This window comes from Pseudomonas sp. GW821-FHT01E10, from assembly GCF_059422365.1.
Genome location: NZ_JBWKWT010000001.1, coordinates 1 through 57,671 on the forward strand (window position 1 = coordinate 1; position 57,671 = coordinate 57,671).

The window sequence follows — 57,671 nt, forward strand, 5'->3', positions numbered from 1 at the left end:
TGGTGTCCACTTACAATAGGTGTCCACCATCGCCCTAAGCGTTGGGATCAGAAAGGTGTGTTGGCCGGACGCTTACGCATGGTTATGCTCCCCAGCATTTCAGCCCTTGAGCAGTTACTTAATGAACAAGGAGCAGACATCTGGGTGTTGGATGTACAGTTGGTTTCTCCGACTTATCTGAACGGAAGTGATGGGTGGAAGATGGAGAGGCTGTTAGAGGTGCGCGAAACGGTGGATGACCTCAGTAAGGAGGCGGCCTACGTGTATAACCTGGAGGGAGGGCATATCTACACTGAGTCTCTGGGGGCCAGCACATCCGATCTACAAAATCTTCGTATCATTTTTTCGGCCACACCAGTATCTCGGCGAGCATGAGGCCAACACGCTCGAACGGTTAACAGCAGCTTCGATACGCTAGCGCGTTAGGCAATCTTGCCTAGTCGCCGCGTCAGTTAGCGGCGTTGGCAACCTTTCTGCCTCTTACCGCTTTCGCAATGGAGCCAGTATGTTTTCGACATCCAGTCCTTTCAGCAGACAATTGTGCGCAATTGCCGAAAGTGCTTCATAGAGCTGGTCTCGCTGCTTTATCAAGTCAGCATTCTCCACCTGAAGATTAGCAATACGTTCTTCGAAGCTTCTTCGGCGGCGGGCCCCATCTGGATCTCTGCCACTCTCCTTGAGTTGTACTATACGGGCGGACTCGATTCGTCTCCCACGGTCCCCCACTAAGGTAGCTCGGCTAGTCAGGCCCAATCGACGCTGCACCTCGGGGCGTGAAATAGGCGCGAGCTCCAGTCCTAAGCTAATCATTTGAGCGAGGAGGGCGTCGATAGCTTCGTCCAAGGTGCCGCCCCTCAAGATCTGTCGTTGCGCCATGGTCGCCTCTAATCATCCGAAACAGAACTGTGTCGTTTGTCCGTGTCCGCAACCGTCATTGGATGCCCATTTGGAAACACGCGTTGCACACCTACATTGGTATCGCGTGCGAGGACGGATTTTAAATTGTTGAGCTTGTCTTCCTGGTCCGCCAGCCATACATCGCTGCCTGCCTCTCCAGCGCCGACATCGCGCATGATGGTGATTGCCATCGTCAGATTCTCGACTTGTTTCTCAAGGTTGGCCCGCTCCGATGGAGTGCCCATCAGATGGAGATGCGAGCAGCCATTCCAGCACTGAAGATGCTTAGGGCAGGGCGCTTGGGAGAAATCGTGAATGCAACCTCCAAAGGGTGTCACGTGCAGCGCCGTGGCATGCACGGTGAGGAATGCTTCTGCAGTGGTTGTGCCTTTATCTGATAGCAAAGCATGGTAACTGTCGGTCAAAGCGCCCTGAATGCGTTTATCTCTTATGCCTGTATGTAAGAAATCGATGCGCTCGTGATGACTATTGAACGCCAAGAACTCCTGGTGGGCAGCGGTGTTTTCTTCAACGCTTGTGTGTTGGTAATAAGTATTTTGGTCGAGACGTTTTCGCCCCAAGGCCAGCGCTTGCTGAACATCGCTCATGCCCGTCAAATGGTAGATCGTGTTCCGCCAGTGTCGAGGTTGGTGGCTAGTCAGTCGAATAGGCGCGCCGTTGGATTCTGTTAATGATCGGCGTGAAAAAATGGACGCGTACTTTTCATCGTTACCTAGTGCATGATTGATATCCAAAAGGGTCACCCGACGCGGGATCGCACGAAACACATTTGCTTCCCGTCCACCCAGGCGGAATTGACCATCAAAAGCGATAGCAAGCGTCTCGCTGGTTTTAAGGACAATATGAAGCGTGCCCCCCACATTTTCTGTTAATACTGCATGGCTATGAAGCTTCGGAACGAGCATGCGCTCAATATCACCTGCCAAATATCTGCGGTTAATCTCCTTGGATCGATGAGGATGAATTCCGTGTCGAGCGAAATACACACGTAAATTCCTAGCTGTGTCTCGGTTCTGGCTAAACCCGAGCCAACGCAGAACTTCAACCTCTGACATTGCCGTCTGCGGAGAGTAATCCCAGAGACGGCCTGGATGGGCCTCTTGCCACTTAGCGATTTTTCGTTGCTCTTGCGTCAGCACCTTCAAACGTTCGACCGCACGCCTGGCTAAAGGAACGTCGCTTTCTGCGAACCAATGAACACGGGATTGAAACTGCTTTTCCGCAAAGTACCTGATCCCGCATTCGACCAGAGGCCTGCCATTGGCATCTACAACCACCTCACCTGTCGGCCCTTTTATTGGTCTCTCGACCCAACAGTCATAGGGTATTACTGCTACCTCATTGCCCCTTTGCCCGGTCGCGATCAGCAAATCGATCACGCGCAGCAAGATTTCTTCGCCCTCATTAAGTGGGTTGTTCGAACATAAGGCGTAGGCCTCCATCGCCTCGCGAGAAGGCAACCTGTCATCAGATTTACGTTGTTTTACCGCGCGATCAGGATCGTGCAATGAAATGTAATCGTGACGGCGCTTTTCTGGTTTTGCATCATGCTCAAAATGGATGGCGATCTCGGTTAATTGCTGACTATCAATCGTATCCGCTACTACTTGAAGATGAGAGGTCGCGTCGTAGAGATTCTTGTAACCACTCTCGCGGAGAAATCTTACGACGCGATCAAAATCGCCTCGCGTCAACTGTGTGGGATCGGATACGCCGCGTTCAAACAAGGGATTGTAAAGCCGGCGTACGGCAATATTGTATGCAGCCGCCATCGAAAACTTCAGATTCCGGGTGCGTTGCAAATACACAATCAAGGCTTTGCTAAAATCTTGGAAAGTGGAGGGGAGTGGTCCTTTAGGCGGGGCGGAATAGCCTGTCTTCTCGAGGGCTTGTCGATGCGTTTCGAACGTAAGAGCATGTTGGTTATCCCGCTGTGGTAACCAACTTCCGACGTCCCATACCGGTGACGCCCACGGCGTTGAAATTGGCAACGACTGAAAAATCTTTTGTTCCTGTGCAATGAAGCCTTCGAGGCTCTGCCTTGCCCTAGACAGCGTCATCTGCGGCATCCTCCGTGTGCTGCCGGCAGCGTTCGATCGTAGCGCTTACTGCCAGGATGGTTGTCTGATGTTGGGCGAGGGGCCGGTTGTGAATGAGGTCACCGGCTTGTTCTGCCATGTCAATGAACCGTTGCGCTTCCCGTTGCAACGCCTCTTTCACCTGCTCATGGCGGCCGTCAGCAAAGGGGTGAAATTTCTTGCAGGTGTAGCAGGCGTAGACGGGATTGTAGGGGCAGTGGGTATGAACTGGGAGGGCGCAGGCACCAATGTCCCCGATGTACTGCGTATCGATGACGCCGCGGATGGCTCTTTCCGGCACAGTATCGCGGCGTTGGACGATTTCCCCAGTTAATAAGCTGCGCATGATGCGTTGATAGGCCGGGCTCTTACCCAGTGCTTTCTCTTTGATCCGGGCAATGTTGGGGGTTGCCGTTACGTAAGCACGCGCCGCAACCGTGCTGTTGTGCCCGAGCAGTTCGGCAATCATGTCTGCCGGAGTTCCCTGGTCCGCCAAACCTTGCCCGAGGTGATGACGCAACAACATGGTTACCTGGTTCGGCTTGTCTATCCCGGCTTCACGTAGCTCGTGTTTGAGGCCTGGACCGATTTCATTAACCGAAAGGCGCCTTCCACGAGGACTGACAAATAATGGTTCACAGTCGCTACCAAAACGGCGCTGAATTTCTGAAACGTGCCGTGAGATTTTCTCACCCAGGCGGGTAGTTATTTTACGGGGGCGCCGCTCAGGTCTGCGCTGGCCGACCTTTTTGGCCATGGGTAGCCATAGGGTGTAGTACTTCTCATGATCAGCGCTTTCAATGAACTCAAAATCCGCAATGTCTAGCGAATGAAATTGAATCGAACGCGGCCCCAATTCAAAACCCAGGTGGAGCATCATATTGAACTGAGCAGCTACCCAGTCACTTGAAGAAGCTTTTCGCTCTATACGCTTGAGCAATCGAATTTCCTCATCAAGTTCTAAACCAGACTGCGAGAGAAAAATTCGAGCATATGGGTCAACCCGATCTGATTTCACATCCTTGATTTTAAGGTAGATGTTTGACTCAAAACCTTTAATCCCTCTATCAACTGCCCAGCGATAAAGTCTGCGGAATCCAATTAGATGTTGCCTAGATTGTTTGAAACCATTTAATTCAGCGATTAAATTTTGATAATCCCAAGGAAAGTAACGGGCAAGCGCGGTGCTTGATAAATAGACAAGAGATCTTACAAACATGAATGCTGTCTGCGGAGCATATTTTTCCAACGCATATGCCATAAAGCCTTTGGCTATTTCATTGAGCTCTGGAGTTAAGTCAAGCGAGGCCCAGTCAATTTTCAGTGCGACCCCACCGTCGTACCACGTCCACACCGGCAGCCGGGTATCGACGTATCGTGGCTGGTCATTGGTGCGAGTTCGAATCGCAACCTGAGCCGGGCCCTCGAACACGTAGGCCGGAAAAGAGGAGGAGGGTGAAGCGTGTTCTTGATCGGCTGATTTGGTCACGGCGAACCTCCTTAACTGTCAAGTCGGCTCCAGGCTGCTGAGGCACGCTGGGCGTTGTGGAGGTTGGCCGACTCGGCTAGATAACGACTTGCATAACGGCGTGGCATCGTCGAAGTGTCAGACCAACCGCAGACTCGCCGGAGTTCGTCAGTGGCCCGCTCGAGGTCATACCCACGCTTCTCGACCAGGTAAGCCAAAAACCGGTCGGCAAAGGTGTGGCGAAAGTCATGCGCGGAAAGTGTAGGCAACAACCCCGGATGAGCCAGTTCAATGGTCAGAAACAGCCGATCAAGGACGTTAGACAACGCGCGGATCGACAGCGGGCGACCTCGGTCAGAGATGAACAAATAGCGGTACAGCAATTTCATTGGTTTGCCATTACGCAGGGGGCGTCGCTCGCCCTGGATATAACGCTCGTAGACCTCATACAACTGCGCGGAGATACCTACTGTCCGTCCGTGTGTTTTCAGCGCAGGCTCTTCAGCGCGCGGGTCGCCGGGATCATGTTCGCGGTCATTGATGCTGACATAGGCATGCTGAGAACCCTCATTGACATCGGTGGTGTAGAGCTTGAGAAGCTCCCCTCGGCGCATACCGGTCTCCAGTAGTAATTCAATCATTAGCCAATTGCGCAGCTGCAGCCTTTCCGGGAACGGATTCTCCGTAGCGCCGGGGCGAATCAATGTGCGAATGATCTGGAGTTGCGTATCCGTCAGGCTGCGGTAACGAGCGAGGTCCTGCCGAACGTTGATGATATGGCTCTCAAAGCGCCGCTCAATGACGTCGGCGACATCTGCAAATACAACCTCGATGTTAGCCAGGGTGGTTGAATTTTGACGAGCGCGCGGGATGTATCGGGTGACACACCAGGACAGGTATAGCTTCAGCAAACGCAGGTACTGGTCACGAGTACGCGGATCGATCTGCGGAAAAGGTGCCGTTTCAGCTTTGCCGATTCGGGCGAGCAGGTTGTCGGCTTGACGGCCGCTTTGGAGCCAAATGGCGTAACCGTCCAGTAAAGCCAATATCGATTCGAATTGGCAGGCCAAGATGGCGTCATCAATATTGAGGTCACGGCTTTTGGCATAGATATAGAAAGCCTGGATCGCGCGCAGATGTGCCGCCGCCGTATTGTAAGCCCGATGCCTGAGTCTGAGTTGGACGTACATGAACGGAACGAGTACGGGCAACGGCTCCGCGTTGCCAGCGTGCACGAGCAGCGGAACACGCTGACCTGAAGAGAAACGGCACTGAATCAGTTTCATCGGCAGCCACCTCATTCAATGACTCGCCATGAACACGAAGGACATGGCCCGTGTGAACATTGAAAGCTAAACGGAAAACCATTTCCCCTTTTATTACAGTTATTTATCTGCGATGTCGCCCCATTGCCGGAAAACAGAAATCTTTTTTCCGGTAATGGAACGCCATCTATTCGTTTTTCCGCCAATGAAACGTACGTGCCATCTATCTAGATCACCCTCCACCCATACGACGGAATCCCCGTCCAACCTCCCACCAGCGACTTCGATCAGATGCACAATTGAAACGTCAGTCTTGCAAATTTCTGTCCCCCAAGTGACTAACTCCTTCGCACGAATTGAATCTCCCAGAGTTGCGGATTTCCCGTAACCACATGCTACAGACGTGCCGTAAGGCCTTCGACCAACCAATCCCCGCCGACTACACAGCACGAACAAAATTTTTTTCATAACCAGTATTAGCTAGATTCGGTGTTTTTTGGTTATAAAAAAACGATATTTTTTAATATATTTTTTAATTCATAAAGCATCACAATTAGAGAAGCTGGATAGTAAATTATTGAAAGGACTGAGAAATTAAATAGTCAACTAAGTGTATTTATTTCGGTGGCTTAAAGTTCAATATATACATAAGTCGGTGTTTGCGTTTCGAGCTACTCAGCTGCTGGGTTTTTATACATGGTTGCGCATTGTGGATGAGTGACTATGATGAGCCAAGTGTCATGTACCTCAGTTAGAAATCATAAACATCAGAGTTGGTCATGGATAAGAGTGATCTGTATGAAGAAGCTCAACCGTGTGAAAAAACTACGGGATTGGTCCCAGTCAAAAGACCCCACGAAGGTGTCCCCAGAGATTGGAAAGAGTCTGGTGTTCCACCCAGCAATGAAGTCATTCCATATCAGGTAAGGACGATTGACCACCGGGAGGAACAGCTCGCAGATGAACGTAGATCTGTATTCGAACAGATCGATCAAGGAATGTCTGCCAGTAGAGGCATGGAACTGCTTGGGTTAAAAAAATCCCATTTCTACAAGTTGCTCGACGATCATCGCAATGGAAAGGACATCATTCGTAATCACAGGGGAACGCCTAGAGGAGGCAGTCGAACAACATCGGGACAGGTGGCCGCGCTCAGCAAAGCGTTCGAAAACCATTACGAGGGCCCGAAGGCCTCTATCAGTGAGTTATTGAAGTGGGCTAACCGTTATTGTGAACGTGCTGGTGAAAAACCGATAAGTCGCCATACGGCGAGAAGGTATCTCTATGCAATACCTGAAAAAGACCGTGACCGAAAAATACTTACTGTTGAGCAGTTCAATCAAAAATATGGATATAAGCCAAATAAACTAATCATCGATTGTTTGCTGCGTCGCGTGTCAATGGATCATACCCGCGTGGACATATTGCTCGTTGATGAGTTTAATAGAGATGTGATTATCGGTCGTCCCTGGATAACCCTGATCATTTGCGACAAATCTAGGGTTATCCTAGGTTTTTATCTAAGTATGGAAGCTCCGAGCCTAAACACGGTTGCTGCTGCGTTAGCGTTTGCGATTATGAATAAAGAGAGCAGCCTGCTCAGTTTCTTTACTCACCCTGGTGAATTTCCGTTCTTTGGCATTCCGTTCGTCATTTTTACAGATAATGCTGCTGAGTTTACAAGTGAAGCATTTATCCAGCAATGTAAAGAATGGGGGATGGAATGGGAACATCGGCCCATCGGCAAAAAGTGGTATGGCGGGATCATAGAACGCGTTATTGGCTCATTCATGACAACTGGAGTGCACTTTCTTCCCGGCTCAACTGGGAGCAACGTTGTAGAGCGGCAGAGTTTTGAAAGCGAGCTAAATGCCCAGCTCGACTTCAAACAATGTGCGGAGTGGATAGTGAAAGAAATAACAGTTTACCACGGAAAAATTCACAACTCTCTACGTTGCACCCCTAGACAAGCTTTCACCCATTATAAAAGCGAGGGAAAGTATGACTCATCTAGGATTATCAGTAAAAAAGATGAAGCTAGATTCCTCATCGATTTCTGCCCTACTTCATTCAAGCACAAAGTTCACTCATACGGGATCAATTTCGCCGGCCGCAGGTATGAAAGCGATGCCCTGAAGGACTATGTAGGCGAAGAACTCGATGTCAAGTATTTACAGTATGACCTTAGCTATATTTGGGTAAAGGCGCCTAATGAATTTCTAAAAATTCGTTGTTCTTACAACCGTGAAGGGCTATCAATACATTGGGAATCCTACTCGAACCACAAGCAGTTATCTAAACGTGTACCAAGTTTGATCAACAAGGCTAGCGGTACCATCGATGATGAGTTCGCGCCCGCCGCTATGGATCGTCAGGAAGAAATTCTTCAAGAAGCTGCAGCTATGAAAACGGCTTTCATGAATGCGCCGAAACAGCCAGCTCTACCTCCACCACCTCCACCTTCAGCCGAGAGGGTGGATCTGGATGAAGTGGAGGCTTATCACATTGATGATAGCAAAGTCTATGTCCAAGCCGATGACGTTATCTGGGAGGAAGATGACGATATCTTCAAGCCACGAATAATATCAGACACCAATGAAATCGATCTGCTTGTTCCAGTTTTGATCATTGATCCTAAGGAGAGTTGAGTTATGAATAATCAGTGCGAAGTTCCAAAATACGGTCACGTCAAAGCAGACTTAAGGCATCTTGTCGACTTGCCCCCAGAACAAAGGATTCAGATCTGCCGCCATGATATCTGGATCGATACCCCGCGCTTGAAGCCCTTGCTGAACTGCCTAAAGCACATGGTATACACAGACTACCAGATCCAGGCGTCTAGCATATTCATCCATGGAGAGGGCGGTGATGGCAAGTCCGCATTATTTCATCGTCTGCAGGCGTTGGGCGAGCTTTCGGGGAAGAAAATGGTATTTATCACCCTGACCGAGAATTTGAACCGATACAAACTACATGACGCCATCTGCGAGCAATTTAGCGTGCAGATCGGCAAGAGAACCACTGCAGCTAACAGACTTGACATCATTGAGAAAAAAATTAAATCGGGGGATATCGGTGCCATTGTCATCGATGAGTTGTCCGATGCGATGCTTGAGGGGAGCACCAACAAACGAATAATCTTGTCACTGTTGCGCAGCCTAGCAGAAGGCAAGCTCAAGCTTTGCGTTATTGCTTTTGGCAACTCAGTTGCGAATGAAGCAATGATACTTGATCGTGTGCTAGATCGGCGATTTGTGCAATGGGAACTGCAGTCCTGGAAATTAGATCAGCACTTTGTGGACTTCATTGCAACCTACGAAACCCATTTGCCCCTGAAGCTTGTGTCGAACGTTGCATCCCCAAAGCTGCGGACGCTCATATATTCAAACTCACATGGCATTCTGGACAATATCGTAAAGATTCTCAAATGCGCCGCTATGGATGCTATCGAGCAAGGTACTGAACGGATTACGCAAGATCAAATCCCTAACATCGATGCCTTGGCGATGAAGTACGGTTTCAAAATCCACCATCCTGCAAAGCCCCAAAAGACATGATCAAGCTCTCGCCCTCACAGTTTGCTACCGCTAACAGTGTCTTAGCTGCTTTGACACGTGGGGGCGCACTTTGCGTTGTCTCATCCCAGCCTGGTTTTGGTTTGACGACCTGCATGGAGAATATCAGGTCGCGCGTGAGTAATCCGTTTTTCACTATAGCAGACCATCCTGAACTTGCCGGACTGGATCTTCTTGGTCAGTTGTATAATCACCTAAATATTGATGCTGAGTTTCAGGCTAAAAGTGAATTGCCCAGCTTTGCAATTGAAATTATTACCTTGAGAGAGATTTCCACAATTTTTGTCGACGATATAGATATTTTCCTTTGTGGTGAGCGTGCTAGGCGTCGTACTGTACATCAGCTGAAACTGATTCTAACTGCGCTCCCATCAGTGAACATTGTAATCTCTGGGCTTCATACAGAAACATCGGACATGCTTGAACTGCAGGTGGGCTCACCACACAGTGCTGAAGCTTTCAGCCTGGATGGCTTTCAATGTTTATATGAATACAAGGTTTTTTTCGAATCGATCCTCGCTGAAAACTCACAAACCGAGTTCGCGTACGTATCGCTGGACGCGCTTTATCTCATTACCAAAGGAAACCTTGGTAATACATTTCTGCGATTGTTCCATCCCGCGTACCTCTACGATGGTCAGAAGTAAATGACTGTTTGCATCGATTGCTTACCGATCGAGGGAGAACTTTTGTCGTGCTGGTTGTATAGGCAAAGCATGGTTTCCAAATACACGCCGCTTGGCCGGGAAGCACTCAGCCAACTATGGGTTGCCTCGGGCCCGGCGGTAGACTTCGATCCAGATTTCTCGCGAAGCTCCAGCTTTACAAACGCGGCTTGTGACGCCGTAGGCATGAGTAGTGATCTTAGGGCTGCCCTCATTCAACCACCTAGCACCTGGCTGATACCACGCTTTTACAGGCGCACGTTTTGCTATCAGTGTTTGGCTGAAAATTTTCGAACCCATGCATTTCCTACTTCACTGAACAAATGGTGTGCCGTGGGCGTCGTAGTCTGCGAAATTCATAATTTGCCGTTAATCGATGCTGCGGAGGTATTCGGGCCTAAGCTGAGCATGGCCATGAAATTTTTCCAGATGCATCATTTACACAAGGACAGGTACCTCTCAGCATCACGCTTGCAGGATGCGAGGCGGTCTATCAAGTCCTTGCGACTCGTACAGGATATGCTTAACCGTTTCGAGGTTAATGCCGTCCCACATAATCTGAGCAACGATGTTCACCAAAATAGTGAGTGGGCATTCTCGAAATTTCTGATCTGCTTGATGCTCTATCCTAGATTCGGTCTCATCAACCGCTACATGCGTAACGATGCTGCTTACCTCCAGCTCCCGGTATTCCAACAGACCTTCTCTCACGGGCCCTTGATAGCCAGTATCGCTCACCGAAGGGCCGCGCTGATTATCCTCGGTTGGCTCTACGAGGTATTACCACCAGACGAGTTAACCGTGATTGAGGCTCTGCTGAATGCAGTAGGAGGCTTGATGGGATTTTCGGATGCTTATGGATTGGGCTCATCCTGCAATGGTTTTACGGCAGAACACGCTGCCGTCATCGCGCGACGACTTGTCCAATGGCAACCTCCAATAGTCTCCAGCAGGACTCAACAATTTATCGAGGGATTCGCTGCTTCAACTGGAAAGTGAAGGGTTATTGACTTGCTGTCAGAACATAAGGGCGAGGGAATGGGGAGTATCGAATGGATACTAGGTTTTCTTTAATCACCGAAATTTCGCTTCCTTTAGGTTCAGTTTGCCTAGAAGGCTCATTTGGTGCTGCCGGTGTATGGATTGACTTCTTAGTGGCCATGCCACGCGTACGCGTACTCCGGTACTCAATACGCCGGAGCGCAGAAAGCAGCGGTTTTGCATCCGCACTTCGCACGGGCTCGTGGGTAAAGGTCGCTCCAGCCGTTAAGCACCGTCGCATTAGTTTTACCTACACAACATTGTACTCACCGTGGCCGGTGGGGAAGGAGTTTGATCACGCTCGTGATTTTTGCGACTTATTTTTATCCAGGTTTTTTCAGTGGCCGGCGGAGATGTACGGCAACCGATCTGATATCTTCATGAGCTCTCTCGTTTTAATTTCTGAACAAGCAGAAACCACCATTGCATCCCTGCAGGGGTGTTCTTGTTTCCCCGGCCATCTCCCGGAGTGAGTCGCCTAAGCGCTCTGAGTGATCTCCACCGAAGCCCAGGGCAGGTCTCAATGAGTCCAACCCTAGTGGCTCGAAAGGCCGCGTCACAGAAGACCCGCATCACCTAGTTCCTACGGTGTTCCTGTAACCCTGATCTGGTACTTAGTCCTCATGGAAGGGCTTAAGCTTTGACAAAGCGTGGCTTCACGTTTCGATAATACGATCTCGATCAAACCGAATAATTGCTGCGCAGCTGAAGATTCCTACCCGGTGCCGCGCTTGGGGTATCAGACCCAGGCAACGACCTGGTTCCCGCTCCCCTTACCGTTTACTGAGCGGGCGGGGTAGAGGGCATGGTCGCTGATCTTCTGTTAGGCAGTTTTTAGGTGGTGAGCTCGCTAGTCTCCTCATTAACCGGGCTCACCACCTGTTTTTCTCAGGCAGAGTGCTGATCAGGGCGTCCGCCGAATGGCATATCGAGCTACATACGCAGCCAGCGGAACATGGAGCACTACGCCAGTGTGTGTGCGGGCATGAGCGAAGACGACGCGCCGTACTGGGCCGCGTTCCTCACAGCCATCAAAACCGATGACCTGAATGGCCTTGGCGAGCTGGTCGTGAGCACGCTAATCAACGCTCTCGTGGAGCATGAGGGCCGGCTTGCCAGGCCCTTGCTGCCGGCGAAGGATGTCTGCGCGTATCTCAAGGCACGCGCTGATAAGGACTCGGCTGCTTTGAAACCCTTTTGCAACTCGCCTTCTGAGACACTAACGCTTGTCTTTCTAATAAGTGAGCGACATTCGCTGGAAGAGGAATTGGACTACAACCTGGCGAGTCTCGATCACGTGCACCTTAATATCTTCATCCCGCAAAGCTAACTAGAGTTCAGCCAGCCATTCGTTCCTAATGGGATAAACTATGTTTTCCAAATCGGCCACAAGGTCTTGACGGTGGCAGATGTTGCTGAGCGTTGGAAGACTGCGTGCATCCCGCAAATGGAAAACGACACATCGCTGCGCCATCCTGCAACGAGAATCGGCGCACTTTGCGCGTCGCTAATCTTTCCGGATCGGGTGCCCTGGTTCCTCCTCAGCGATTGAGGCAGCAACCGGTGGCCGTAGCGACCACTCGATTTTGTATCTTGGCCAGCCTCAGTGAATAAACTAGCAATCCCACATCAGCCCCTGAGCAGGTCATCCCTGAAGATCCGAAACCAGGGATAACGGTAGTGATTCATTGCGCCGAACGCGAAGGTTTGAGTGCTCGCTGACTCGCGAATGAGACTATCTCCGGCTATCCCGCAGCGTGGGGTAGACGCTATTATTCTGCCAATTACCTCGTTAGCCTCTTGGGCTTAAGCGCATTTCGACAAGGAAGTGAGTGTATGGCTTGTACTGCCCGGTGTATCTCCGGCCGCGTTCAATTTCCGCACCGAATAAATTATTCCCAGCTTAACCCTATCAAATCCGCACTCAGTTCTTTCTGCGCATTGAAGGCGGAGGTATTGCCATGAGCAAACCAAATGAGGCCTTGGAAGACGCATTATCCAAGGCGACCGCAGATGCGGTCGCGAAAAGCCAGGACGAGGTGAGCAAGCTCAGCAGGCGTGTTGCTTCTGTATTGGCCCAGATGAGTAAGACGGCAGACTTTGCGCTCTCCCAGCGAGTACCGGACGCTGAAGGCGACGTAGCCCAGACGTTAGCTGACATTCTGAACGAAAAGCGTGGATTGATCCTGAATCTCGTTGAGCGCCAACGAAATGCACTGAGCACGTTCAATATCGTGCTTTTTGGTCGTACGGGGGCAGGAAAGAGCTCGCTGATCACAGCATTCACGCGAGGTAACGGATCAATTGTTTCCCAAGGTGAAAGTGACTGGACAACGGACGTTCAACCACTCGCCTGGAATGCATGCTTGATCTACGACACGCCGGGCATCAACGGGTGGGGACGGAATAACTCGCGCAAAGATCTTGAAGCGCGGGCCCGTAAGGCAGTCGAGGTCGCCGATTTTGTTCTGGTCTGCTTTGACAGCCAAAGCCAGCAGGCAGATGAGTTTGCCAAGTTTGCCGCGTGGGTCAGCGAGTATCGCAAACCAGTAATCGCGGTACTCAACCCGCGAAACGCTATGTGGAGAATGCCGGGCCGCGTGTCCGCACCAATGGCCCGCGGTAATCTTTCACGAGCAGTCAGCGAGCATGCGACCAATATCCGAGATGAATTGTCGCGCCTCGGCGTGAATGACGTACCGGTTGTTGCGGTCAGCTCCAAGCGTGCTGTCTTCGCTCGGGCGTCAATGCCATTTGAAGGCCCTGATCTTGAAAGCCTGACCAAACAGAGGAATCTGTACAGCTGTGACAGTCTGGAGCAATGGTCTAATTATCCGCGTCTCGAAGACCTGTTGGTGTCGGTGATCACCGATGCGGCGGTTGATATTCGGCTTGGCTCCCTGAATGACCAGCTAAGGGGTGTTTTTAGCAGTTTGAGGCGTGCTATCGATGAAATCAGGCATGAGTCCATTCTGGGTGCCGAGTCACTAGAGAGGAACATGCTTGAACCGATGCTGGCGCTCGTGGGCTATCCAGCATTAGATGATTCGGATAGAAGAAAAACTCTGGCAGTTGATGACGTGGACTTGTTGACTGAACTTGAACAGATCAGAGGCGGAAGGTTCCAGGCGTCGCAGGAGGGGGAATACGCTCAGCAAATCTCACTAATGCTCGGCACCACGTTGGGCAACCTATGTCACGCTTCGCTCAGTAAAGCCGATCGCATTGTCCGCGTTGCATTCGAACGTCGTAAAAAGCTGTCTTCGGAAGACGTCAGGGCAGAGTGTTTCGATGAAAAAGAAATTATCGAGCAAGCGCAGTCCGTGCTGGTGCGCGGCTTGCGGTTTCTTCAAGCTAAAGCGCGACTGACACTCAGTGATGCCAAGCTGGAAATGGATATTCGGCTTCAAGGATGCACGATCGATGGTGATGCGGGCAGTGGTTGGAAGTACAGCGCCTGGGCGATAAAGGGGGGCGGTGTACTGGCCGGTGTAATTGGCGCATTAGGAAGCTTTGCTGCCATCAACGCCTGGAATCCTTTCGGGTGGGCAGCTGGTGCAGCGGCGGCCATAGGTCTTGCTGGCGCTGTCGCCGCTAGCTTCTTCGGTTGGGGAGGGCAGAAGGCGCGAGATCAGGCAGAGCGTGAGCATCTGGAAGGAAGGCGGCGGGCCACGGCCGAGCTGCATCAGCTCATATACAAGGCATATAGTGGTGTAAGGGAAGAGGTGCTTGCACAATCGGAGCTCGTCCTACTGAGTGCTACACGCGATCTGTTGTTTCCAGCTGTTCGTAACGCGCTTTCGTTGCGCCGGGTCGCGCAGAGATGCGCGACAGTCATAGAGACCATTAACGAGCAATCTGGCTCTCTTGATGTCTCTCGCAACGCACAGCTGCTGGTATGGGGTATCGCCCAAAATCGCGAGCGGGAGATGTTCAGCCAACGTCCTAATGCTGGCGCGCTTTACTGGTTAGGTGAGGATTGGATTGAGGATCCGCACGGCCTGACGCTGACTCAGGGAGGCTCAAACGCTGGAAGAACCAGAACTTACGACCTCAACGTATTCGAGAAACTGTTTCTGGGCATGCGCGGCTTCCTTAGTCGATTTACCCGCGATCTCACCCTTCCTGACTCCCTGGCGTGGCTCAACGATGCGCAGCAAGCTTGTGCGCGTTACCCAGGGGGCGAAGACGTTCTGAAAGCCCTCGTGGATTACTCGCGGGCAGGCAGGCCGCGCATTCATGTTATAGGCGACTACAACACCGGCAAATCCAGCTTCATCAAGCGGCTGCTGCTAGATGCAGGCCTACCAGTGCCGGATACGCTCAAGGTGGCCGGCAAGCCATTGACGGATGTCTCGCACACGTACGACATTGACGGTGTCGACCTTATTGACAGTCCTGGCTTCCAAAGCAGCCACCATGTGCATACTCAAGAAGCTTGGGCCGCGTTGGCTGACGCCAGCATCGTCATTTTCCTCCTGCAACCCAACCTGATAGTGGGGGATGATTCACCGTTGTGTACGGTCATTTCTGGCGACTACGGCAAGGGCATCGTTGATAAACGAGACAGCACGTACTTCATCGTCAACCGCTCAGACGAACTGGGGGTCGACCCGGAGCTTTCTCCTGACGTCTATCTGAAATTGGTAGAACGCAAAGGTGTAGAACTGCGACAGGCGCTGGCGTCGCGTTCTGTCGATGTTGATGAAAGGCAGATATTTTTCATGTCGAGCGATCCCTATGGGCTCGTCGGCGACCGCAGTGACGCAGACGCGTCAGCTTTTGATCCCTATCGAAACTGGGATGGTTTCACGCCTTTTATGGTGGAGCTTCGTGCATTGCGACAAGGTTTGTCGGTGTCTGGCATAGCCCATTCGATCCTGCACGGAGGCATCCATCGGTTGTGGCAACAAATATTGGTGTTGCGATCTGAGCTGGAACAGATGCGCAGGCAAACTACAGAGCTCGAGCAACTCAAGCTGCTCATCCTAGAATGCATCGACCAAGGCGATCGGCTTGGTGAGAATTATCGGTTCAGGCTCCGATCTCTTGTGCGCAACAAGGCGAACGCGCTTAAGCAATCGATGCTTTCGGAGCGTGATCCAGTCAAGCTGAAAGCAAAAGCGGAACACCTGCAAAACTGGTGGAGCGACCCGGAGCTTGAAGCGGATATTACCGACTGGCAGACAATGTTCAGTAAGGATCTGGAGCGATGGCAGCATTTATCGAATGAACGTATTTCTCGTCGGATAGAATCTGTCACTTTTCGGCATGCCTTCAAACGCGAACAGCCTAGAGGCGAAAAAATTAACGATGCCAAAGGTAAGGGGTGGGCGTTTGAGATCTTCGATAAAGTCGGGCGTTCATTTGGCGGCGCTACCCGGGATGTCGTTTACAGCATTGGCAAATCGCTTGGTTTCAAGTTCCGACCATGGGGCGCAGTAAAGCTTGCCAAAACCTTCGCCAAAGCGGGGGCGGTGATTGCAGTGATCGGAGTTGTGGTGGACTTCGCCTTCATTTTTGTGGACGAGAAGCGAGTCGCAGAGCGCGAAGCCGCCCGGAAGGCACTGGCCGACTCGTTGGATAAATCCTCGGATCAGTTGATTGAAATCTTGACCGAGGGCACAGACGACGCTCCAGGGCTCATAAGAGGAAAGGAGGAGCTTGTCGGCAGGTTCCGAGAGTGCGACGAGGCGTTGGGGCGCGATATTCTGATACTTAGCCAGCAGTATGAAACGACTTCAGAACGTGTTGATGTGTATCGAAGCCTATGCAGCAGGGGCTTGATACTTTTAGGGAAGAATGGAGACGAACTTGAGTAACTCGACAGCACACCTGATCGACCGAATCTGGCAACACCTACTGAGTTACGCCCCAACCACGGATGTGGTGGCGAAGTACCGCGACCAGTGGCTGACGATTGCCGAGATACCTACCGCCCGATTCGTCATCTTCGGTGCTTACGATGCGGGCAAAAGTAGCTTGTTGAAGCGGTTGTTGGTCGATTCCGGTAGCCCGGTGCCTGATTGGGTTGTGATCAGTGCTCGACGTGAAACGTTCGAAAGTGCAGAGACCCGCGCGGGTTCCATCACCTTTATCGATACGCCTGGCTTGGGAAGCGGTAACGCTGAGCATGACACGATAACCCGCAAGACACTGCAGCTTGCTGACGCCTACATCTGGGTAATGCCACCGCAACTCGTTACTTCTGGCCAGTCTGATTATGTCTCACTGATCAGTGGTAGGTTCTTTCACCCGAAACTGCCAGCTACCGCGCTGAAAGGCGTGACCGTTGCTGTCATCTCCCGCATGGACGAAGCAGGGGTGGATCCCAGCGACAGTCCGGATGGCTATGCAGGCCAGGTTGAGAAAAAGCTGCAAGAGCTTGCCAGTATGCTCTCCAAGGATGACTTGGCAAAAAACGTTGCGGTGGTTCATTGCGTCGTGGCCGACCCGTATCAAATGGTTGGCAACATGTCTGATCCTGATAGAAGCATGTATGACATTGGCAGGGACTGGGACGGAATTGCCGCTCTTGAAACGACGCTCCATAGCTTGGAAAAAGACAAGCCACGCTTACGCGAGCTCTCGGGACTGCGTTTTGTGTATTCGATAGCCGCAGAGCTGGAAGATGCGGTGCGGGCCCAGTCGGGTGTTCTGAAGTTGCAAGCCGAGCGGTTTGACAATGACTCGCAACGGTACGCGTTGTTTAGCCAAAGGCTACAAAACCAAGCGGCCCACGCTGAGATGGACTTGAGAGGTCGGATCGAAGAAGCGCTTCGCCCCACCGCACAGGCAGATCTGGAGGACATCTATAGGGCGCTGGAGCAATTGGAGGCTACGCTTGCTGAAACCATCGGGCTGTGGGCGACGGACAGCACCTCAACACTGCAGAGACTGGCGCAGGAAATAGAACTTGAGATCCGTGAGTCCAATAGCCGGTTGGACATCGGCGGCCTGTTAAATAAGGAGGGGTTTGCGGCCCAGGCTTCCAATAAAGACGGGGCTGAGTCGGGGTCTTTCTCCCAGCATAGCAAGCGCTTGTTCGGTTTCCTTCCTGTGCTCGGCCAGTCTGTAAAAAAGTTAGCTGAGTCTGACATTGGAATGTCGATCGAGGAGGCGCGTGTCAAGCTCGGGGAGCTTGTCGGTTTGACCGGGGACGAATTGAAGAACGCAATTGCCAAAATCTTTAAGTCAAAGGAGGCAATGGAAAAGGCGAGTAGCTACGTGCGCTGGACTTCGGCGATTACTGCATTGGCTCCGCTTGTCACAGAACTGGCGTCTGTAGGCACTGACCTACTGCAGCAGCATTTAAGTCAACAGCAGATTGAAGCGGGAATCCAAAAGCGGGAGTCGCTCCAAAGACAGCTAGATAAGAATATCGCTGTTATTCGGGAGCAGGCTTTGCGCTTGTACACGGATCCAAGCCGCGCCTTGGATCAACAATTGCTGGCACGTCAGCAGGAGTGCGTCGAGGCTAAGCAGGAAGTGCTGGATCAGCGCCTACAGGCCGAAACCTTTCTGACAGGGCTAACAGCTTTGCTCGACTGACCCCAACATCGTCGTATGCGCAACGCACTAGCCGATCCGGGCCTAAACCCCTGATCGTTCTTGCTCAGATTGTGTGGCGCTGGATGGTAACGCGGCATAGCGTTGAGAATGCCCGTGCACTTGTGTGGTTTGGTGAGCTAGCGCACTATCCTGCAGAGGGCAGAGACACCAGATGAGTCGGCCTCGATGAGGGGTACAGTCCTTGATTCTTCTTCGCTTACCCAGCTTCGTTAAGTGGGCGGCGACTGTCACTTTGGTAATAGGAGCCTACCTGCTGCGTGCCCTTGGTCGAAACATCTGCATTCGCAACGTCGAAAACGTCTCGCTACAACTTGGATCCCTGCTGCTTCACTCCAACCAATATAGAGCACTCGATCCAACCGGGTAGATTTCAACGGCGGTATGCGGCGACGTTCGACCTTCAACCCACCTTGCTCATTCGCTGACAAAGCAAATCAGCAGATTTGGTCGGGGAACGCCATTTTCTGAGAGGTCATTACGTTTAGCTGCAACTGCTGGTGATCTCCCCCCAGCGACGACTTACTCAGTGCAGGGCCTGCGAAAACTCTGTTTTTTGCCTTCTCTTGATGCAGAGGTTGAATCTGGCATCCGACTCTCAGTGATGACATTATCTCGCCATCTATAAATATCGCTGGCGGAGAATGGACTTGCTGGATCTTAAGGATGACGAACAGCTGAAGAATGCATGCATTAGCCTCCAGGAGCAGGTAATGTCCTTGGCGGGTAATCAAAGCTGGATCACCAAATTTCAAAACTGGTTGGTGCGTGTCAGGGATGTGTCTCATGAGGAGTTCCTAAGCAAGGACTTCCAACTTGCGCTCTGGGACACCGAAGCTGTTTCGGCAACGGGCATGGGGCGCATCAACATTTCTGCGGTCGCTGAAGATTCCGCAATCGCAGAGAGCCTCTGGCAACTGAAACAAAAGTGCGCGCAGACTCGGGATCCTTCTGAGAATGAGATGCTCATCGCTGACGCCTGGGCTCAAATTGCGTCCGCGGTTGTTGGGCTGACCAAAAGAAACCCTCGACTCAAGATGTACCGCGTCTTCGCGTTGCTTTGTCCAGGTGCTTTCACGTCGATAGCGCATCATCGAAAACTGCGCGAGCTGGCTCATGCCTTGGGGCTTCCACTGAGCGGTCAGAGGCGTCACCTGCACCGAATCGTATTGAACCGGTTAAATGAAGTGCTGGGCGAAGTGGCTGACGTTTATTCCAGGGAGGGCGTCTCACGTTTGACGTTGCCTTGGCTAATGTACGTCAACTACGTTCAGAACCAGGAAGGCGAAGCCACCGAAATATCCGACTTGGAGACAGGTGACGAAGTGCTAAAGCCCTTGCCTCCTGAAAGGAGGAGGCGCGGTCTGCTGGCGATTGGCGGAGGCACAGCCACCATTCAAAGCATGATCGACTTTGCAACAGATGGATGCACTCGTGAAGACTTCATCCAACACTTGCAATCGATCAGCCCTCAATCAAAAACGTCGACTTGCAACACTCAGCTGAACGCTCTGATCGCCGAATGGGGCGTGTTGCGTGCCAACGCAAATAACCTGCAATTAACACCCCGCGGTGAGGCATTCCTGGAGTCGGGTGATCCAGATGAGATCATTGACTGGATGATCACCCGCATCTTGGGGTTTGACTATTTGCTAGCGGCATTGCGGGACTCACCGTTGTCCAACCGTGATGCCATCCTCACACTAAGAAAGGCAAACCCTGGATGGACAACTGATTTCGCCCCATCAGCGATTATTGGTTGGTTCAGATACCTTGATCTGGTCACGATCTCCGAGAAAGTGCTCAACCTTACCGAAAGGGGTAAGCAATGGGTTAATCGCATTCACTGGGAGCCTAAGGGCCTCGCGAGCATTCCAGGTATCAGCTCGTCCTTGGCTCAAGTAGCCCCAGTACAGCTCGATATCGAAATTGAGAGGCCGAAGCTGGGTGCCGTGATTGCCCGATTTGATCAAGAGTTTCGCTTCCCAGAAGAGCTGATCGGACAACTTGATGCTGGATTGTGGGGGCATCCGAGGCGTCATTTCGCGGTGCTGACAGGCTTGAGCGGTGCGGGAAAGACGCAACTTGCCCGTAACTATGCGCTGAGTCTGTGGCAGGACGATCCCGAGCCAAGTGAAGGGTTGCTGATCGTTCCTGTCCAGCCAGGCTGGCACGACTACACGAGTCTGCTGGGTTACGTTAATCCGCTGGAGTCAGACGCGTATGTGCGTACCGGCGTTCTGGATTTCCTCCTGCAGGCAAGCGCCAACCCGACGAAGCCCTACACACTGGTTCTTGATGAAATGAACCTCTCTCATCCGGAACAATATCTGGCGCCTCTGCTTTCAGCGATGGAAACCGGCGAAACGATCGTCTTTCACGGTCAAGTCGACGAGATCGATGGTGTTCCTGCAGGTATTCCATATCCGAGCAACCTCGTGATCATCGGCACCGTGAACATGGACGAGACCACTCATGGATTGAGCGACAAGGTGCTGGATCGAGCCTCTGTGATCGAATTTTGGGACATTGAGGTCAAAGCATTTCCTGGCTGGCAGAAGAGCTCGCTTGAGGATGAACAGATTTCAATCGTCAGAAATCTCATGTCCTCACTCATGGATGTGCTTCGTCCAGCTCGACTGCATTTCGGGTGGCGCACGCTCAACGACGTGATTGGCTATCTGCAGCAAACGCAGGCGGGTGGTGTCATCGAGTTCTCACGTGCACTCGACCATGCCATTTATTCGAAGATACTCCCCAAGTTGCGCGGTGAAGACAGCCCTCGACTGCAGGAGGTCTTCACATTGCTCCATACCACACTCAAACATGCGGGGATGGGAATGTCGCTGCGCAAGGTCAAAGAAATGGCCGACGACCTGGCTCACTCCGGCTCGACCAGATTCTGGCGGTAGACCATGTCGATCATCTTGCAGGTAGAGCAGGGGGATGCTCGATTTGACGTGCACCCAGGTCAGTTGAACCCAGGTTTCATGGAGAAGAAGGCTTATCGTTTTACCGCGCTTGAAGGCTTCTCCTTCTACATTGATGACGTCTTTATCGAGACGGTCGACGAGAACGGGGCGTGTGCGTGGTTATGGTCGCCAGGCTTTTATGCAGGAGAGGTCGCGGCAGAGCTTCTGGATGACCAGGGGCGGACTGCCGCCATTTACCGGCTGGACGTCTCAGCAGCTGATAATAAGCTCGGAGGCCAGGCATTCGCTGCCATGGTTGAGGCGATTCTGGATTTCGCCCCGGCTCTCGTTATGGGCACAGAAGAGGCTCAGTTTGGAATTGGCCATGATGGAGCACTAACCAACCCGCATTTGCAGTATGCGAGGCTGAGGCGCTATGGGGATCGGCTTCACCGCGCGCTCAAACAGATATCTCAGCGGCCGTTAACAACCTTGAAGAGCGCTCGCACGTCGGTGAGTGCCCACACGGTCAAGCGGTTGGACTCCGCATCCGTGCATAAGGCACTGAGAGGGCCGACGGGACAGGCACTCTTGCATCCTGCTAGCACTCAGCGTCCGGCCTTGAATACTGTTCGCTTTGAGGTCAGCAGATCTTACGAGGAAGAGGACAATCCGGCCAATCAGGCCATTGGACTTGTTCTCTTCGATCTCCTTAGACGTTGTCGGCAGGTGGTGAGGGGGCTTCAGCATGCAGCTGCCACTGAAGTGGTCTGCGATACCCGATCAGCGTTAACGCCAAGGCTCGTACGTCGAATCGCGTTCACCGAGTCGCTTGCTCGCAAGCTTGAACGGCTTCAACGCGCGAGACCTTTCTGCATCGTGACTGCCAGACGTCTATCGGCCGCAGGATTGAATGCGATCTCTGCTCACCCTGCATATGCGCGAGCTTATCGGTTTGGTTGGTACGCGTTGCGTTCTGGGTGGTTGGGAAAGGATCCTGATGAGACGCTGTGGATCAGCCCAACATGGGAGATCTATGAGCGGTGGTGCTTTGTGACGGTAGTCTCACAGCTGCAACGCCAGTTTCCTGAACTCGTCTGGAGTCGTGAATATCGATCGGTGGGTTTAAAAGAAATCGTGTGGCGGGGAATAGCGGCTGATGTGACCGTTGAGGCGTGTTACCAAGTCCGATGCCCAGCGATTGATCAACCTGCGCATCGCGGTTTTCAAAGCTTATCGCGAGAGCGATATCCGGACATCGTCGTGACGTTGGACTCGCCTTCGGCGAAGCGCTTCTTGGTTTTCGACGCGAAGTATCGCAGCGCCCGCGCCAGCGTCCTGGATGCAATGGAGTCAGCGCACATTTATCACGACAGTCTCCGGTGGAAGGGCATCAAGCCTGACGTTTCATTGCTGCTGATACCTAGGGCAGACAAAGTAACGGCGCTTGTCAGCCCGACCTATCATGCGAACTATGGGGTCGGAGCTTGGCAAATCGGGGCTGAATCAGAAAGGGAGGCACTGGGGATCGAGCTCAAACGTATTCTGAGTGCAATACCAATCGCGGCCGCTCCGGCGCGTACAATTGCTACTGGAACGGCGAAGTAATCGATTGCGTCCCCGGTAGCGCTCAACTCGCTGACGATCCCGCAACCCGAAATAAAGTCTTCGGCTCCCGGCGTATTGGTTGGCGAGGCCATCGTTCACAGGAAAATGGAGAATCCATGAGCAAGCAGGTATGTGTCGATTGCATCACTGACAGTTATTTACAGTCGAATTTTTCCGACAACGATGTCGACGAATGCGACTACTGCAACGAGGAGCGGCCGGTCGTAACGCTGGAAGAGCTGGTTGAGGAGCTCGAAGAAGCAATTCAGGCGTCATTTACCTATGCTGAGCAACCCCCCGCAGTTATTCATCATGGATACCCTGAGTTGGGGCATTCGATCTTTGATGTGCTACAAATCGTACTCGGGGCTGATGACATGGATTTACTCAGCGATCTTGAAGGGGAGCTACGGGAGCAGTGGAGCGAGTGCGAAGATGATGACCCGTTCTTCATTGAACAGACGTATGCATCCTCGCAGCTGACTTCAGACTGGGCTCAGATGCAACGAAGCCTTCAGTTCGAATCCAGGTTGGTAAATCCCGTGGTGGGTCGGGTACTGGAGAGGATATTTTCTGGGATAGAGGAGCTTCACACCGCGAGCGAACCCCGTTCAGCGATCACCCTTGCGGGCCCAGGCCAATCCCTCACTGCCTTCCAGCGAGCAAGAAAATTTGAGGACGAGGAGGGTATGTCTGCTGCTTTAAAGCATCCTGAGAAGTATCTCGGCCCGACACCGAGAGGTAAGGGATCGGCAGGTCGCATGAACGCCGCAGGTATATCAGTTTTCTATGGAGCAACGGATAACCAAACGGCCATAGCGGAGGTTCGTCCGCCTGTTGGCAGTTGGGTAGTCACAGCCACCTTCGAGGTCATTCGGCCGTTGCGACTGTTGAACCTCGGTGACCTAGGTGGAATTCGCCCAGACGCGAATCTCAGCTACTTTGACCCAGTGCGCCAAGAGCAAGCCGAACGCTGTGCATTTCTTCGTGAATTGCAGCAACAAATGCTCATGCCAGTAATGCCTGAGAGCGCAGATCAGGGTTACTTGATAACCCAGGCGATCGCCGATTACCTTGCGACCAGCGAAACGCTTAATTTAGACGGCATCCTCTTTCCGTCTGTTCAGGTGCCCAAAGATGCAGCGCCAGGTCTGAACGCCATCCTGTTTCACAAGGCCAGCGGGGTTGAGAAAACTGAGGATCAAGATGCACTTGATCAGGTGAGCCTGTGGGAGTCGGACGAAGATCGATGGATTTTCTACCCACAGATCTGGGAGGGCAGCCCGCCTACCGAAGAGTCAGCACATGGCTTCATGGGTCATATACATGCGCCCGAGGCCAGTCTGCGGCTCGCTAGAGGCGGCATTACAATCCATAAAATCCAAGGTGTGAGCTTCACATATAAGTCTGATCCAGTTCGCCACGAGCCCTGGTCAGATGGGGCACGCCATTACGGGATTCGATAATTTCCAGCGTCACTTAAACCCTGAATAACCGTAACGATTTAGCCATCGGTTATTCGCAGCGGTGCTACTAGGTGTAGTGAGACCGACAGGTACCACGATTCGCCTATAGCATCCCAGCGGCATCGACTGAACAACCAATAAACCTGTACCTTTCGCCAAAGGAATGACGATCATGATCACCAGAATTCACATCCGTGGGTACCGCATCTACAAGGATTTCAACCTCCTCCCCAACCCCAAAATGAACATTTTGGTGGGCGGCAACGATGCGGGTAAATCTACCTTGATGGAAGCAGTCTCGCTGGCCCTGAACGGCCGGATCGGCGGCCGCAGCGTTCTCGAAGAATTGAACCCGCACTGGTTCAACACCGAGCTTGTTCAGGAGTTTGTAGCGCAACGAACCGCCGGCAAGAAACCCGCACTGCCCGAAATCCTGATCGAACTATACCTTCGCGATGACGATGAATTGCAGGTGTTCTGTGGTGCCGTGAACACAGCCGTCCCAACTCATGCATGCCCGGGCGTCTTCTTGAGGATCTACCCCAACGAAGAGTATCGGGACATGCTGGATGACTGGCTAAAGGCACCTAATGCCCTGCTGCCCGTTGAGTACTACGCGTGCGAATGGCGATCGTTCGCTGACCGGGAGCTAACGAAGCGCCCACGGGTACTATCGGTGGCAACCATCGATTCTAGGACAGTCAAGTCCTCAGCAGGTGTGGACTACCACCTGCGTCAGATTCTGAGTGATCACTTGGAGACCACCGAGAAAGCTGAGATCTCGTTGGGCTTTCGTACGGTGAAAGCGTCGATGACTGAGGGTGCTCTGGCGACCGTCAATACACGGTTCTCGACATTGGGTGCATCTTTGCTGGCGGAGCCCATGGCATTGGCTATGGATCAGACGTCGCGCACGTCCTGGGAAAGCGTCATTACCCCTCACGTAGACAACGTTCCCTTCTCGATGGCAGGCCAGGGTCAACAAGCTGCGATCAAGATATCGCTCGCGATGAAGCGTCATTCAGCGAAAGTGAAGATCGTCATGATCGAAGAACCAGAGAATCATCTGTCTCATACCAGCTTGTCGACGCTTCTTGACCGTGTGGAGAAGCTTGCATCTGACGACCAACAATTGTTTGTTTCCACGCACAGCACATATGTGCTGAATCGCCTCGGTCTCAATTCCCTGCACCTGCTGAATCGGAATCATGCCTCGAAGATCACTGCCCTTGATCCCGGCACCGTACGGTACTTCCAGCGCCTGCCAGGTTACGACACGCTCCGTCTCGTTTTGGCTAAAAAGGTTGTCTTGGTGGAAGGGCCGTCTGACGAAATCATTTTTGAAAGGGTGTTCAACGACGTTCACCGGTTAACACCCATGGTTGCCGGGGTCGATGTCATCAGTATGCGGGGGCTTGCGCTGGCCCGCTGTCTGGAGCTTTGTGCTGCCGTTGATAAGCCGGTCGCTGTGATGCGGGATAACGACGGCATTGAGCCGGCTGATCTACGAGTGCCGGTCGAGAAGTGGCTGGACGGCAAGAAGCGAGAACTTTTCATTGGCAAAGTGAGTGATGGCCGTACCCTCGAACCGCAAATGATCACAGCGAACGGTGAAGCTCATCTACGGGATGTGCTTGGGATCACGCCAAAAGCCGACCTTGTGACCTGGATGACACGAGAAAAGACTGAGGGAGCTTTGCTCATCGCTGAGTCCCCGAAAGCCCTAACCGCCCCGAATTACATGAAGGAAGCGGCGGAGTTCATCCAGAATGCCTAACCATTTGACGCTCGCAGTAGCTGGCGGACGAAAGACGCAGGGCCTTGTCGATTATTGCGGGAAAGCGACTGATCGAAAGATCGCCGTTCTGACCTTCACCCAGACGAACCAGCAAGAGATCAGGTCGCGCTTGGCAAGCCAGACAGGCGACTGCAACACGCTGGAGGTTATGGGCTGGTACACCTTCCTGCTTCGTCATTTTGCCCAGCCATTCCTGCGGTTCAAATTCCCGAATGATCGGGTCATGGGCTTCGACTTCGAAGGGCGACCGTTCCAGTTTGCCAAAGGCAAAAGCAGGTTCATGGACTCAGGAAATCGGGTGTATGCCTGCGAACTCGGCAAGCTTGCCTTTGAGCTCATGGAGGCGACGCCGGCGCTCCTGCGAAGGCTCGAGTGCATTTACGACGAGATACTGATCGATGAAGTCCAAGATCTAGCCAGCTTCGATTGGGAAATCCTGGAAGTGCTGCTCGGCTCTAAAATCGATGTGCGGATGGTGGGAGATGTCAGGCAGGCTGTTTTGTCTACAAACCCCCGAGGCCAAAAGAACAAGAAATTTGGGTACGCCGCGTCGCTTGAATGGTTTAGAGATAGAGAGGCTAAGGGGTTACTCACCATTGCCTACGCGACCATCACCTACCGATGCAGAGCCGAGATTGCGACGTTTTCCGATAACATCTTTGACGCCACGTGGGGCTTCCCTGGCACTACCTCGGAGAACCTCGATGAGACTGAGCACGATGGCGTGTTCCTTCTCCATACGCAGCATGTCGATGAGTACGTCGGCCGATATAGACCGCAGTGCCTAAGGCATTCGGTCAGCTCGGCGAAGCACCTCAATCTGGATTTTCAGAACTTCAAAGGGGTGAAGGGTGCGACATTTGACCGAGTATTGCTCGCACCCACCGCCAACATCGAAAGCTTCATTAAGAAGGGCACACCTTTGGAAGCCACGGCTGCAGCAGCGTTTTATGTCGCGGCGACGCGAGCTCGACAAAGTCTGGCCATCGTTATCGACAAGGTTGGTATCTCCACGCTGCCGGTATGGGCTCCATAGCCTTAAAAACTGACGAACTGGGGGTTCGCCAGGTTCTGCAGGACGTTGCAGAGCCGTCCGTGGCCGCGGTGTGAGACTCCCTACTTATCGTATCTGGATGGTAGGGGGCAGTCGTAGTTAACATCGATCATGTCGAGATTCTTCAGATCGAAGTTTGCGTAGTCACGTTCATTCGACGTCCGTATTGCGGGTTGGCCGTAGAGAAACACGAACGCTGTCGGCTTGTCCTTCTCGGCGATCTTGGAAAGCCGCACTGCCATCAGGTTTTTGAGCTTGTAGTTTTCTATGAACGCGTCGGAGACGAAGCATGAGGTGATCAGGCTGTCTTCTCCTCGCTTGAAATTCTTTTTGAATTTGATTCGGTAGCCATTATTGGCTTTCGTGCGGTCAACATACGCCCAGCCGTAGTAAATGATGGGGTGGTCGGGTAGGTCGTCCAGATCCTGCTCCCAGATGCATTTGAAGATGCTGGCGTAGGGCACGTCCTGCCCGGCAATGTTCAACCGCCGGAACTCAAGGGTCTCATCGGAACGGTATCGGATGTATCTGCTGACTACAGATCGAACCGAGTAAATGGGCCCGACTATGCCTGATTCCCCTAGCTTCGGGGTGTAGGGACGGGTGCTTCTCGCACGCTTTTTCGCTATATGGACGTCCGCGTCAGGCTCGACCGAATGCTCGTCATAGTAGGAGGCAGGTCGCTCGAGCTTGAAGACGTCGACAATGGATTGGTCAACTGTTCTGCGTTCCTGCCCATCCAGTTCAACGGGCTCGAGCTCCAATTCGACAGGTGCGCCGTTGGCAATGCCACACGCTTCACTATGAGCACCGTAGACCTTGAAGTGCGGGACGACCCTCATGTTCTGGACGTCTTTGTCCAGATTCGCGCAGGTGACTTGGGCGGAGCAGTCAGCAGCCGGACATACGAATGCGCGCTTGTTTGTAATCACCCCTGACCAGAACAGATCGTAGGCGCGATCAGGGTCGACAAAATCGTCAGCCTCAATGCTGTAGGCCACATCCAATGACATAATTCACCAAGTCCTTTTGAGCTGTCTGAAAAGTGGTCGTTAGTATCGGTCATTGCCTCGTTAGTGAGCCAGAGTCTTGATGCGTGACCATGGTCTAATGAACTCGGCAGGGACGTGGGCGGGTAGTCGCTACTCAGCGGAGGACGGTTAGTTCCTCACACTCCACCGGACAACAATGCCTCCGCTCAGACCAAGACTACGGCGCAACCGCACCGCGGGCAGGAATCGAGAGGGTCTTGAAGGTCTCGATTTTCTCGGATTCCAACTCCTTCAGTATCGTTTCCTTGGCGTCGTTCTTGTCGATAGACCTGCCCGTGTTATCAAAGCTGATCTGCTTGATCCTCAATTCAATCTCACTGTCTTTTTTCTGGGCCGCAGAAAATTCTGGGAAGCCAAGCGAGATCACGCAATCACCATCGAGGCCCGAGGTACTGAATCGGAATTTGGCATCGATCCTGTGCAGGAACAGGCTCGGGCGATAAGACACATCTGAAAGGAAGTCAGAGTGCTCAAGGCTGAAGCCCTTCAAGTCTAAGTTTCGAATCTTTTCCTTCATCCAGTCCAGGGCTGCCGGGAGGAGGATGTCTGGATCGGGGGAAATCCCGATATCGACGACCTCCTTAAAGGACAGTGCGATCAATTTGCTGTGCTGCGTGAGCCCTAACAGGTAATTGAACCTGTTCTGGTTGGTAAAATCGCAGAAACGAATCGAGGTTGCCTCCTCAGTTTCACTGATCTGCTTGACCGATTTGAAATGTGAAATTAGATGTCTCGACATCGCCTTGTTGGTCGTCTTCGTTTCCGGCGCAGTGTGCGTGAAGATCAGGATGAGCTCGTCCTGAGCCTTGTTTTTCTTGATCTCAATAGAGCCTTTGAAATTTTTGTGCGAGTCAGCCCAGCTTTTGGAGCGGTCAATCCGTTCCAGCAGGTAGTCCATCCGGATCGTGTCGAGGTCTTTGTTGACTGGATAGAACTCTGGCGTTCCCAAGACCTTGAAGTTCACGAAGTCAAGATCCAGCAGCTTGTTGACATTTATGACGGTAGGTATCGCATCCAGCAGGGTATCCTCACCTTGCCACTTGATTGTCTGGGTGGTGATCTTGGGGTTGTCTTCCTTGGTCGTGTAGGCGAGCTGAAGCTTAGAAAACTCGCTGGGGCGAATCAGGGACAGGGTAAGGGCAGGGATGGAATGCTCTTTCTCTGAGCTGCTGATGAACACGCCTCGGCTCTTCAGAACCGTTTTGATATCGCCAGCCCCGATGTAAGGCTGAGCCAGATAGGTACGAAGCGCCTCACCTTGGGGAAGGATAGAGTCAATATTCTGATTACTCACTGCATCATCCCCTGAAGTCGGCTTGATAGGATTCAAATTCGACGATTGAAGCGAACTCCTTGTTCGCGATCGAGAGCTTTGCGATGTCTGCAATTTCCTCATGATCTACGTAGTTGTAGTCAGGGAACGCGAGGGCCACCTTGTCGGGAAATTCCATGGCGATATCCATCGAAAACCCGATCAAGCGTTTTACCGCTTCGATGCTGAAGGGATCCTGGCAGCAGATGAGCAGCGATTTCCTTTCGTGCTCCTGGATGAAGAATGGGATCAAGCCACTGTTGAGGTATTCGGGAGGCAGTATCGTCCCGTTTGTGACCCTCTCTATGGGGCTCACGTTTTTCCCGGTGGACGGGTAGAGGAAGCGAACATTTTCTGCACCGAAGCGATTTTTTGCGTACGTGATGGTATCGAACAGGAAGCTCGCTCGGTGATTATCAATCACGTAGATCGTGCCGTAATTTGCGTTGTCCAGATTCCGCGAACCTGCGACCTGGCTGACCACGTCTGCGTCTGCGTCCGATGCGGCGCTGAACCAGCAAAGGATGCCTGCAATCGACTGACCACTCGCGCTTGGATAGCCTAAGTTCACCGATCTTTTCAACGGTGAGCGGTTGAAGCATTCGACTGTCGTGGCAAGGTCGGAGAAATGGTCTTTGAATATTGTGCCAGGTGAAGTCGGGTAGGGGCCGGATGTGAATTTCGAAGAAATGACGAGGTGCTTGAGGACGCCATCTTCCAGTGGGGATAGGCAGCTGAAGACAAAATCGGCGCCATGAGTTTTTCTGGGATTGCCGGTTGTGCTGTGGGGGACAGGTTTGACGCAGTCGAACTCGTGTCCCTTGAGTGCTGCCTTCCAACCTATCAAGTTGAGCAGCGACTCAGTGATGTTTTCACCCCGCTCGCCCAGTTTCTTTGACCATTCGCCCATCACACGTCCCTTGAATAATGAATGTCTTGCAACCCTATGCCGCCAGAACGCTACGGAGGTTGAGGGATCATGTCTAGTGGCAATTTGTCAGCAAATCGACGATGGATTGTCTGGTTCCAGCGATAATGGCTAACCCCGTGCTGAGGCAAGCATTCGGATTTTGATATCGAAAGGCAAGTTTGGTCGCTCGCGGCCCAGGTCTACGACGCAAGTCTTGAGTCAATGCGGATGGCCCTCGCTGACTACAAGCGGCGTCCGGGATTGCAGGAGCTCAGTCGACTGTATCCCTCATGCGTCGGGACGGCGGCATACCATTCGCTGGAGTCAGCGCTGCTGGGGGGGCGCTACGCCTCTTCGGTAGCGGTTGGGCACCTGGAATTGCGCGCCGAACTGCGCTGGTTCCTCCAACGCTACTTGCAGCAGTCGCTTATCCAGGCCCAACACGCTACGGCCCCCATGATTGACAACTATTTCTCTACGGATCTGGGACTGTGAGGATGGCGAAATGACTGTTCGCTGCACGTGCGCTCACTTTGCGCCATCGTGTATCCAGGCCGCGTAATCATAACGCAGCGCCTCTGGTAACCGAGGCAGATCCTTCTCGGCGGCGCGTAAACCTTGTGGAGTGCGAGTCCACGCGGCGATCCAAGTGCAAAACCTGAGCTCAGACGCTGGGCATTTACCCATCTGCTTTTCCAGCAGCGCGGCCAGCACTTTGAGTCGTTCGAGTTTCTCGTCGAAGTCTTGAATCTGATTCATAGTATCCATCACCCACCTGGTGTTAGGACGAGCATGCCGGCCTGCCTGGCCGGCATCGTGTGGAGCACCGTCGCAATCGAGTCCTACGCAGATCAATCGGCTCCCAAGAGTTTCTTGAGCGATTTGATGGCGACCCCAATGGCTTTCATGACGCGGGGGGGGGGAGTTCGTCGCGTGGAGTGTGGAAGCAATCAGGAAGCCCGAACACGTCGAGCAAGTCGCTGTACCTGCCAAGGCACTCAAAGCCGCCCAGGCCGTTGGGCATCGCCTGGCCCACATTGACGCTTCTGGGGCTGCGAAGAAGGTGCTGCGATATGCCGGCGCCGAGCTTACGCCTGGCGACACTCTCGAGGGGCCAAGTGTGGTTGAGGATCGGCTGACCACGGTGTTTATCCCAGAACGCTGTACTGCGCTGGTCACCCAAGAAGGAGGACTGTTGATCGATATCTCTAAGGAGTAAACACGATCAATAAGGAGCCGCTGTGCGGCTCCTTTCAACGACCGAATGCTGACAAAAACCACGCTGGCTACCCAAATCGGACGATTAGATTCAGAAGGTTTATGGCATAATGCTATCGGTCGCAGAGTCAACTTTCCACCTTCGCCTTTTGGTACTCTGCTGTTTATTCTTTCCAAGGATTTGGGCGTTCGCATAATTATGGATAAGGCCGTCACCCGAACTGCGCGCCTCACTTATGCGCTTGCGGTGTTTATCTGCATAGTTACCTCGGCTTGGGCCGTGGTTGCGCAGGCTCGCGGTGGGGCAGTGCACGTGAGCGGCTACACTCGCTCAAACGGGACATATGTGGCACCACATTACCGTTCTGCTCCAGATGGAAATTTTGGAAATAACTGGAGCACTTTAGGTAACGTCAATCCTTACACTGGCAAGCCTGGGACGCTGACGTCTCCCCACGGTTCCTATGGCCCATCCTATACGGCCCCAGTGGTGATCGACGGCGGCTTACCTGCTCAGCAACAGTTCCAGCCTCCACAGCCGGCTCCCAGTCTTGGAGAGTCCCCGCCAAAGCACATTTCCAGTGGGTCTCTTCCTCCTCATGCGCAATTGAATTACACAAGGACAGGTTGGGAGTGCGTAAAAGGCTTTCAACAGGTTGGCGACGGCTGTAATAAGGTCATGATCCCCGCGCATGCGAAGCTTGATTATTTTGGTCATGATTGGGAATGTGAGCGCGGCTACAGAAAGAGCAACGGAGCATGCTTGCAGGTTGAGCTGCCGCACAACGCCAAGCTGGATTACCTAGGGCATGATTGGGAGTGCAGCCGCGGATACTTACGGGAAGGCCAGAGCTGTCTCGCTTTACAAGTCCCTGCTCACGCGAAGCTCGATTATCTGGGCCACGGTTGGGAGTGTGTTAAAGATTACCGGCGAAACGGCGATAGCTGCGTCCCCGTGTTGGTTCCTGCAAATGCAACACTCGACTTTCTCGGCCATGGATGGGTATGCGCTAAGGGGTATCGGCAGTCAGGGGATGGCTGTGACGCTGTGCTGATGCCGCAGAATGCAAAACTAGATTTCCTTGGTCACGATTGGGAATGCGCCAAGGGTTTCCGCAGGTCTGGGAATAACTGCGATCGCATTCAGATACCGCCTAACGCAAGCCTCGACTACTTTGGACATGACTGGGCATGCAATCCTGGTTTTCGCAGAGGTATAGAAAGTTGTGTAGCTAACCGGCCGTAAGCGCTGCGAACAGGCCCGAAGGTATATAAGGGTATCGCCTAGTCTGAGTCCAGCAGGTTAATGATCAGATCTTAAAGCCGCTGTATCGTCTTTTTTCCACGGTCGTATTGTGATATTTGCGGAGCCAGAAATACTTCTTGAGTACGCCACGGTTGCCACGACGTAGTGCTTCATCGGAGTAGTTCTTACGGTATGATCCCTAGAACTCTTGTATCGATTCGATCACCAAGGCTTTTTGTGCTGTGAGGTAGCTTTCGCATTGTTTGCGGGTTTCGATTACCGCTGACCTGCCCGAATGGGTGACCATTGCGTTTCTAACGATGGAGAGCTGGGATCCCCGCCGGCCAAGAGAAGATCCAGGACATTCACGTATGTAACGCCGCTATCCTCTACCAAAAACTCCGAGTCGCCGTACATCCATTTGAAACAGTAAAGCCTGAGAATACCACTTTCAATCCGTTGCCCTCTGGACTGCAGCACATTGGCCCCACCCAGTAATGCTCTGCTTCAGGAAATGCCGCCAAGCGGAGCAGGGGGCCAACGGACACCGTCGGTGGATGACTGGATTCGTATCACCGAATTCGATGGGGTAACTCGCAGCCACAGACCCGTTCCCTTGTCATCCCAAATCCCTGTCGCCCAATCAGAATGGCCATAGGTCAACACGCTGCCCAGCATCACCTCGCCGTCGCTCACCTCGATCCGGGATTTTAGCCAGATCTGATCGTCGATCCGCACCATCATCCCGGCTTGGTCGTAAAGATTCTGGCAGTTACCTTTGACGTGAACCTGTGCCGTGAAATCACCAGCGACCTTCATGCCGAAGAGGTGCCCGCTATCCCGGACGAAACCGTAATGGGTCTTTTGCCAGAAATCACTGGAGGGCCTGGTAACGACTCGCAATTAATCGTCCTGAATGCTCCATTGTTCCGGCTCGTCGAGCCATTCGCAATTTTGAAACATGAGATATCCTTCCGGGCAAACCTTCATTTAGAGTGCTATCAATAGACTAAGCTTCGTTGGTACGTGATCTGAACTTTAACAAAGTGGTTGCGCGAAGCGGTCGCGTTACAGAGCTCAATGCTACCCCCATGATCACAACCGCGGCGCCGATTACTTTGTCGGGTGTTAAGGCCTCATGCATGACTAGGCAGCCAAGTGCAATAGCACCTACTGGGCAGAGGGAGTAGGGCATCACTTTGGTCACCAGCAGTTTCTTGAGCAAGCCGTACCACAGTGAATAAGCCAAAAGTGATGATCCGACTGCGCTATAGACCACACCGCAGGTTCGCCATTTGCAAAACGCGGTAAGCCTACAAATAGCGATCCTTGCAAGTGGCATCAATTTCGCCCGTTCCCCGCCGGCCCGCTGAAATTTGTATGGGGATGTGGATCATCTGTTGGGCTACCCGCGATAAGGTCGTCCAATGCCCGCAGTACATTTAAATTGGTGATAATGCAGAGTGGAGTCTCCGAATTAGGAGCAGGATGATGATGGATCAAGGGATGCTTCGCTCTCAGGGTGATTATTCCGAATAAACGCACGGTTGAGTACGCGACCGTCCTCGTTGACCTTGCGCACAAGCGGCTACCCGCAAATCTCCAGAATCCCCACTATGAGGATGATGACCTTGTCGCAGGGCTGTATGTATCTCCTGCAGGCCGGTTGACGTTCAACATCCTGTACCTTGATGAGCTCGCGCTGGCAGAGGAATCTGCGGCCCACATGGATCGCGTCTTTTCGGCTCGCAGCTACGCAGGGCGCTATGCCCTGAGAGTCGAGATCACGACAACCACGCAGACGGTTACTGCGACCAAAATGCGGGCCCGCTGCTCGGCTGCGGTGAGAAAATTGCTTGGAAGCCTCTAGGACTTGGCATACGACTCTAAGCCTTGTTAAGCCGCCGCTACTGGGCGGTTACCTTAGAGCTCGGGCCCGATAGAATGAGCCCCATCCTTATCCCCCATCGCAGTGCCTCCAGAGCTGGTGCTTTTGGCAAAGCGACTTTTCAGAAGAAGGTATTTCCTTGTCCATACCCGCACTGTTCAAATCGAGGTCACAGCGGCGCCTGTTCCTGGGGTTTTCGATCAGTCTGACTGCGGTCTGCTCTGCAGGGACTTTCTTGATTGCCGCTCAGGCCGGAGAGCCCAAATGGTTCTGGTCAACGTTCAACGACTTTCTAGGCGCGATGGTCGCCAGCGGCGCCTTTGCAATTTTCTCTATGCTTTTTATTGAGTTTTTCCTCGACCCTGACACCGCTCATGAGCTGATCGTGGTTCCGCCGAAGGACATTGAGCATCAATTGCTGAGAATCGCGAGAGCCGCGAGCTCCTACAAAATCTATGTGCGTACCGGCAGATATTTTCGGAGCAAGGTTCTCCCGGAGCTTGTAGCAAAGGCTAGAGCCAGCAGACGCCCTATGACTCTTGAAATTGTCCTTCTTGATTTCCGGGACGAGCACCTATGTGAGAGGTACGCGCAGTTCCGCAAAGAGTGCTCCTTCGACAGCAAGCTTTGGAGTCCAGCCAGCGTACGTGCAGAGATACTGGCTACAGTGCACGCGGCGCTACAGGTCGCACGGGACAATCCGACACTTATGAATGTTGCTCTATACCTGAGCGATCGCCTTTCGACATTCAGAATTGAGGGGAGCCCTGAAGAAATTCTGGTGACCAGAGAAGATCCTAAGGACTCAGCCTATCGATACGGCAGTGGCCAGCCTGAGCATGCCGCGTATCTCACCGAGTTTCAGTGGATCCGGGATACGGCCATCCCCTTGAGTCTACCGTCTGGTGCCACGGACGATAGCTTGCTTAGGACTCTTTTCGGCTCATCAGTAACGCCCCAGGACGTTGAAAGTGCCGAAATGGCTCTGAAAGGAAAAGCACCGTATGGGCGCTAAGTACGACCTAACCTCGGCGGAGTTAGCACTGTGGCAACTGCCAGAAGCTGCGGTGCTCGCTCACCTACGGAGCGCCATCCAAACCACGCCCATGACTTGCCTGCGGCACCCCCATGGTTTCTTCGTAATGCTGTTGAAAAGGACTCCACAAGAGGAGTGGCGCGTGCATCTCTGGCCTGAAGGGGAGAGGATCATCTCCGGAATGCCCGCACGCATACACACTCATGAGAGTCACGTGAATAGCCGTCTCTTGAAAGGAAAGCTTACCAACGTCAACTACCACGCTCGAGAGGTAAGCACAGGAGGCCACCCACTGTATGAGGTTTCATATCGTGGTGACAAATATGTCAAAGGCACGACCAACCTGCTGCGTCGAACGGGCACCCGGCTGCACCTCGAGGAAGCGACACGGCTCGAATTGATTGCAGGTGACCGCTACATGGTCGAGCGGCATACCTTCCATGAAGCGATCGTACCTGCCAACGAAGTCACCATCACTTTGATTTGTCTGCATGGTCATGAGGCTGGGCTCGTCAAAGTGGTGGGCGTCGATGGTCACCCTGAAGAGATTCAGTTTGAGCGCACCGATGTTCACCCTCATGACCTGTTGTACGCTTTTTAATCCGCCCATACACAAGTGCCAAAATCAGCACTTTTCAAATCTGCTGCTGTTCGCGCTTCTTGGGCTCGGCTCCGCGCTTGACCCCATCCGGCGCGGCCTGATCCGAAGCCTCCAATCGCGAGGGGGCAGCGCGCGCAGCCAAACCGCCAAACGACATACCGGCATCCACATACCGCAGCGCCGACTTCATATCCTTCCATCCCACATAGCTCATCAGCCCTTTGATGTCCCACCCATTGGCAGACGCCCAGGTTGCGAAGCCCCGTCGCATCGAGTGCGCGCTATACAGCTCTTCAGGCAGCCCGGCCTCCTTGAAGATCCGGCGCAGCACGGGGATCAAGCTATGCGACTGCATGGCCTTGCCTGACAGATTCCCCCAACGATCAATTCGCTGGAACACAGTTCCTTTCGTGATCCCGGCAACTGTTATCCAGTTGATGTAGGCCTCCACGGGGCAAAGCATGGTGAGCGCCGGCGTATGGAAAGTAGTTCCTTCATGCTGGCGGTCACCCTTGGTGTAAGGCAGGAAAAAGGTAATACCTTCACCGCTTACGGCTTGGGTGTCCTCTACCGTCAGCCTGGCCAACTCGTCGCCTCTAAAGCCTCGCCAGAACCCAATCAAAATCATCGCCACCGAGCGACGATGACGCACCAGCGATTTGTAATCTCCCCGTTCAATCGCAGCTGCAGCTTCCCCTTCAAGCGATGTGACCGCTTGCTCCAGGTGCTTCAGCAGCAGTGGGGCGGCCTGCTTAACCTTTGCAGGGTGCACGACCCTGATGCCTTTGATCATCTGGCGAACGTCAGGCGTCTTGGTTGGATCAGGGAAGCCCTGGGTGATGTGCCATTGCGCAAGGGCTGCCAAGCGCTGCTTCAAAGTGTTGATGGAGAGCTTGTCAGCGTACTCCGCCAAATAGCGAACGACGCCGGCACCGGTCGTGGGCAGGTACCCGCCCCAAGTCACTTCGAAGTGCTCGATCGCCGCCCGGTAACTCTTTCGCGTGTTCTCCCGAGTACCGGCGCTGAGGTACCGATCTGCCTTTTCCATCGTACTTTGCCTTCAAAAACTGAGCGTTTCTGCCTTCTTGCGCCTCAAGGAAGGTTTTCTGGGCGCCATAGAAAGTCAAGAAGCCATAAAGTACTATTATGGTCTCCTAGTAAATCAAGATCAAACGCCGTAATATTCTAATAAAATGCCATGTAGATACATGACATGTAACACAGTACGTAATCGTAGGAGACCCCATGGCCCGAGGCGGAATCAATAAAGCTGTTGTGCAAGAAGCACGTCAGGCGCTGCTGGCCAGGGGAGCAAACCCCAGCATCGACGCAGTGCGCGTAGAGCTCGGAAATACGGGCTCCAAGACAACGATTTCGCGGTACCTGAAAGAGCTTGAGCCGTCCAACCCAAAGCCCATGGCATCACGTGAACGTATGGGCGAGACGCTCAACGGTATGGTGCAAACGTTGCTGGATCAGCTTATGGAGGAGGGCCAGGAAGTAATTTCCCAGGCGACCGCAGCTTTTGACTTGCAGCGGGCCGCGCTGGAAAACCAGATCTCCGAGCTAAGATCGGAGCTGGCTACTGCCCAACGTAATTCGGCCACCCAACAGGCCGCAATAGAGACGCAGAGCGCTGAGCTTGCAACCACCCAGTCCTCACTCCAGGCTGAACTGACCCGTAACGCCGGACTCAGTCAGCGCTGTACCGTCCTTGAGTCCCTGGTCGCAGAGAAGGACAAGCACATCCAATCGCTGGAGGAAAAGCACGTTCAGGCGCGTGGGGCGCTCGAGCACTATCGGGAAGCGGCGAAGGAACAGCGGGATCAGGATCAGCGCAAGCACGAGTCTCAACTGCATGAATTGCAAGTTGAGCAGCGCAAGTTGCGGGAGACCATCGCCGTGAAACAGGACGATTTGACGCGACTGAATCGTGACAATGAACGCCTGCTCGGTGAAGCTAGGCAGCAAACCAAAGCCCTGCACACTCAGGAGGCCTTGGTTCAGTCTCTCAACACTCAAATTCAGGCACTACGCCACGGCGAGGCCAAGTCCGCTGGGGTGACAGAGCACCTCACGGAGGAGATTTCGGCTCTGCGCGAAGAGGTCAAGTCGCTGCACCAGGCGGTCGCTGTAGCCGATCTCCGTGAACAAGAAACGGTGGTGCTGGCGGCGGCGACTCAGAAAGAGAATGAACAACTGCGGAAGGCTGGAGTTGAAGAGCCAGGCCCGGGGGAGGGTAGCGACACCTCTTCAGGAGCAGAGGATAAGCAAATTGCCGGGCACGCTAAGCAATCGAAACGACCTAGGAGATGAAGCATGGATCAGATCACAAGAAATCCACGTAGCCATGTTGAAGGCACCTCAGGTTGGAAATTCGCTCATCAGCGTCTATCCCAAATGCTCATAGAAAGGGTTGAGCCATTCGGCTCCCTGACTCCGATTATAAGGCTGGATGCCGCCGGTACCAGGTCTCTATTGCTGCCCGTTTCATCGTCAGATAGAAAGGCCGTAAGAGCCTTAGAAAACATGGCCCTCCTATCGGTTTGAAATGTGTCACACCTCGTGCCAGCCCGACACAGCCTCTCACTTTAGATATCGAGATGAGGCAAAACGTCCGCGACCAAATAGGCTGTCTGTTTTCGATCGCACTTGGAGCGGCGTCACCCGGCACAAACATTCACTCCTCAGCGCGCTTCCAGATTCTGCCCACCGTGGATGTCGGCATGCCCAGAATGTCCGAAGCCTGTTTTTGAGTCAGCCCGTGTGCTCGGCAGCGGAGCACGGCGTCGACCTTCTCAGGCGGAGTGCGCTGTCCCGGTAGTCGTGGTTTTAGGGCTCCATCTACGAACTGCGTCGGCAATCCCTCCAAAACCCCCAGATCTTTCAGCTTCTTGATCTCTTTGTTGAGGTAATTGAGAAAGTCTTCGGGGGACTGCTGCTTTTCAAAACTGGCCGCAACGGCGAGGAGAGCCAGCGGTTCTACATTTAGATGTTCAGCGAGAATTTCCAAGGTATCGAGGGTCACGCTGGCCTTGGCATGCTCCAAGTTATAGACGTGCTTGGCATCCACTTGGCCATGGAAATCCTCTTTCGCCAGGCCACGGGCCGACCGAACGAGGCGGATGACTGCTGCCAACGGATCTCTCAACGGCATTACAAATCCCCAAAGCTGAGGATAAAGCCATATTGATCAATCCCATTCCATGGAATATAGTCCCTGTACTGGGATTTTCACTTTGCTACGGCTTTCGCATGGATCGTCATTGCTGGAATGAACCTGATCCAGATGCATGCAATCCGTGCTGATCTTTTCCTTGCGTCTGTAATCGGCTAGCCCGAAATGTGTGTGCGGCAAGACGGCTATCAATATATCCCTTAATCGAAGTTGCCCGTTCACCATGAAGCTCCAAATTTACTCAGACCTGCACAACGAATTTACTGTCTTCAAGGCACCAGCTGTCGCCGCGGATCTGGTCATTCTCGCCGGAGACATCCACACAAAGGCGAGAGGCGTGGTCTGGGCCGGCGAGGCCTTCTCCTGTCCGGTAATTTACGTGTGCGGCAACCATGAGTTCTATGGTGGCCACATTGATCACACGCTTCTAAAAATGAAGGAAACCGCCTTGCCGTATGTTCACGTCCTGGAAAACGAGACCTTTATTTGGAATCAAACAAGGTTCCTCTGCGCCACTGCTTGGACTGATTTCTCCGCCACCGGAAATGTCGTGGCAGCGGCCCAAACTGCATCGGAATGGATGAATGACTTCCGCGTGATTCTTTCTGATGACAGCTTCCGTAGGTTGCGTCCCTGTGACCTGGTCAGTCGAAATCATGCAACTCACGAATGGCTCGCCCATGAACTGGATAAACCGTTCGACGGCAAAACAGTTGTCGTGACGCATCACGCACCGGTACCCGAAGTGGTCGGGGATAAGCATGAGGGGCATCTGATCGCTGCTTACACCAACAGCTGGCATGCACTACTGGAAAAAGCGGATCTCTGGGTTTTCGGTCATACGCATCGCGCTATCGACGTCAAACTAGGCCGGTGTCGCGTGGTCTCTAACCCTCGCGGCTACCCTGGTGAAGAGACTGGTTTTCATCCTAGTCTGGTGGTTAGCCTTTCATGAGTGCGGTCAGACGTCATGCGCCTACTAAGTATGCTTTCGAACCTGTGAAACGGTTCTGGAACTTCTTAGGAGCAGCAGCATGAGTGAGGGCAACCTTTACCCCTCGATTCCGGCAGCAGTCGCCATGGCAATGGCGGTAGATCTCGGTATGCCCATCACAGCGTACTTGCTTGCTGCCGTCGACAGCCCTCCGATACTGATGGGGACAGTGTATGGCGATACAACAGGGCGTTTTCGCGATGGCGCCAGCATCCGCACGTCCAGGATCACAAGCGTCGACTTCGTTATTGGCTATTCAATATTTCAAACCGTTGCGGGAAGTCGGTACCTGGTAGTCAGTTGGGCGCCGGGCGGAAACAACCTTTATATGAATCGGATTTATCAGTGAGCGATCTGCAAATGCGGATACGCGTCGCAAAAAAGCTTCGGGTTATCCAAGTGGTAACGGGGGTCGGGAAAATGATTCTTGGCCTAGTGCCCGTAGCAAGAGTTGAAGCGAGATTATGAATACAAGAGTTACGAATGCAGACCTGCTGGGCGATCTACTGTTCGGCTCAGCACGCCCTCTAGGAGGCTCTAAACTTGGCGACGATGAGTTGATCGAATTAGCCGCAGATACCTTCAGAGAAAAGCCTTTTTGCATCGTCAGACATTGGATGGTTTTGGATGTGATGCTCCCAGAAATTCAGGAGCGCGAAATCAAAGCGCAGGGGCTTGAGGCAACGCTTTTGTATGCCCATGCGACGGTGTTCGACAGCCAAAACAAGTACCAGCCTGGCGACAGGATCGTAAGCGGATATCAACGTGATTTTGACGGCTACTTTTTTGAAAGTAACGACACGATCTTCATCCTGGCAGGCCAAGGCGCGCGCAAGCATGCGAGCTTTCCCGCTGTCCAGGCACTATCTGCGTATTAGTAAGCGAGCCCAAAATCCAATGATTGAAGATCTACTGCCTGTCCTGCGTGATCGGTACCCAGCGTTTTTCTGCAGCGCGCCTCTTCGTGAAATCGGATGTCTGCCAGGTTGGCTGGATTTAATCGATAAGCTTTGTCGCACGCTCAATACTTATATGGATGCCCACCCTGAGCTGCCACCGATTCAGGTGCGTCAGGTAAAGGAAAAATTCGGTGGATTACGCTTCTACTATTCCGGTGGTGATGCGGCGTGCCGTGAAATGGTTGCTTCTGCAGAGCAGCGATCAATGTCGACCTGTGAGGTCTGTGGGCAAGCCGGGACTTTGGGAGGGGGGCGTTGGATCAGCGTACGATGCCTCGATCACGTCAGCTGGTCACCCTCGAGTGGCTGCGCGTGAGCTCACGGAAAGCTGCTTGTTAAACCTATGAAAACAGACATTTGGGTCACTGTGAACTTGCCGTCGCCAGGCATTGCACTTCACGATGTCGTTCGACTCCGTATGCCTTTCCCCTCATTTCAATCTCTAGCCGAGATGTTGTGTATCGATGAAGACCTGCTTGGTAAGCACATGTGTATTTCTTGCGAAGTCTTGTCGATCGCGACGACTGTAGGTTTTTTTCCTTTGTTCGAGAGCCGACGTCTGTATGGATTGATTGTTGCTCTACAGGCGTCTTGCGAACTGTTCGAAGGCGATGTCCAGGCAGCCGGGACTTTCTTACGCTCGCCGCTGCGTTATTTTAACTCAAAGGCACCTTTGGAAATGCTTACTACCGAGGAGGGCGCGAGCGCCGTGATCGATCTGATCGGACAGCTCGAACACGGCGTCCTCACGATTCCTTTTATGCGCTGACAAACACGGCGCCGAACTGGGGCTTCTTGAAAGAGTATTGTGCAGCAGTCCAAATGCTGACTTTTTTGAGCGCTGCCATTTTTCACCGGCCCGAATGGTTGCAGCCGTTTCACTAAGGGTGATCGGACACTATGCCATGTAAAGTCACGTAACAAGGGGGGAAGGGATGCATAGGGAGCGTGAATTGGCGATTTGGAGGTCAGTGTATGAGACATGTGGGGACTCTACGTTTGTGCGCCTGATTGGAGAGGCACTCGACAGCTACGAGCGTGTACCTATTTATGATTGGCCCACTCGAATTCACGTATCCGCAGTCGGGTTACCTTGCGTGCAGGTATTGCAAGGCGTAGTAAGCAGTCGAGGTTTATATGCCAGCATCTCAGAGCATTACATCGAGATCGGATCCCGTCTGACAAATCATCTGAGTCAGAAGCTGCAGTGGCATCTCGTGGTCAATGACCTGGCATCTGACGACATGAAGGAGGATCAATTGAGCATAGATTTAGGTCTGTAATCGGGCCCATTGGTGACGCGTCGCCGTATCTTCGAGCTAGACTTTTTCATACGTGTCATTTACTTCACACCGCACCTCGCGGCTCGGGTAAAGCAGTCTTGCGCTACAAAACCAGATCAGTTTTCAGGACTAATTTTTTGTTTGCGACAGGCTACTAGGGAGGAGGGGAAAGTCGCCGTCGCGAACCAAGAGAAATTATGAAAGACGGTGAGCCGCTAAATGTTCCATGTCTCGAATCCAGCACCTCAGAAATCGACGCCAGTCATGGGCATAGCCTCCTTCCGGAAAACGCTCAGCAATTGCATTGGCTGCTTCGAATCTCGTTCGCCAAACTTCCGGAATGTGCTGGTCTAGAACGATTACAAAATGGTGCCCGTCGCTGCTTTCGTACGACGTTTCCGGCACAGAGTCTCTCAACTCCTCGATTGTCATAAGCGGAGCGTCGCTATGAGGTTGTTCGAGGTCTTGACGATCTATCTCATCGAGAATGCTCAGGTGAGGTTCTGCGCGTTTATCACCTGGTCGCAAGTCCTCCAGCCCCCACAGAGCGGCCCGCCTTGCGCGCTCTCGCTGCCACAGGCTTTTCAAATCGACCGCCATCAAGTTTTCCTTTATACATCCACGTTCTGCGCCAGCGTCATCGGCAGGGGTGAATTCAACTGCAGTCACATCTTCCTGGTTGACCTGGGACGCTTCCAACGGAAGCGCAATTGTACGCTGCTGGACGTTTGAGTTTGAATGCACGCTTTGCGCAATCTCCAAACAAAACGAGTCTGGAGGCCGTCGCAACTGCGCGAGGGTCGAGTCAACCAAAATATATTTTCAGAAGGCCCCTTGAAAAAAAATTTGAGCGACGGATCTTTATATTTGAGAGCAACAAAAAAGCAGCGATCTCACCGCCACGAATTACGCTGGCCGGTGTCGCAGCATCGATGTTGGCTTTTTGCTTGTGCTGTTGATTCTGCTCTTTGTTTTTTTGCGATTTATCGGGTGAAACGCTGGCTTAAGGTGGCCCGTAGGGCATAGCAAAATCGTTCACCTTTGCGGCTGAAAGCCGCTGCTTTCAGGTTTGACTTCAAACAACGGGCGTTTTTTTGAAAAAAATACCCATGTTGGACAACAACATGCCGCGCAAGGCCCACGTAATAAGGGTTTCAGGGATGGATAGGGAGCATGAACTGGCCATTTGGAGGTCAGTGTATGAGACATGTGGTGCCCCTACATTTGTGCGCCTGGTTGAAGAAGCGCTCGACCACTACAAGCGTATACCAGGACTTGATTGGCCCACTAGGCTTCACGTATCCGAAGTCGGGTTGCCGTGTGTTCAAGTATTGCGAGGGGTGCTGAGCATTCGAGGTTTGGATACCAGCACCTCAGATAATTACATCGAGATCAGATCCCGTCTGAAAGATCATCTGTGTCAGCAGCTGCAATGGCATCTCGTGGCCAATGACCTGGGCACTGACGAAATGAAGGACGATCAATTGGGCAGGGATTTAGGTCTCTAGTCGGGCCATTTCATGGCGTGCCGCCTTATCTTCAATCCAGACCTTTTCATGAGCGTTTTTACTTGTGTGTGACAGGCTGTTGGCGAGAGGCGGATGTTCACGATTTGATGGTGATGTGCGCCGCATTGTAATCGCTTCGCACGGCTGATTTTTTGGGCATTGATGGCATCAGTTGACGGCATATGGAGCAATAGCAAATGGATTATCACATCTTCAACATTGGCGCTCCGTACATCAATGAGTGGTGGAGCGAGCTGCGGCAGCGGGCAGTCATCACAGCTGGGTTCAACGGCGATCCAGGGGATCGAGGTGATGTCATCCTGCATGACATGGCAGAAGGGGATTGGCTCATCGCCTACTGCAACAAGCGCGGTTATGTCGGCGCAGGCATCGTTTCAGACATCGACAGTTACGTCTTATACGATGAGGATGTGCCTGGGTCTCTTTCGGATCATCGTCACGAACGAGGCGTTTCATGGCTCTATACCGTAGAGAACATCGCCAACGCTGTAACACTCGGTGAAGTTAACCAATCAGCCCCAAGACAAGCAAAGGAACGCGAGCGGGACGTTGGCGTAGCCGAGAAAATCATTGAGCTACTGAAGCACCGTAGCGCCGCAGACAAGTCAGCAAAACACTGGCGTGTGTTGTCCGCGGTTCAGGCGATCGGTCGACCGTGCTCCATCCGAGAGATACAGACCTGGTTGTCGCAACACTATCCTGAAGAATTCAATGGCGATGCCCGAGAAAATGCAACGTTGTTGACCGTCAATGATGTCAACCGGCGCCACTATGACCGATACCGGAAAAACTTCAGAACCGATGGAGGGCATCCGTTGGATGCGCTCTACCGAGAAAGCCCCAACCGCAACGTAACCTATCAGCTGTATCAGCCTACTCAGCATGGGATCTGGGATATCGAGCGCGAGGTAGGCGGGGGTTTCAGGGTGGTGCAACTTGAATCAACTGACTTCGAGCAGGCACTTGCTGAGGCGCACAAGCAAGTGACAGACGAAGCGCTCAATCCCATCGAGTCCGAGGAGGATGAGCGACGTCGGCAGCAAGGGGCGATAGTGATCCGTGAGGGGCAGGGCGTTTTTAAAGCGGCGCTTCTTTCTGCCTATGACCGACGTTGCGCAATGACCGGTTGCGCGGTTGTCGAGATCCTTGAGGCTGCCCATATCAAACCTTACCTGGGCACCCGCACCAATCGCACCGACAACGGCCTGCTATTGCGTGCAGACATCCATACGCTGTTCGACAAGGGCCTCATATGGATCGATGAGCAACTGCACATTCAGACATCGGAGCGATTACAAGGTAGCGAGTACGCCACCCTCAAAGGGAAGCCACTACGTGTCCCGACTGAAACAACAGAGCGACCCCACCCGGATCACCTGGCTGCTCACCGTAAGTTGTGTGGACGCTGAGAGAGGGGGCGGCTTAGTGTGATGCTCTTGCTCACAGCGTCATGACGTAAACGAGCTATGGTGATACATTCGTAACTAGCAATCATCAGAATACTTGCATCGGCCTGTGTAGTCGCCACGCCACAATTTATAAGGAAAGCCCATTGTCTCGCCTCGCCGAATACCGGAAATTGGAACAGCAGCTTGCTCAACAACTCGCTGAGCTCGAATCGATGAAAAGCGATTCGGGCCTCAAGAAGGAAATGGAGTTTGAGAACAAACTGCGAGGCTTGCTGGGTGAGTACAGCTACAGCCTGAAAGACGTGATCAACCTGCTTGATCCGCAAGTTGGTCGTCGCGCCACTGCAGTCGAGGCAAAATCTGGAGCTCGCAAACCGCGTCAGGTGAAAATCTACAAAAACCCTCACACCGGTGAAGTCGTCGAAACCAAAGGCGGGAATCACAAAACGTTGAAGGAATGGAAAACAGAACACGGCTCCGCGACCGTTGAATCTTGGCTGACTAAGTGATTTTGGTTTGAGTACAAAAGGGCCCGAGAGGGCCCTTATTTGTTGGCTCGCACGGCATTCCGTGAACGACCAGGAAATGTAGATTTCGATGGGGCATCCGAGCCTCGTCACTCATCCTCGTTGCCAAGTAAATGTGCATGATTTTGTGGTCACTATCGAGAGCCTGCCCGTGGCCATGTACTGCTATGCGGGCAATGGGCAGTTGGTCGTTTGCCCCTAGGCGACGTTTTCCAATCAACCGCACTCAGCATCTAAGTGCGGCCGTCGACCGACTTCATCATTCAGAACTTGAGCGTGTACCGAAAAATCAGACGATTTTCGTTGGCGCTATCGGCGTAAGTGGAACGATTTGTCGAGTTTCGCCACTGTGCCGATACGTTCTTGAAGGGGCCGCTTTGTACTGTGTAAGTAATATCGGTGACGCGTTCCCATTCGTTGCCATCTTCACCTTCCGATCGTAGAGCCGCTGCTTGGGCAGAGCCCAAAAGGCTAGGATCTACATCTTCACCTTTTGCGTATTTCAAGCCTAGGGTAAGTCCAGGCAGCCCTGCCGCTGCGAAGTCGAAATCGTAGCGTGCGATCCAGACGCGCTCTTGGGGTGCTGTAAAGGTGCTGACCAACGACTCAGCGAACAGATACGTGTCAGCGCCATTGATCATGGCGAACGATGTATCCCCCCAGGCTTTCTGGAAACCGGCGCCGAAGGTGTGACCGCTCTGGCGATAAGAAAGCATCGTGCTGAGAGTGCGGTTGTTCACATCACCTAAACCTTCATCCCCTGTTTCGCTGGCGGAAAAAAATCGAACGTCGGAGATTACTGCTCCGGTGCCAAGTGTTCGCTCAAACTTCAGACCAAAAAAATTCGAGCGGTAGAGGTCTTCCAGTTCAGCCACGTGATAGCTAAGTGAGAGTTGTGGCAAGACTTTGTAATCAAGTGCGAGATAGGTGTAGTGATCGGCCTTTACGGGTTTGTACCCAAACGCAGTCAGTGACTCAAAGTCCGTAGAGTTTCGCTGTTTCACCGCGTTAATTCGTAAGGCGCTGAAGGTGAGAGGTTCCAGGTCTTTGGATAGCAGCATTCCACCGCGAAACACTTGCGGAAGCAGGCGGCTGTTATTGCTGGACAGCAGTGGGAGTAACGGATTGAGACCACCAATGCGTAACTCGCTGCGACCAAGGCGAGCCTTCACGGTTGGAATAAATTTGCTGTACTCGTCATCTACATTGCGCTGTGAATCAAAGGCCAATAGGCCCGAACCAGTTCGATCAGGGCTGGAGTCCAGTTTGACCCCCAGCAGACCGAGCGCATCGACACCAAACCCAAGCGTGCCCTCAGTGAAGCCGGACTGCACATTCAAGATAAAGCCTTGAGCCCATTCATCGCGTTTGGATTGTTTAGCCCCATCGTTGCGAAAATCACGGTTGTAGTAGAAGTTACGCGACTCAAGGCTTGTCTGTGTGTCCTTGATAAAATCTGCGAAGGCGTTCGGAGCCGCACAAGTGAACAGGATTGTCGAGATCGACGTCATACGGTTTTTTGCCATCTCTAATGCACCATTTGTTGTTGTTTTTGGTGTTTGCAACGCGCGCGACTTCCTGAGGAGCGTCGCGCCCGCACTCCGCATGTTGATAGTCTTTGTATTAAGTGAGGTGTGGCTGCAGGGGTGTTAGCCGCTTGAAGCCAGTCGCACGATGGCTTCCCGGCTACCCGCTTGTTGGCGAAGAATGAATTTCTGGATTTTTCCAGTCGCCGTTTTTGGAAGCTCCATGAATATCACGCGGCTTGGGCACTTATAGCGGGCTAAACGTGCTTGGCAGTACGCGATAAGTTCAGCCTCCGTAGGCTGCTGAGATTCGCTTTTCAGCTCGATGAACGCGCAGGGCACTTCACCCCATTTATCGTCCGGCTGTGCCACCACGGCTGCATGAAGTACCGACGTATGACCATGGAGGATGTCTTCGATTTCTACGGAGGAGATGTTTTCGCCACCGGAGATGATGACGTCCTTGCAGCGGTCGGTGATCTGCATGTAGCCGTTGGGATGAACCACCGCTACATCGCCGGTATGGAACCAACCGCCCTCGAATGCCTTCTGGGTCGCTGCCTCGTTTTTCAGGTAGCCCATCATCACGGTATTGCCTCGCAGCAGCAGTTCACCTGTGGTCTGGCCATCATGGGGTACGGGCTCTAGTGTTTCCGAGTCGGCAACCATCAAATCTTCGAACGCCGCAGCCCGCGAGCCTTGTCGAACACGCATTCTGGCTTTTTCTGGTGCGCTGAGTTCATCCCAGCCGTCCTGCCAAACACAGCTGATTGGCGTACCTGCCACTTCAGTGATGCCGTACACGTGATCAACCTGGAAACCCATGGATACCACTACGTCCAGCACTGTCGCAGGTGGTGGAGACCCAGCTGTCAGTACGCGAACCGAATGCGAAAGTGCTGGTGGTTTCGGCGCATTGGCGATCATGGCCATCACGGTTGGTGCTGCACAAAAATGGTCAGCCTTGTGTTTGGAAATGGCATCGAAGACGTTTTCTGCAGATACCTTACGCAAGCAAATATGTGTTCCTGCCGCCGCCGCAATTGCCCAGGTGAAGCACCATCCGTTGGCGTGAAACATTGGCAGCGTCCATAAGTACCGAGGTGCCTGTGGTAGCGACCAGTTGGTCATTTGCAGCAGGCTCATCAGGTAAGTGCCTCGGTGGCTGACAACCACACCTTTTGGGTCTCCCGTGGTGCCCGAGGTGTAGTTGAGGGCAATAGGCTGCCACTCAGTGGTGGGCCATACCCCCTTGAACTGCGGGTCACCTTCGGCGAGTAGTGTTTCATAGTCTGGGGCATCTACATCGACACATACCGTGGCTAGATGATCGCGAATAATGATGAGTACCGGACGGAGTTCGAGCTGCTCCAGTGCGGCAGACGCAACGGCCATGTACTCGCAATCGACCAGCAGCAATTTGCATTCACTGTGACGCAAAATAAATGCTATGCCATCGGCATCCAGGCGATGGTTAATTGTATTGAGGGTGGCACCCGATAACGGAATCCCAAAGTGCGCTTCGACCATCGCTGGCGTGTTGGGTGAGAGGATGGACACGGTATCGCCCAGCTTGATGCCTCGGCCTATCAGAGATGATGCAAGGCGGTAACAACGCTCGTGTGTTTGTGCCCAGGTGCGTTGCAATTCTCCGTGGACAATGGCCACCCGCTCAGGATGAACCAGTGCGACTCGATCCAGGAATCCAAGCGGGGTTAGCGGGACATGGTTTGCTGGGCTTTGATCGAGTCCACTTGCGTATGCACCACTAATCATGGGCAGGTCTCCTTATTATTATGGTGAAAAACTGCGAAAGCACTGACTGGCTCCCGCGCCGTTACCAGCGTGTTTTCAATAGCCACGGGATCGGCGTAACCAAGGCTCATGCCACATACCAGCATTTGCTCGGCCGGGATGTGCAGAACGTCTGAGATGACATTGTGGTATTTGAGAAATGCGGCCTGCGGACACGTGTGCAAGCCTCGGCCACGTGCAGCCAGCATGACGCTTTGCAGAAACATGCCGTAATCCAGCAGGCTGCCTTGCTCAAGCACTTTGTCCAACGTAAACAGCAGGCCCACCGGGGCATCGAAGAATCGGTAGTTACGCCCGTGCTGTTGGTGCATGCGTTGCTTCTCACCTTTGGCAATCCCCAGCAGCCCGTAGAGATCCCAGCCCACCTTACGTCTGCGATCAACGTAGGGCGTGACCCACTCGCGGGGGTAGTATTCGTAAGGATCTTGCATGTCGCTACTGAGCTGCGGATCGTTGTCGATAGCGGCGATTGCCATCGACAGCCGATCTTTGGCGTCACCGGTTACGACATGAACGCGCCATGGCTGCATGTTCACACCCGAAGCACTGAAGCGAGCGATGTCTAGAATCGCTTCAATTTCTTCATGGGGCACAGCTGTCGGGAGAAAGGCTCTGACGCTGCGGCGTGAGGCGATTGCCCAGTCGACCGTGCGCTTAAGCTCTTGCGCTGACAGTGGCGGTAGTGACAAGCGATTCAAGGTACACATCCTTTAACTTGTTCAAGTCAGATGGTCAGGGACATGAGGACGGCTAGCAGTCTGTCAGCGTGAAAAGACTGGCGCTTTGCTGACCTGTGTGGAGTCTGCCCGTGCCTGGTTTACGAACGTGACCGCCAAGGCGCCGATGAGGCCTGCGAGTGCGATCACCATGAAGTTTTGTTCAAGTGGCAAGGCCAGTGAAACGAGCCAGCCGATTAGTACCGGAGCGATAATTGCGCCAATACGGCCAACTCCAGACGCGAAGCCCACGCCTGTCGAACGGATTGGAGTGGGATAGAAGTCCCCGGCGTAGGCGTAGGCAATCAGTTGAGTGCCGAGCGTTGAGGCACCAACAATGAAAACGACCACGAACAACAATTCCGTTGAACGTGTAAATCCCATCACGGTAAGCGCCACTGCTCCCACAACGTAGAACGTAATCAGCACATGCTTGATGTTGAATTTATCGCTGAGCCATCCGCCTCCAATCGCACCGACATTCGCCCCCACGTTGAACACGATGACGAAGTTGAGAGCCGAGCCAAGACTATGACCTGACATTGCCATCAATTTGGTCAACCAGGAATTGAGCGCGTAGACCATGAAGAGACCCGTCATGAATGCAGCCCAGATCATGACCGTACTGAACCCGCGCCCCTCGCTGAATAGCCCTTTGATCGGACTGTCGAGCGAAGCTCTTGTCTCGGCAGGATTACCCGCGAGCACAGCGTCACTGCTCAGCGTATAAGCGGGATTGATCCTTTTGACGATGGTGCGCAGTTCCGCTTGGCGGCCGTGTTTGAGCAAGTACGCCATGGACTCTGGCATGGTTTTCAAAATCAGTGGGATCAACAGGACGGGGAGGGCTGCAACAAAAAAGACCGACTGCCAACCGTGACTTTCGATCAGCTGCTTGCCCGTGAGCGCGACTAGAATGCCGCCCACGGAGTAGCCCGCAAACACTAAGGTCACCAGGCGAGTACGAAGCTTCGCTGGAGAGAACTCGCCCATTTGAGCGGTCACTATCGGAAGAACGCCACCGATCCCCAGGCCGGCGATAAAGCGCGAGATGCTGAAGCTGATCGGATCACCGGTGAGCCCTGCCGCTGCCGTGAACAGGCTAAACAGTGCAACACAGATCGCGATCATTTTAGGACGCCCGATACGATCGGCTAAGGTGCCCAGAAAGATAGCGCCCAGCATTGTCCCGAGCAGGGCCGACCCGGCCATGACGCCAGCGCTCGTAGCGTCAATTCCCATATCCTGCATGATGGCGGGAAGTGCAGCGCCGACGACGGCGAGGTCATAACCATCGATGATCAGAATCAGCACGCACCAGAAAAGAACCAGCCGATGAAATCCGTTGAATTTTGATTCGCCCGCGAGCGTGTAGACGTTCACTGATTGCATATCGTGTCTCCTTCAATTTTATTTTTGTTGGTGAAGTGCACTTGCTTACGTACATCAGGTTTGCTTTCCCCCAAGCGGTTAGCCATTGGGTACTTACTGACTGCCGATACCTCGATTTTTGGAGTCGTTGACCTCTGGCGATTTTCTTTCGCAAGGAAGCCATTTCTGGTCATTCTAGGTAGGCGATATGGCGCAGCCCATGCCCGGCCGCACCAACTTATGTGAGCTGTTTGGGCATAAAGGAAGTGCTCCGCAGTGTGTGAACAGCTGCGGCGGGAGGGTAGAGTGGTGATAGCGAAGGCCAGGAAACGAGCTCCTGGCTAGCGGATATTGGCTAGTGGCACGAGGGAGTAGTTCGTGTTTCTAGTTGGTGAAGATCACTCGTCTAAATGATCGCGTCGATAAGCACCTGGATTGACACCTGTCCATTTCTTGAACGCTCGATGGAAAGCGCTGGTTTCCTGAAAACCGGTTTCTGCTGCAACGTCCGTAACGGTCATATCACCACGCGAAAGCAAATCAATGGCCATGTCGCGACGCAAATCGTCCTTGAGATTTTGATAATGGGTACCCTCTGCCTGCAGCCGACGCTGAAGTGTCGAGTTGGACATGCGCAGCACAAGTGCCAGGTCGTCTCGCTCGGGCCATTTATCTGGGCTAAGCCCACGCAAGTGTCGTCTTATCTGTGCGCTGATACTGTCGTCGTTTCGGTACTTCACCAATAGGCTGGCTGGAGACTCTTTAAGAAAACCGCTAATGGTTGTAGTCGACTGCGCAATTTTCATGTCCAGGAATTTTTTGTCGAAGCTAACCAAGGTCGTTGGAGCGTCGTATTGAATGTCCTCGCAAAAACGCATTCGGTAGTCGCTTTCATCCACTGGCTTTGGAGCACGGAAACTGAGCTTCTGCAATGGAATACGCTGGTTTACAAGCCAGCATGACAGGCCATGTACCAAGATGAACCAAGTACCGTAAGCAAATAGTCGTCGCAAGATTCCCTGATCCTGCAGGAGGATAAACGCCTGATCTTCCTTGACGTGTAGTTCGCCATGAATGTCATCGAGTACCAACCGCAAGAACGAAAGCATCCGAGGCAGAGCCTGGCCCAAGGTGGAGCAATCGAGGAGTGCGTGGCACATCAGTTTGAAGCTGCCTCGACGCATTGGATGACTATCAATGCCGAAAAACTCGTCATCCAGCAGGTCTGCCAGCTCCACCCACAGACGAGCAAAAGAAGCAGCTGAAACTCTGGCTCTTGGGGCATCAAGCAGTAGAGGGTCTATGTCTGCATTTACTAATGCAAAGGCCAGATCCATGCCTCGTTGCTTGGCGCTGTAAAGGGCTTCATGCACCAGTGCGATTGATGTGGTTCCTTTGTCCTGGATGTTCGCCATGAGTTCCCCATGAGTGTGTGGCCGTACTCAATAAATGGCTAGCGCAGTTTTGTTACCAGCGCGACGATTGCTTCGGCTAAACCACATAGCTTCCAAAGTCATGTGAGACCACCATTTGGTAGCATCAGTGAACCGGTGCCGCTTTTCTAGTGGCACCGCGCAACCTGCGCCTCTAGCACGGAGACACCTTCTGCGTTGAGTATCCGTACTTCAGCCATTGCATGTCCACGAACATCAATTTCTGCGATATACCAATGACAGGTGAGCTGCTCCCCCGCGTATCTGCTTCATCGCCTTGAATTTGCTAGCCATCTCAATATTGCTCTGTCGCAAGATCGATTTCCCTTTTCAACTCATTGATGGCTGCGAGCATGAATTCAATCGTTGGCTCGTCGACGAATCTTCCGCTCTGCATCTTTTGATTGACGTTAGGAATGACAATTTGGGGGCAGCAAACCACTTTGGAAAGCGTGGCTGATAACGTCTCACGCAGCTGAGACTGGGCGCGTACCCCGCCGAGCAAACCCGGTGAGGAAGTCATTATCAAAACTGGCTTATTTTTTAGAGGTGAATTGAAGCCGGGACGAGAGGCCCAATCCAGTGCGTTTTTCAGAACGCCAGAAGTGCCGTAGTTATACTCAGGTGAGCAGAGGATCAAGCCGTCGGCGAGTGAAATCGCTTCCTTCAGAGCCTCCACTGAGCTCGGTAACGCCGCCGTTTCGAGATCACTGTTGTACAGGGGGATATCGTTCAACGGAAAGAGGCTCATCTCTATTTGATGACTCAAGCGAGACGCGAGTGTCTCTAATATCACGGTGTTGTTTGATGCTGAGCGCAAGCTGCCTGAGATGCCGATTAAACGGAAAGTTGAAGTGCTCATAGAACTCCTTGAACCAAGAGAAGGGCTGGGCTCGATGAGACTACAAGCCAGGTTTCTCTGGGAGCGATGCACCTATCATCACAAAAAGCGCCCTGGCAATTCCTTCGCTTTTATTGCGCCACGCGTGCCGCGTGCCATTTTGAATCACGATGTCGCCGGCCTTCACCAGACGGCTCTCGCCATTATCCAATTCAAGCCACATTTCGCCTTCCAAAATGATTCCGTAATCAATGGTGGCAGTGGTGTGCATACCCGGATTTTCCGGCTCAAAGCTTTCAATCAAACCAGGCAGCGCAACACCCAGTTCCTCATATGCCCGGACACCATCGATAGGGTTTTGCATGATCGAGTCAGGTGGGAAATCAAATATGGCGAGGCTGGTGCCTCCCAGTGGCGGAATTAGCGACGCGTAGTCAAGCGTGGGGTCGCTGCTTTGCTCAAGACAAACCGGATGTGCTGAAGTCTTCCACAGCTGGGCCATAGCGTGCCCCGGAATCGAGGTAAAGGATTGTGCTCTTGGAGCGTAATCATCAGAAACGAACACGGAGCTTCCATGTTCGTCATGACCGGTCACGATTCTTCTTATTTTCATTCTAAATTACTCGACTAATAGTCAAAAAGCACTGGCGTAACTGACGACCGAAAGACGGCGAGGGGCGGCTAAACCGCTCCGCTCGCCGAGCTTTATCAAGGACAGATGACGTAGTTGCTGAAGCCGCCGTGGCGGTTTTCGATACCGGTGATTGCGTTGTTGACGTCCTCAAGCTTGAAGGTCGTGTTTTCAAAAAATGAGAGATCAAGCACTCCTGATTCAACCATGTCAGCCATGGCTTGTCCTTGCCCTGTCGTGAACCAGGCGGAGCCGCTGATCTGGATGTCGTTGTCCATGATCCAATGGAGGTCGATGGGGACTTCGCCGGCGATGGCGCCGACGTTAACCAGGTGCCCACCGCGATGGAGAGATTTAAGGGCTTGGGTCAGGCTTTCGTGGGGGGCTCCTGGGCCCAAGGCATCAATGACCACATCGACGCCTTCGCCATGGGTGACTTCGAAGACCCATTCATTGGTGGGAATCGTACCAAGGGTATGAATTTCAATTCGCCCTGGGGCAGCCAGGTCTTTCACCTTTTGGAACAATTCCTGGTTTCTGGCAGTGCCGAGGATTTTACGCACGCCCATTGCCAGCGCCAGGGCGACCGCACCCAAGCCAAGTGTGCCGCTGATCCCGTTGATTAGTACCGTACTGCCGGGGCCCGCGTTGGCCTTGAGCAAAGCCTTGTAGGCGGTGCCCAGATAACCCAGGCGCGCGGCAGTTTCGAAACTGATGTTACTCGGCAGTTTGACCAGACTGTACTGCGGGGCCGGGATGTACTCACAAAGGCCGCCGTAGGGGTAGTCTTCGAACATGCGCGGGCTTTTCGGCGTAAAGCCAAAATAGCCGTTGAAAGTATAGGCGGTGCAGGCAACTGTGTTGCCCGCACGGCACGCTCGGCAGGAGCCGCAGTGTCGGCCCGGATTGACATACACCCGGTCGCCGACCTTGAAGTCGTAGACTTGAGTACCTACTCCTTCGACGACACCTGATGGATCGAGCCCGAAAATGGCAGGAAGTTTCGGCAGCGGATTTTGAGGGAACCACTTAACCCAGTTGGTGAGAATGTTGTGCAGGTTTGGGACGATCCCACATGCTTTAACCTTGACCAGCACCTCGGTAGGGCGAATTTCGGGTACTGAAACTTGCTCGATGACCATGGGTTTACCGCCTTCATACAGGCGTGCAGCGCGCATAGTTTTTGCAGTCATGATGTTCTCCAACACATATTGTTTTTGTAGTGCTACGTAACCTTGGAGCAAGCTTTAAATCTTCGGCACTAGCGCAGTCCGTCTTCGCCCTTCACATCGGAGGCCGCTAGACCGCCCAATCGTGCATGTATCCGGCCGCCTGTAGCCATGGCTAGACCAAAGGCGATTTCGCCACGGCGAGGGCCGTCCCATACGGTCATTTCAGCCACACCGAAGTGGCTACGAACATACGCAGCTTGTATATGACCCAGAGGGATCATCACCCGGCAACCTGGGCCACCGATGGTCTTCGCCGCCGGCACGATTGCCTTCGGGTTACCGAGGGCTTCGCGCATTGCCCAACCACCAGCTTCGTGCCAGACAGCTCCGTGTTCCAACTCGCCGTCTTCTCCGACGATTGCACCCTTGCCATAGGCTTGTACCTGCTTCGCACCACCAAGCGTATGGATCAGTTGCTCGGACAGCTCTGCTCCTAAAGCTCGCAATTCCTGCATAAACGGCAACAGGTCTTCGACATATCGACCTGCGTACGGATTGGTAACCACGGCAGTGGCCACAGCAATCCTGAGCGGAACGGACGAGCGGGGCCCGCCTTCGTGGAACACTTCTTCGACGTCCAGTTTGACCTTACGAACCATCACAAGCGGCATACCTAACCTCCAGAACCGAGAGCCTCAAGTGGCTCGCTATTTTTTTAAACCGGCCTTTTGCATTATGCATTTAATGATGTATCGTGCAAGAGGTTGGTTTTTATGCACAAAAACAGGAGAGGATTATGAAGCTGATTTCGTATCGTAAAGAGGGGAAGGCCCATTTCGGCGCGGTGTCTGGCGATGGGGTGGTTGAGCTGACTCGTCGTTTTGCACAGGTTGCGGATCTCGCTTCTTTTCTGGCGGAGCCAACGATGTTGCAGGAGGCCCGGCAGATAGTAGAAGCAGCGCAGCCCGATTACCCCTTTTCAAGTGTCGAGTTGGAAGCCGTCATACCGAATCCCGGCAAGATCATTTGCGTCGGCATTAACTATGTCGCTCACGCGGAAGAGGCCGGCAGAAAGGTTGGAGAGTTTCCGGTTATTTTTCAGCGTTTTGCCGAAACCTTGCTTCCCCATGGAGAGCCACTTGTAAGGCCTCAGGTGTCAGAGCAATTTGATTTTGAAGCAGAGTTGGCCGTTGTGATCGGAAAAGGCGGCGCGCACATCGATCCGAAAGATGCGATGGATCATGTTGCGGGTTACACCTGCTTCAACGATGCCAGTGTGCGCGATTGGCAATTCCATACGCACCAGTACGGTATGGGCAAGACTTTCAGGAAAACCGGTGCGCTAGGCCCATGGCTGGTTCCGGCTTCAGAAATTCCCGATTACCGTAAGCTGGTAGTACGCGGAGTACTCAATGGCGAGCAGTTGCAGGAAGGCAGCCTTTCGGAGCTGGCTTTTGACATTCCCCAATTGATTTCTTATGTATCGAAGGCACTTCCCTGGAACCCGGGTGACATTCTGGCAACCGGTACGCCAAGCGGGATTGGCTTCAAGAGGAAGCCTCCAATTTTCCTGAAACCCGGTGATGTTTTTGAAGTGATCATCACGG

43 protein-coding genes and 2 pseudogenes (1 of these 45 running past the window's edge) are annotated in these 57,671 nt (G+C 53.0%); 24 read left to right on the plus strand and 21 right to left on the minus strand.

Features of this window, described 5'->3' with window-relative positions:
• Positions 1-375, plus strand: a pseudogene (locus tag AC07V0_RS00005) (hypothetical protein); the annotation flags it as partial.
• Between the two features lie 509 nt (positions 376-884).
• Here AC07V0_RS00005 and AC07V0_RS00010 read toward each other — a convergent pair.
• Genes AC07V0_RS00010 through AC07V0_RS00020 form a run of 3 tightly spaced genes read right to left on the minus strand, consistent with a single transcriptional unit; the run spans position 885 to position 5,750 of the window.
• Positions 885-2,978, minus strand: a complete 2,094-nt coding sequence (locus AC07V0_RS00010; protein WP_495019172.1) for a hypothetical protein — start codon at positions 2,976-2,978, stop codon at positions 885-887.
• Positions 2,965-4,485, minus strand: coding sequence for a tyrosine-type recombinase/integrase (locus AC07V0_RS00015; RefSeq protein WP_079443856.1), 1,521 nt, complete (start codon positions 4,483-4,485; stop codon positions 2,965-2,967). The genes AC07V0_RS00010 and AC07V0_RS00015 overlap by 14 nt, the downstream gene beginning before the upstream one ends.
• A gap of 11 nt (positions 4,486-4,496) precedes the next feature.
• Positions 4,497-5,750, minus strand: a complete 1,254-nt coding sequence (locus AC07V0_RS00020) for a tyrosine-type recombinase/integrase (RefSeq protein WP_495019173.1) — start codon at positions 5,748-5,750, stop codon at positions 4,497-4,499.
• 758 nt (positions 5,751-6,508) lie between these two features.
• Here AC07V0_RS00020 and AC07V0_RS00025 point away from each other — a divergent pair.
• The 12 genes from AC07V0_RS00025 (at position 6,509) to AC07V0_RS00080 (ending at position 27,399) form a co-directional block, all read left to right on the plus strand.
• Positions 6,509-8,377: a TnsB C-terminal domain-containing protein gene (locus tag AC07V0_RS00025; RefSeq protein WP_495019174.1), complete on the plus strand. Its 1,869-nt coding sequence runs from the start codon at positions 6,509-6,511 to the stop codon at positions 8,375-8,377.
• Positions 8,378-8,380: 3 nt separating this feature from the next.
• Positions 8,381-9,286: an ATP-binding protein gene (locus tag AC07V0_RS00030; protein WP_495019175.1), complete on the plus strand. Its 906-nt coding sequence runs from the start codon at positions 8,381-8,383 to the stop codon at positions 9,284-9,286.
• The gene (locus AC07V0_RS00035) at positions 9,283-9,951 is read left to right on the plus strand and encodes a hypothetical protein (RefSeq protein WP_495019176.1); all 669 of its coding nucleotides are present in this window, start codon (positions 9,283-9,285) and stop codon (positions 9,949-9,951) included. The genes AC07V0_RS00030 and AC07V0_RS00035 overlap by 4 nt, the downstream gene beginning before the upstream one ends.
• A 351-nt stretch (positions 9,952-10,302) precedes the next feature.
• Positions 10,303-10,968: a hypothetical protein gene (locus tag AC07V0_RS00040; protein ID WP_495019177.1), complete on the plus strand. Its 666-nt coding sequence runs from the start codon at positions 10,303-10,305 to the stop codon at positions 10,966-10,968.
• Between the two features lie 1,027 nt (positions 10,969-11,995).
• Positions 11,996-12,340 (plus strand): hypothetical protein, encoded by a 345-nt coding sequence (locus tag AC07V0_RS00045; protein ID WP_495019178.1) that lies wholly within the window; start codon positions 11,996-11,998, stop codon positions 12,338-12,340.
• A 631-nt stretch (positions 12,341-12,971) separates the two neighbouring features.
• Positions 12,972-16,832 (plus strand): GTPase, encoded by a 3,861-nt coding sequence (locus tag AC07V0_RS00050; protein ID WP_495019179.1) that lies wholly within the window; start codon positions 12,972-12,974, stop codon positions 16,830-16,832.
• Positions 16,825-18,561, plus strand: coding sequence for a GTPase (locus AC07V0_RS00055; RefSeq protein ID WP_495019180.1), 1,737 nt, complete (start codon positions 16,825-16,827; stop codon positions 18,559-18,561). Before AC07V0_RS00050 ends, AC07V0_RS00055 begins: the two co-directional genes overlap by 8 nt.
• A 668-nt stretch (positions 18,562-19,229) precedes the next feature.
• The gene (locus AC07V0_RS00060; RefSeq protein WP_495019181.1) at positions 19,230-21,491 is read left to right on the plus strand and encodes an McrB family protein; all 2,262 of its coding nucleotides are present in this window, start codon (positions 19,230-19,232) and stop codon (positions 21,489-21,491) included.
• Positions 21,492-21,494: 3 nt separating this feature from the next.
• Positions 21,495-23,099 (plus strand): DUF2357 domain-containing protein, encoded by a 1,605-nt coding sequence (locus tag AC07V0_RS00065; protein WP_495019182.1) that lies wholly within the window; start codon positions 21,495-21,497, stop codon positions 23,097-23,099.
• 116 nt (positions 23,100-23,215) lie between these two features.
• Positions 23,216-24,565 carry an RES family NAD+ phosphorylase gene (locus AC07V0_RS00070; RefSeq protein WP_495019183.1) on the plus strand — a complete coding sequence of 450 codons (1,350 nt, stop codon included), beginning with the start codon at positions 23,216-23,218 and terminating at the stop codon, positions 24,563-24,565.
• Positions 24,566-24,737: 172 nt separating this feature from the next.
• Positions 24,738-26,342, plus strand: a complete 1,605-nt coding sequence (locus AC07V0_RS00075; protein WP_495019184.1) for an ATP-dependent nuclease — start codon at positions 24,738-24,740, stop codon at positions 26,340-26,342.
• A complete protein-coding gene (locus AC07V0_RS00080; RefSeq protein WP_495019185.1) occupies positions 26,335-27,399 on the plus strand; it encodes a UvrD-helicase domain-containing protein in 1,065 nt (354 codons plus the stop codon). The genes AC07V0_RS00075 and AC07V0_RS00080 overlap by 8 nt, the downstream gene beginning before the upstream one ends.
• 80 nt (positions 27,400-27,479) lie before the next feature.
• On the opposite strand, the gene AC07V0_RS00085 is transcribed toward AC07V0_RS00080, so the two are convergent.
• The 4 genes from AC07V0_RS00085 to AC07V0_RS00100 form a co-directional block, all read right to left on the minus strand.
• Positions 27,480-28,430: a hypothetical protein gene (locus tag AC07V0_RS00085; RefSeq protein ID WP_495019186.1), complete on the minus strand. Its 951-nt coding sequence runs from the start codon at positions 28,428-28,430 to the stop codon at positions 27,480-27,482.
• A 196-nt stretch (positions 28,431-28,626) separates the two neighbouring features.
• Positions 28,627-29,763, minus strand: a complete 1,137-nt coding sequence (gene gapS4b, locus AC07V0_RS00090) for a GapS4b family protein (protein ID WP_495019187.1) — start codon at positions 29,761-29,763, stop codon at positions 28,627-28,629.
• Between the two features lie 4 nt (positions 29,764-29,767).
• On the minus strand, positions 29,768-30,691 hold the full coding sequence (gene gapS4a, locus AC07V0_RS00095; RefSeq protein WP_109784917.1) for a GapS4a family protein: 924 nt from the start codon (positions 30,689-30,691) through the stop codon (positions 29,768-29,770).
• 528 nt (positions 30,692-31,219) lie between these two features.
• Complete coding sequence (locus AC07V0_RS00100) at positions 31,220-31,450, minus strand: hypothetical protein (RefSeq protein ID WP_495019188.1); 231 nt, start codon at positions 31,448-31,450, stop codon at positions 31,220-31,222.
• Positions 31,451-31,955: 505 nt separating this feature from the next.
• Here AC07V0_RS00100 and AC07V0_RS00105 point away from each other — a divergent pair.
• A complete protein-coding gene (locus tag AC07V0_RS00105) occupies positions 31,956-33,155 on the plus strand; it encodes a hypothetical protein (RefSeq protein WP_495019189.1) in 1,200 nt (399 codons plus the stop codon).
• A gap of 389 nt (positions 33,156-33,544) precedes the next feature.
• Here AC07V0_RS00105 and AC07V0_RS00110 read toward each other — a convergent pair.
• Together AC07V0_RS00110 and AC07V0_RS00115 are read right to left on the minus strand one after the other, a co-directional pair.
• A pseudogene (locus AC07V0_RS00110) lies at positions 33,545-34,058 on the minus strand (DUF1349 domain-containing protein).
• Positions 34,059-34,164: 106 nt separating this feature from the next.
• Entirely contained in the window at positions 34,165-34,497 is a 333-nt protein-coding gene (locus AC07V0_RS00115; RefSeq protein WP_495019190.1) for an EamA family transporter, read from the minus strand.
• A 685-nt stretch (positions 34,498-35,182) separates the two neighbouring features.
• Between AC07V0_RS00115 and AC07V0_RS00120 the strand changes: the two genes are divergently transcribed.
• Together AC07V0_RS00120 and AC07V0_RS00125 are read left to right on the plus strand one after the other, a co-directional pair.
• Entirely contained in the window at positions 35,183-36,058 is an 876-nt protein-coding gene (locus tag AC07V0_RS00120) for a hypothetical protein (protein WP_495019191.1), read from the plus strand.
• 235 nt (positions 36,059-36,293) lie between these two features.
• Positions 36,294-36,680, plus strand: coding sequence for a hypothetical protein (locus tag AC07V0_RS00125; protein ID WP_495019192.1), 387 nt, complete (start codon positions 36,294-36,296; stop codon positions 36,678-36,680).
• A gap of 34 nt (positions 36,681-36,714) precedes the next feature.
• Here the strand turns inward: AC07V0_RS00125 and AC07V0_RS00130 are convergent, their stop codons facing one another.
• Positions 36,715-37,728, minus strand: a complete 1,014-nt coding sequence (locus AC07V0_RS00130) for a tyrosine-type recombinase/integrase (protein WP_495019193.1) — start codon at positions 37,726-37,728, stop codon at positions 36,715-36,717.
• Between the two features lie 197 nt (positions 37,729-37,925).
• On the opposite strand from AC07V0_RS00130, the gene AC07V0_RS00135 reads away from it, so the two are divergent.
• Positions 37,926-38,996 carry a DNA-binding protein gene (locus tag AC07V0_RS00135; protein WP_495019194.1) on the plus strand — a complete coding sequence of 357 codons (1,071 nt, stop codon included), beginning with the start codon at positions 37,926-37,928 and terminating at the stop codon, positions 38,994-38,996.
• A gap of 364 nt (positions 38,997-39,360) precedes the next feature.
• Here AC07V0_RS00135 and AC07V0_RS00140 read toward each other — a convergent pair whose 3' ends face one another.
• Positions 39,361-39,837 carry a helix-turn-helix domain-containing protein gene (locus AC07V0_RS00140; RefSeq protein WP_495019195.1) on the minus strand — a complete coding sequence of 159 codons (477 nt, stop codon included), beginning with the start codon at positions 39,835-39,837 and terminating at the stop codon, positions 39,361-39,363.
• Between the two features lie 244 nt (positions 39,838-40,081).
• Between AC07V0_RS00140 and AC07V0_RS00145 the strand changes: the two genes are divergently transcribed.
• The 4 genes from AC07V0_RS00145 to AC07V0_RS00160 all read left to right on the plus strand — a co-directional run bounded on the left by AC07V0_RS00145 (position 40,082) and on the right by AC07V0_RS00160 (position 42,580).
• Complete coding sequence (locus tag AC07V0_RS00145) at positions 40,082-40,813, plus strand: metallophosphoesterase (protein WP_495019196.1); 732 nt, start codon at positions 40,082-40,084, stop codon at positions 40,811-40,813.
• 79 nt (positions 40,814-40,892) lie between these two features.
• Positions 40,893-41,201 carry a hypothetical protein gene (locus AC07V0_RS00150; RefSeq protein ID WP_495019197.1) on the plus strand — a complete coding sequence of 103 codons (309 nt, stop codon included), beginning with the start codon at positions 40,893-40,895 and terminating at the stop codon, positions 41,199-41,201.
• 115 nt (positions 41,202-41,316) lie between these two features.
• Positions 41,317-41,730 carry a DUF6957 family protein gene (locus AC07V0_RS00155; RefSeq protein WP_495019198.1) on the plus strand — a complete coding sequence of 138 codons (414 nt, stop codon included), beginning with the start codon at positions 41,317-41,319 and terminating at the stop codon, positions 41,728-41,730.
• A gap of 424 nt (positions 41,731-42,154) precedes the next feature.
• Positions 42,155-42,580, plus strand: a complete 426-nt coding sequence (locus AC07V0_RS00160) for an antitoxin Xre/MbcA/ParS toxin-binding domain-containing protein (protein WP_495019199.1) — start codon at positions 42,155-42,157, stop codon at positions 42,578-42,580.
• A 709-nt stretch (positions 42,581-43,289) separates the two neighbouring features.
• Here the strand turns inward: AC07V0_RS00160 and AC07V0_RS00165 are convergent.
• Entirely contained in the window at positions 43,290-43,694 is a 405-nt protein-coding gene (locus AC07V0_RS00165) for a hypothetical protein (protein WP_495019200.1), read from the minus strand.
• A gap of 1,105 nt (positions 43,695-44,799) precedes the next feature.
• Here AC07V0_RS00165 and AC07V0_RS00170 point away from each other — a divergent pair.
• Both AC07V0_RS00170 and AC07V0_RS00175 read left to right on the plus strand, forming a co-directional pair.
• Positions 44,800-46,032, plus strand: a complete 1,233-nt coding sequence (locus AC07V0_RS00170) for an HNH endonuclease (protein WP_495019201.1) — start codon at positions 44,800-44,802, stop codon at positions 46,030-46,032.
• A 143-nt stretch (positions 46,033-46,175) separates the two neighbouring features.
• Positions 46,176-46,541, plus strand: coding sequence for a histone-like nucleoid-structuring protein, MvaT/MvaU family (locus AC07V0_RS00175; RefSeq protein WP_495019202.1), 366 nt, complete (start codon positions 46,176-46,178; stop codon positions 46,539-46,541).
• 281 nt (positions 46,542-46,822) lie between these two features.
• Here AC07V0_RS00175 and AC07V0_RS00180 read toward each other — a convergent pair whose 3' ends face one another.
• The 9 genes from AC07V0_RS00180 to AC07V0_RS00220 all read right to left on the minus strand — a co-directional run bounded on the left by AC07V0_RS00180 (position 46,823) and on the right by AC07V0_RS00220 (position 56,735).
• Positions 46,823-48,085: an OprD family porin gene (locus AC07V0_RS00180; protein WP_495019389.1), complete on the minus strand. Its 1,263-nt coding sequence runs from the start codon at positions 48,083-48,085 to the stop codon at positions 46,823-46,825.
• A 123-nt stretch (positions 48,086-48,208) separates the two neighbouring features.
• The gene (locus tag AC07V0_RS00185; RefSeq protein ID WP_495019203.1) at positions 48,209-49,861 is read right to left on the minus strand and encodes an AMP-binding protein; all 1,653 of its coding nucleotides are present in this window, start codon (positions 49,859-49,861) and stop codon (positions 48,209-48,211) included.
• Entirely contained in the window at positions 49,858-50,598 is a 741-nt protein-coding gene (locus AC07V0_RS00190) for a nitroreductase (protein ID WP_495019204.1), read from the minus strand. The genes AC07V0_RS00185 and AC07V0_RS00190 overlap by 4 nt, the downstream gene beginning before the upstream one ends.
• A gap of 63 nt (positions 50,599-50,661) precedes the next feature.
• A complete protein-coding gene (locus AC07V0_RS00195) occupies positions 50,662-52,008 on the minus strand; it encodes an MFS transporter (protein WP_495019205.1) in 1,347 nt (448 codons plus the stop codon).
• Between the two features lie 377 nt (positions 52,009-52,385).
• Positions 52,386-53,402 carry an AraC family transcriptional regulator gene (locus AC07V0_RS00200; protein ID WP_495019206.1) on the minus strand — a complete coding sequence of 339 codons (1,017 nt, stop codon included), beginning with the start codon at positions 53,400-53,402 and terminating at the stop codon, positions 52,386-52,388.
• A gap of 313 nt (positions 53,403-53,715) precedes the next feature.
• Positions 53,716-54,282 (minus strand): NADPH-dependent FMN reductase, encoded by a 567-nt coding sequence (locus tag AC07V0_RS00205; protein WP_495019207.1) that lies wholly within the window; start codon positions 54,280-54,282, stop codon positions 53,716-53,718.
• A gap of 40 nt (positions 54,283-54,322) precedes the next feature.
• Positions 54,323-54,874 carry a cupin domain-containing protein gene (locus AC07V0_RS00210; RefSeq protein WP_495019208.1) on the minus strand — a complete coding sequence of 184 codons (552 nt, stop codon included), beginning with the start codon at positions 54,872-54,874 and terminating at the stop codon, positions 54,323-54,325.
• Between the two features lie 95 nt (positions 54,875-54,969).
• A complete protein-coding gene (locus AC07V0_RS00215) occupies positions 54,970-56,085 on the minus strand; it encodes an alcohol dehydrogenase catalytic domain-containing protein (RefSeq protein WP_495019209.1) in 1,116 nt (371 codons plus the stop codon).
• A 68-nt stretch (positions 56,086-56,153) separates the two neighbouring features.
• Positions 56,154-56,735 (minus strand): amino acid synthesis family protein, encoded by a 582-nt coding sequence (locus AC07V0_RS00220; RefSeq protein WP_495019210.1) that lies wholly within the window; start codon positions 56,733-56,735, stop codon positions 56,154-56,156.
• Positions 56,736-56,860: 125 nt separating this feature from the next.
• On the opposite strand from AC07V0_RS00220, the gene AC07V0_RS00225 reads away from it, so the two are divergent.
• Positions 56,861-57,671, plus strand: the 5' portion of a protein-coding gene (locus AC07V0_RS00225; RefSeq protein ID WP_495019211.1) for a fumarylacetoacetate hydrolase family protein. 41 nt of this gene lie beyond the right edge of the window; 811 of the gene's 852 nt are visible here — the first part of the coding sequence; the start codon lies at positions 56,861-56,863; its stop codon lies beyond the right edge, outside the window.

Excerpts from the sequence above, each read along its gene's own strand:
- AC07V0_RS00010 (WP_495019172.1), bottom strand. The coding sequence starts at position 2,978 with ATGACGCTGTCTAGGGCAAGGCAGAGCCTCGAAGGCTTCATTGCACAG.
- AC07V0_RS00020 (WP_495019173.1), bottom strand. The coding sequence starts at position 5,750 with ATGAAACTGATTCAGTGCCGTTTCTCTTCAGGTCAGCGTGTTCCGCTG.
- AC07V0_RS00025 (WP_495019174.1), top strand. The coding sequence starts at position 6,509 with ATGGATAAGAGTGATCTGTATGAAGAAGCTCAACCGTGTGAAAAAACT.
- AC07V0_RS00030 (WP_495019175.1), top strand. The coding sequence starts at position 8,381 with ATGAATAATCAGTGCGAAGTTCCAAAATACGGTCACGTCAAAGCAGAC.
- AC07V0_RS00035 (WP_495019176.1), top strand. The coding sequence starts at position 9,283 with ATGATCAAGCTCTCGCCCTCACAGTTTGCTACCGCTAACAGTGTCTTA.
- AC07V0_RS00045 (WP_495019178.1), top strand. The coding sequence starts at position 11,996 with ATGAGCGAAGACGACGCGCCGTACTGGGCCGCGTTCCTCACAGCCATC.
- AC07V0_RS00050 (WP_495019179.1), top strand. The coding sequence starts at position 12,972 with ATGAGCAAACCAAATGAGGCCTTGGAAGACGCATTATCCAAGGCGACC.
- AC07V0_RS00065 (WP_495019182.1), top strand. The coding sequence starts at position 21,495 with ATGTCGATCATCTTGCAGGTAGAGCAGGGGGATGCTCGATTTGACGTG.
- AC07V0_RS00070 (WP_495019183.1), top strand. The coding sequence starts at position 23,216 with ATGAGCAAGCAGGTATGTGTCGATTGCATCACTGACAGTTATTTACAG.
- AC07V0_RS00075 (WP_495019184.1), top strand. The coding sequence starts at position 24,738 with ATGATCACCAGAATTCACATCCGTGGGTACCGCATCTACAAGGATTTC.
- AC07V0_RS00080 (WP_495019185.1), top strand. The coding sequence starts at position 26,335 with ATGCCTAACCATTTGACGCTCGCAGTAGCTGGCGGACGAAAGACGCAG.
- AC07V0_RS00085 (WP_495019186.1), bottom strand. The coding sequence starts at position 28,430 with ATGTCATTGGATGTGGCCTACAGCATTGAGGCTGACGATTTTGTCGAC.
- gapS4a (WP_109784917.1), bottom strand. The coding sequence starts at position 30,691 with ATGGGCGAATGGTCAAAGAAACTGGGCGAGCGGGGTGAAAACATCACT.
- AC07V0_RS00100 (WP_495019188.1), bottom strand. The coding sequence starts at position 31,450 with ATGAATCAGATTCAAGACTTCGACGAGAAACTCGAACGACTCAAAGTG.
- AC07V0_RS00105 (WP_495019189.1), top strand. The coding sequence starts at position 31,956 with ATGCTGACAAAAACCACGCTGGCTACCCAAATCGGACGATTAGATTCA.
- AC07V0_RS00115 (WP_495019190.1), bottom strand. The coding sequence starts at position 34,497 with ATGCCACTTGCAAGGATCGCTATTTGTAGGCTTACCGCGTTTTGCAAA.
- AC07V0_RS00130 (WP_495019193.1), bottom strand. The coding sequence starts at position 37,728 with ATGGAAAAGGCAGATCGGTACCTCAGCGCCGGTACTCGGGAGAACACG.
- AC07V0_RS00135 (WP_495019194.1), top strand. The coding sequence starts at position 37,926 with ATGGCCCGAGGCGGAATCAATAAAGCTGTTGTGCAAGAAGCACGTCAG.
- AC07V0_RS00140 (WP_495019195.1), bottom strand. The coding sequence starts at position 39,837 with ATGCCGTTGAGAGATCCGTTGGCAGCAGTCATCCGCCTCGTTCGGTCG.
- AC07V0_RS00145 (WP_495019196.1), top strand. The coding sequence starts at position 40,082 with ATGAAGCTCCAAATTTACTCAGACCTGCACAACGAATTTACTGTCTTC.
- AC07V0_RS00150 (WP_495019197.1), top strand. The coding sequence starts at position 40,893 with ATGAGTGAGGGCAACCTTTACCCCTCGATTCCGGCAGCAGTCGCCATG.
- AC07V0_RS00155 (WP_495019198.1), top strand. The coding sequence starts at position 41,317 with ATGAATACAAGAGTTACGAATGCAGACCTGCTGGGCGATCTACTGTTC.
- AC07V0_RS00160 (WP_495019199.1), top strand. The coding sequence starts at position 42,155 with ATGAAAACAGACATTTGGGTCACTGTGAACTTGCCGTCGCCAGGCATT.
- AC07V0_RS00165 (WP_495019200.1), bottom strand. The coding sequence starts at position 43,694 with ATGGCGGTCGATTTGAAAAGCCTGTGGCAGCGAGAGCGCGCAAGGCGG.
- AC07V0_RS00170 (WP_495019201.1), top strand. The coding sequence starts at position 44,800 with ATGGATTATCACATCTTCAACATTGGCGCTCCGTACATCAATGAGTGG.
- AC07V0_RS00180 (WP_495019389.1), bottom strand. The coding sequence starts at position 48,085 with ATGGCAAAAAACCGTATGACGTCGATCTCGACAATCCTGTTCACTTGT.
- AC07V0_RS00185 (WP_495019203.1), bottom strand. The coding sequence starts at position 49,861 with ATGATTAGTGGTGCATACGCAAGTGGACTCGATCAAAGCCCAGCAAAC.
- AC07V0_RS00195 (WP_495019205.1), bottom strand. The coding sequence starts at position 52,008 with ATGCAATCAGTGAACGTCTACACGCTCGCGGGCGAATCAAAATTCAAC.
- AC07V0_RS00200 (WP_495019206.1), bottom strand. The coding sequence starts at position 53,402 with ATGGCGAACATCCAGGACAAAGGAACCACATCAATCGCACTGGTGCAT.
- AC07V0_RS00205 (WP_495019207.1), bottom strand. The coding sequence starts at position 54,282 with ATGAGCACTTCAACTTTCCGTTTAATCGGCATCTCAGGCAGCTTGCGC.
- AC07V0_RS00210 (WP_495019208.1), bottom strand. The coding sequence starts at position 54,874 with ATGAAAATAAGAAGAATCGTGACCGGTCATGACGAACATGGAAGCTCC.
- AC07V0_RS00215 (WP_495019209.1), bottom strand. The coding sequence starts at position 56,085 with ATGACTGCAAAAACTATGCGCGCTGCACGCCTGTATGAAGGCGGTAAA.
- AC07V0_RS00220 (WP_495019210.1), bottom strand. The coding sequence starts at position 56,735 with ATGCCGCTTGTGATGGTTCGTAAGGTCAAACTGGACGTCGAAGAAGTG.